The organism is Anoxybacillus eryuanensis (genome assembly GCF_051200995.1).
Classification (GTDB): Bacteria; Bacillota; Bacilli; order Bacillales; family Anoxybacillaceae; genus Anoxybacillus; species Anoxybacillus tengchongensis.
Genome location: NZ_JBPODS010000002.1, coordinates 54,601 through 112,271, shown reverse-complemented (window position 1 = coordinate 112,271; position 57,671 = coordinate 54,601). Strand labels below are relative to the sequence as shown.

The following is a 57,671-nucleotide window of genomic DNA, read 5'->3' as shown; positions in this document are numbered from 1 at the left end:
ATACAACCCTAATGCACCGATGACGGCAGGACCGTAAATGATCGTTTGCACCCATCCACATAAAAAGCCCCAAAACCGTCCGTACACTTTTTCGATATATACATACAACCCGCCTGTTTCAGGAATTTTTGCACTTACTTCTGCAATCGTTAATCCGCTTGCTAAGGTAATAATCCCTCCAATGACCCAAGCGAGAAGAGCAAGTGTTGAGTTGCCCGTTGCTCCGATAACAATCGCAGGTTTCATAAAAATCCCAGAACCGATGACAGTGCCAATGACGATCGCTGTTGCGGTAATGAATCCAATGCTTCGTTTCAATTGTGTGTTTGTCATTCTGTTCACTCCTAAAGGACAAATGTTTTTTTATATCGAACAATCGCTATTATAGCATGAGATGAAGAAAAACTTCTTTTTTTGAAAATTAAAATATTGACATCGTGAAAAGAAAAGAATAAGATAAAACTAAATTTGGTTTAAAGAAACTTTTTTAACTCGAATCATCATTTTTTGCTTATCCCACACATCACGTCGTTTTATGCTCATGCATATGATGAGCGAGTAAACAAATTTTTTTCGCTAATTTTTTGCATTGAGGAAACTTTTATATCCTGATGCAAATTTGGAGGAGGACGCATATGAAAAAGTGGATGGTCATATGGACCGCTTTGTTATTGTTATTTGGATGCGAAACAAAAGAGAATAAAAAAGATGTCATCTATGTCGTTGCAACGACAGGGCAAATAGCTGATCTTGTTAAACATGTCGGGGGAGAATATGTTCACGTGGCAGCGCTAATGGGGCCAGGGGTAGATCCTCATTTGTATAAAGCAACGCAAGGAGATATTCAAAAATTAAGTCAAGCAGACATCATTTTTTACAATGGACTTCATTTAGAAGGAAAACTGGGAGAAATATTTACGAAAATGTCAAAAACGAAAAAAGTCGTCGCGGTAAGTGAAGAGATTCCGAAAGAGAAGTTAATTGAAATAGATGGAGTATATGATCCACACATATGGTTTGACCTTGATTTATGGAGTTACGCTGTACAGATGGTAGGAGACGAATTAAGTGCAATGGATCCGAAACATAAACAAATATACGAAGAACGAGCGGCAGCATATGAATCTCAACTGATGCAATTAAAAGAAGAAGCGAAAAAAGAGATGAACACCATTCCGAGAAAACAGCGCGTTTTAATTACAGCTCATGATGCTTTTCATTACTTCGGCCGTGCATATGATATCGAAGTGGTTGGTTTGCAAGGATTAAGTACAGATGCAGAATATGGATTAAAAGACATTCAAGAACTCATCGATATGATTGTTGATCGAAATGTTCAAGCTGTATTTGTGGAAAGTAGTGTATCGAAAAAGGCAATTGAAGCGGTTGTCGAGGGAGCAAAACAGCGTGGTCATCACGTTTCGATCGGTGGAGAACTATTTTCAGATGCCCTTGGGCGAGAAGGAACAGAAGAAGGAACGTTTATTGGCATGTATCGTTATAACGTCAAAACGATTGCACAAGCATTGAAGGGGGAATGACGATGAATCCGCTAGTTGTTGAACAGGTAACCGTTGCATATGATCGAAAACTTGTATTAGAAGACGTATCATTTTCTGTTCCAGAAGGGAAGTTAGTCGGAATTATCGGTCCAAACGGCGCAGGAAAATCAACGTTAATGAAAGCGATGTTAAATTTTATTCCGCGTATGCATGGAAATGTTTTCGTATATGGTAAGCCGTATGAAAAGCAACGTCATCTTGTCGGATATGTTCCACAACGAAATTCTGTCGATTGGGACTTTCCGACGAATGCCCTTGATGTTGTATTAATGGGGAGATACGGTCATATTGGATTGTGGAAACGACCACGAAAAGAAGATGTAGATATCGCTATGCAATGTTTAGACAAAGTCGGCATGTTACCATATGCGAAAAGACAAATTAGCCAACTATCTGGCGGACAGCAACAGCGTGTATTTTTGGCGCGTGCGCTTGCACAAGATGCATCCGTTTATTTTATGGATGAACCGTTTGTTGGAGTCGATGCCGCAACAGAAAAAGCGATTGTCCAACTGTTAAATGAATTAAAAATGCGTGGAAAAACAGTATTAGTCGTTCATCATGATTTGCAAACGGTGCGAGATTACTTTGATTACGTTTTATTGTTAAATAAACGCGTCATTGCATTTGGCGAGACGGAAAGTGTATTTACGTACGATCATATTCAAAAAACGTATGGTGGAAAGGTCACTTTCCTCTCTGCGGCACATATCGTGGGGTGAATCGCGTATGGACATCAATGTTCAATGGGTATTTACAAGCATGGCTTTGCTCGGATTGGCGAGCGGAATGATTGGTACGTTTGCATTGCTGAAGAAACAAAGTTTAATAGGAGATGCGATGGCACATGCTGCACTTCCAGGTATTTGTATCGCTTTTCTTCTCTACGGACAAAAATCGCTTCTCGTCTTTCTAATAGGTGCTGCTTGCTCAGGGTATATCGCTACAGTATGTATTCAATTTATCGTAAAACATACGCGCATTAAAGAAGATGCCGCCATCGGCATTGTATTATCTGTATTTTTTGGTTTAGGTATTGTGTTATTAACGTGGATTAATCAACATGAAGGTGGAAATCAAAGTGGAATTAACGACTTTTTGTTTGGAAAAGCGGCGTCGTTGACTGGAAGCGATGTGAATGTGTTAACGGTAACGGCTATAACTATGATTATCACGATCCTCATTTTTTTTAAAGAGTTTAAAATTATTACATTTGATCGGACGTTTGCGCAAGGGATCGGTGTGCCCGTGTCACTGTTGAACGGTGTGCTTATGTTTTTAATCGTTTCGGTTGTTGTAATTGGTTTACAAGCGGTTGGGGTTGTGTTAATGTCTGCACTATTTATTACGCCAGCGTTAGCTGCAAGATATTGGACAGAAAAGCTCGAGTGGATGACATTGTTAGCTGGAGTATTTGGTGCTTTGTCAGGAGTTGCTGGGGCATATACGAGTCTAGTTGCTTATGTGCCAACCGGTCCACTTGTTATTATTTTCGCGACCATGCTATTTCTTTTCTCGTTTTTATTCGCCCCGAAACGCGGCTTATGCAGCAAAATGATTCGTCGTTATATTCAAAGACGAACGTTGCGATCTAAACAACTCGTATATAAGCGAGGGGAACAAGCATGAGCTATACGATTTGGATTTTATTCACCGCAGCTCTTGTCGGAATTAATTGTGGATTAGTTGGTACATTTCTCGTCTTACGAAAAATGTCGATGCTGTCTGATGCGATCAGCCATAGTGTGTTGCTAGGGATTGTAGGCGCATATATGGTGAGCCATCAGCTGCAAGGGGTGTCTATGCTCATCGGTGCCTTGCTTGTTGGATTGCTAACGACATTTCTCGTTCAATTGTTGCATCAAAAAGGGGTACAAAGCGATGCTGCTATCGGTGTTGTGTTTACATGTTTGTTTGCTATTGGGGTTGTTCTTATTTCCTTATTTGCGGATCGCGTCCATTTAGACGTTGAACACGCTTTAATGGGGGAGATTGCATTTGTGCCGTGGGATGTCCTTGAAGTTGGCGGAAAAAGCATCGGTCCGAAAGCCGTTTGGTTGCTTGGATTTGTTTTAGCAATCAATATATTTGTCATTGTTTTTGCTTATAAAGAGTTAAAAATTAGCTCATTTGATAGCGAAATGGCTGTAACGCTTGGGATTCCAGTCGTGTTTATTCATTACGTATTAATGGGGATGTTGTCGCTGACGACCGTTGCTTCATTTGATAGTGTTGGAGCAATTTTAGTTGTAGCCATGCTTATTGTACCAAGTGCAACGGCATACTTATGGACAGATCGGCTAAACGTAATGCTGATATGTAGTGCAATGATTGGTGTGTTGGCATCAATGATCGGTTACATGGGGGCAACAGCGTTTAATGTCTCCGTTTCTGGAGCGATTGCAGTGGCGACAGGTGTTATCTTTTTTGTTTCTTTATGGATTGCACCAAAACATGGGTTGTTGCGGAAATGGCTAAAAAAATCTCCTGCCTAGGCAGGAGATTTAGTCTTTTATTGCTGAAAGAAATGAATCGATAATACTTACATCATTTGTAACTAAAAAAGCAGGAAGTAACGCTATAATGGTCACGACCGTCGCGTATGAAACGATAACATTTTTCACTATTTTCATAGTGCTCACTTCCTTTTGAATTTATTTTCTTATTTTTCTGTCATTTTGTCAATCTTTTTTATTAGCGAAATTTTTGTACGAAAATGGTATAATAACAAAATGGTTGTCTTAAAAGGGGGGAATACAATGCGAATACGGGATTGGGATCGAAACTTACGCATTCGTTTAATAGGGGAATCATTCGTTGGGGTTACGTTTTGGATGATATTCCCTTTTATCGCTATTTATTTTTCTAGCATGTTCGGTAGAGAAAAAACAGGTGTACTGCTTGTTATTTCGCAATTATTTTCGGTGATTGCTAATTTGCTTGGTGGATATTTTGCTGACCGATTCGGGAGAAAAAAAATGATGGTGGTTGCAGCATGTGGACAATCACTTGCTTTTTTCTTATTTGCACTATTCAATTCACCGTTATTCTCATCACCGTTGATGAGTTTTATTTGTTTTGCCCTCGTAGGCGTATGTGGCTCGCTTTATTGGCCTGCTAGTCAAGCGATGGTCGCTGATGTCGTTTCGGAAAAAGATCAAAGCCGAGTGTTTGCTGTATTTTACACGATGAATAACGTCATGGTCGTCATCGGGCCACTACTTGGTGGAATATTTTATCCACAATATCGTTTCTTCTTATTCTTGATTGCAGGAACGTTTTGTGCGATCGTTGCGATTGTTCTTTTTATTTATTTAGATGAAACTGCACCAATATGGAGAAAACCAACAGGAACATGGTATACGTTTTTTATTGAGCAGTTAAACAATTATCGTCTCATTGCAAAAGACCGTACGTTTCTTTTATTCATTGTTGCTGGTATTCTCGTTGCACAAACATTTATGCAATTAGATATTTTACTTCCTGTTTACATTAAAGATGTTGTGTCCAAACAAACGTTATTTTCCCTTGGGCATTGGTCGCTTTCGTTAAGTGGAGAAAAAGCGTTTAGTGTTCTTATTGCGGAAAACGGATTGCTTGTTGCTTTATTTACGGTAGCTGTGACGAAGTGGATGGAAAACTATAGAGAAAAGTGGGTATTTATCTTTTCTTCTCTTTTGTACGGACTTGCTATTTTTCTTTTTGGTCAAACCACATCGTTATGGATTATGGTTATTTTAATTGCTGTATTTACACTTGCCGAGCTAATGACAGTCGGCTTACAACAAACATTTGTCGCTAAATTGGCACCAGAGCATATGCGTGGACAATATTTTGCTGCAGCGAGCTTACGTTTTACGCTTGGGCGCATGATGGCACCGCTCGTTTTGACGTTGCCATTTGCGTATCATTGGACGTTTTTTATTTTAATGTTACTTGCGGTATGCAGTGCGTGGTTGTATGCTGTCATGTTTCAAATGATGGAGGAAAAACAAGCATGATTATTCTTATTCGGCACGGAAAGCCTGTTTGTAAAAGAGGCGGATGGATGACTAGAGAACAATTAATCAATTGGTTAAAAGCATACGATGAGGCGATCGTTTATGACGAGCCTCTATCGTATGCGGAAGCAAAAGAAAAAATAAAATGCGCATCTGTCGTCCTTGTTAGTTCGCTTGCTCGCGCTCGCCATTCAGCGTCTTTATTGCAACCAGCAAGTCCAATTGAGGAGCACAAATGGCTAAATGAAGCCCCACTCCCTCAACCGCCAAAGTGGATGAAAGGTGTATATCCGCTATGGATGTGGCTTATTTTGTTGCGCTTGTTATGGTTTTTTGGATATGGAGAGGAGCCTTATACCAAAACAAAACAGCGAGCGATGAAAGCGGCACAACAGCTCGTCCACTATGCTCGAACGGGAACCGTTGTCGTCATTGGACATGGTTGGTTTCATTTGCTTGTTAGTCGGCAACTCAGACGATATGGTTGGCTTGCAAAAAAGAAAAAATGGGCGTATTGGGAAGCTGTGACGTTGTCGTTGACAAGGCACATACCGTGATGTACATATATGGTGTGTAGCCCCTTCTTTTTCTCATATTTTCCCTTTTCTTCTCATACATATGATGATGTAAATATGAGAAAAAGAGGGGAAATACATATGGATGAACAAGGGGGATTACCAAAAGAAGCGATGACACGAAGCGAACGACGAAAGCAAAAACGACTATTTGTTTTTGTATGTTTATTGTTCGTTGTCAGCACATGTGTCGTCGGTGCATGGGTAGTGGCGAAACAAAAGACGAATGAACAAAAAGCAATCGAGCAATTCATCGCAGCGTTGCGCCAAGAAGATATGCATATGTTGCAACAGTTCATCGATGTTCCATTAGAAAATAAGGTGTCGCTTTTACCGCTTTTTGCGTATTTGCGTAAACATCCAGAAACCTATGACCAAATAAGAAAAGAGTTAGACCGACAAAAAGATGATCGAGTTTACATAAAAGGATTAACGTCAACTCCACCGATTTTTTTAATGAAATTGTCACAAGGAACATACAAATTTGAACCTGCGTTATACCATGTATATGTGCAAACGAACGAGCAAGGAGCCCGTATTTTGATTAACAACACATACGTCGGTGAAACGAATGCATCGTTAATGAAAGTAGGAGAGTATGTTCCTGGATTATATGAAGTGAAAATGGTGACAGATGAACGAGAACAAACGAAGAAAATATCGCTCTTTGGAGGAGAGCGGATTCGGATCGTTCATTTCGACTCGAACTAAAAGATGCAACGACATGTTGCGTCTTTTTTTATGAAAGTCGAAACATATTCTTTCGCTCGTACGTAGTATAGTCATCGTTTCCATTTCGCATGAAATCGTAGTAAAATAAAGGATCATAGACGATGGGAGGACGACGATGAAACGGGTCATTCGAACGATATGGCGATGGTTTGTGTCATGGAATGTCGGTTTATTTAGTGCACTGATTTCATTGTTTGCATTTCGCTTGCCATTTCTTATTTCATTTTTGATCGGGGGAAGTATAGGAATAATGTATTCATTTTACATGAAGAAAAAAGAGGAGAAACATTATCCTTCAAAAGATGATCGGTTGAAAGAGGCGAAAAAAAAGGTGCGGACAATTGGACAAAGTTTGTGGAGAGTTCGTTCGGTTGCGATGTTTTCCAAACTTTCGCGCCTGTACTCCATTTGTCAAAAAATGATTGAAATAGTTGAAAAACAACCGGATCGTTTAGCTGTCGCGCAACCATTTTTTAATACGACATTAGATTCGATTGTTACAATTATTAATAAGTACATTTATTTAATGAGGCAGCCGGTGAAAAATGATGAAATTCGGCAAGCGATTGGTGAAGCGGAACAAGCGCTTGATCTTGCACTTACGAAAGCAGAAAATCAGCTGTTGGACATGCTTGAAGAAGATTTATTTGATTTACAAACGGAAGTAAAACTTATGAAACATACGATTACAGCAGATAAGCCTCTTTCGTTATCCACTAAGCATACAGTAACAATGATGGAGGAGAAAAAGCATGAACAAAAACGATGAAGTACTTTGGACAAGCTCGATCGATTCGTTGCTTGCCAATCCATTTGGCGAAGTGACAGAAGTAAGCGAAAAGCCATCATCTCCGCGATTAATCGATCAATTAAAGGAGGAACATCGGCAAAAAGCGTTAGCTCTTGCTGAGCAAATTGATCCACGCAACCATCAAGCCATTTTGCAATACGGTGTGGCAGCCCAAGCCGAACTATCGCGCTTTTCTCATTCGATTTTAAATCATGTACAAAAAAAAGATGCTGGGCCTGTTGGAGAAGTGATTCATGAACTCATGACAAAAATGAAAGAAGTTAACGTAGAAGATTTTGCGATGAATAAAAAAAGTTTTTTGGCACGTATGTTTCAATCTGTCACCCAGTCTGTCCAACATATTTTGTCGAAATATCAAAAATTAGGTGTCGAAATTGACCGTATCGCTGATCAACTTGAAAAACATCGTCAAATATTATTTCGCGATATTATGATGTTAGAAACGTTATACGAAAAAAATAAAGAATACTTTGATGCCTTAAACATTTACATTGCTGCTGCTGAAGTGAAGCTCGAACAACTGCGAACAAAAACGATTCCGGAGTTAGAAAAAAAAGCATTACAGTCACAAAATCAAATGGACGTGCAAGAAGTCAATGATATGATTCAATTTGCTGATCGGCTTGAAAAGCGCATTCATGATTTAAAATTAAGCCGCCAAATTACGATTCAAACAGCACCGCAAATTCGACTGATCCAACACGTCAATCAAACGTTAGTTGAACGCATTCAATCGTCGATTTTGACTGCCATTCCACTTTGGAAAAATCAACTTGTTATCGCACTAACGTTGCTTCGCCAAAAGAAAGCAGTTGAAGCGCAAAAAGCGGTAACAAAAACGACGAACGAATTGTTGTTACGCAACTCAGAAATGTTAAAAATCAATACAATTGAAGCAGCAAAAGAAAATGAAGAGGGGCTCGTCAGCATCGAAACGTTAAAGAAAACGCAAGAAAATTTGTTAGAAACACTTGAAGAAACATTAAAAATTCAACAAGAAGGACGAATGAAGCGCCAGCAAGTGGAACGAGAGCTTGTTGAAATGGAGGAACAATTAAAACAACGGTTACTTATATTAAAAAGGGCTGAATAAAATCAGCTCTTTTTTATTGATTTTGTATACCTATTAGGGTATGATGTGTAAGGGAGGTAAGACAATATGATTTATACAGTCATTGTTCTGTTCGTACTATATGCTTTGTATTATCGTTATGTACCTGTTCGTGGTGTCAAAGAGTTGACATCTTTATCATCATATGAACATGTGACATTGCTTGATGTGCGTGACTACAATGAGAAAGACGAGATGAATGGAGCGCTTCGGATTCCGGTTGCGTACTTAAAACGCCATTATCAAGCCATTCCAAATCGTCAAGTGATCATTATTGCAAAAAACCATTTAGAGAAAAATGTCGCGATTCGATTGCTTAGACGTTATCATTTTTCTGTACAAGGATATTATATAAAGGAATATGAGCGTGCAAATACGTTAAAGATGGTAAAATGTCACTAACTGTTCAAACTTTATGAAGCAATTGTTTGTTATAATACGGTTACACGTACTTGTATATGGAGGGGATATATGATGAGAAAAATCGTCATTGTTGGTGGTGTAGCCGGTGGAGCTTCCGCCGCAGCGCGATTACGTCGGTTAAGCGAAAAAGATGAAATTATTATGTTTGAACGCGGCGAATATATTTCATTTGCAAACTGCGGACTTCCTTATTACATTGGGGATGTCATTCAAGAACGCAGTAAGTTGCTTGTTCAAACAGTTGATGGTATGTCAAAACGGTTTCGTATTGATGTACGTAATTTAAGTGAAGTGATAAGCATTAACCGTGATCGAAAAACGGTAACAGTGAAAAATTTACGAACAAATGAACAATATGAACAACCTTATGACGTTCTTATTTTGTCTCCTGGGGCAAAACCAATTGTACCACCAATTCCAGGTATTGATGAAGCAAAAGCACTTTTTACGTTGCGTAATGTGCCAGATACGGATCGTATTCGTTCATTTGTCGATAGCGAAAAGCCAAAACGTGCTGTCGTTATTGGTGGTGGCTTCATCGGTGTAGAAATGGCTGAGAACTTAACCGAGCGCGGTGTGCATGTGACGCTTGTAGAAATGGCGAATCAAGTCATGGCACCGATTGATTACGAGATGGCAGCAATTGTGCATACACATATGAAAGAGCATGGTGTCGATTTAATTTTAGAAGATGGCGTACAAGCGTTTGAAGACGAAGGACGTCGTGTCGTGTTAAAAAGTGGTCGTACGATCGAAACAGATATGATCATTTTAGCCATTGGTGTTCAGTCGGAAAGTCAGTTGGCGAAAGAAGCAGGATTGGAACTTGGTTTTCGTGGTGCGATTAAAGTAAATGAACATTTACAAACGTCTGATCCAAATATTTTTGCAATCGGTGATGCAATTGAAGTCAAAAGCTTTATTCATGGATTTGAAACATTTGTTCCGCTCGCATGGCCAGCAAACCGTCAAGGTCGCCTTGTTGCTGACTACATTAACGGTCGTGACGTAAAGTATAACGGAACGCTTGGTACGTCAATCGCCAAAATTTTTCATATGACCGTAGCAGCGACAGGATTGAACGAAAAAATATTAAAACACCATGGCATCGACTATGAAGTTGTTCACGTTCATCCAATGAGCCATGCAAGCTATTATCCAGGTGCAACGCAAATGACATTAAAGTTAATTTTCGATCGTCAAGGTCGCATTTATGGGGCGCAAGCGGTTGGACAAGATGGAGTGGACAAACGTATTGACGTTATTGCAACAGCGATAAAAGGTGGATTAACCGTATATGATTTACCAGACTTAGAATTAGCTTATGCTCCGCCGTTTTCATCAGCGAAAGATCCAGTCAATATGGCCGGATATGTAGCATCAAACGTGTTAGATGGTATGGTAGAAACGGTGCAATGGCATGAAATTGATGACATCGTTGCTAACGGCGGGTTGCTCATTGATGTTCGTACGCCAAAAGAATTAGAAACAAGAGGGGCAATTCCAGGAAGCATCAACATTCCACTTGATGACTTGCGCGATCGCCTTCATGAATTGCCGAAAGATCAAACGATTTATGTTACATGTCAAGTCGGTTTGCGTGGATATTTAGCCACTCGCATTTTGAAAGAACATGGCTTTGAAGCAAAAAATTTAGACGGTGGATATAAATTGTATTCGAGTGTAATAAAGTAGGAGGAATAAATATGTTTGAAAATATTTTACCGACACAAGCAGATGCCTTGCGTCATGAAGCAAATGTCGAAGTGCTAGACGTTCGGGAAGCGCATGAAGTGGCGGCAGGAAAAATTCCAAACGCACGCCATATTCCGCTCGGACAACTGTTTGCCCGACTAAACGAACTCGATCCAAACAAAACGTACATTGTTGTTTGTCACTCTGGTGGTCGAAGTGCATTAGCGTGCGAATGGCTATCAGAACGAGGCTTTCATGTGAAAAACATGGTAGGTGGCATGATGAGTTGGGAAGGAGAAGTGGAATAAGACTGGCGATGTGCCAGTCTTATTTTTTATCGCAAATATTTTTGTTGAATGCGCAACACTTCGTTTATCAGCTGTTCTCCGACTTGGTGACGAACGCGCTCATATAAGGGATAAAGATGACTTAGCCACTCTCTTTTTTGCTCATCGGTTAATTCATGGATATTTACTCGTTTCGTTTGAACGATTTCATGTAGCTGCTTTTCGTTAATAATTTTTGCATGTGTTTTCATCCATGTTGTCGTTTCATCGAGTGCTTCGACAATAATTTGTTGTTGAGATGGTGTTAATCGTTCCCAAAACGTTTCGTTCATTAACACAACATATCCAAGATATCCGTGATTGCTAATAGTCATGTACGGTTGCACTTCATAAAACTTTTTTGAGTAAATGTTAGAAATTGTATTCTCTTGACCATCGACTTGTTTGTAGTACAATTCACGAAATGTATCGTGAAAAGGGGTGACTTTCGGTATAGCGCCAAGCAAACGAAACTGTTCTTGAATCACTTCGCTCGGCATCGTTCGAAATCGTAATCCATGAAAATCAGTCGGATGTATAAGCGGGCGAACGCTATTTGTCACTTGTTTGAACCCGTTTTCCCAAAACGTTAACCCCTTAATATGGAAAGATTGTAACTTTGAGAATAAAATTTGACCGATTTGTCCTTGAAGCGCTTCTTCAACGGCTTGGTCATTTGGAAGGGCAAACGGTAAATCGAGCACTTGCCATTCTGGGATTAGCGACGTTAGCTTTGAATAGGCAGGAGCGATCATTTCTACCTTGCCTTGCTTTAATGCGTTCACTTCTTCTTCGTCTGTAAACAGTGTTGCATTTGCATATATTTCGACTTTTATTTTCCCGTTTGACTTTTCTGCTACGAGCGATGCAAATTTTTGCGCTGCTAATCCTTTCGGTGTATGTTCGGCGACAACATGACTGAATCGAATAGTTAGTTGATCTTCAAGTCCTTCTTGCTCGTCGTCATACGGAAGAGAAGATGTTGATGAAAACGAAGGAACGAGCCAATACAGCCAAAAAATGATTATGGCAATCGAGAAAACACCCCATTTTACATTCTTCATCTTTATCACCGCGCGCTGTGTTGTATAATTAATTATACATTATACAAGAAAATGCTGAATGGATGAACAATAAATGAAAAAGTTGTCGATTAGATGGAAAATTTTAATGTTATGTACAGTCATCGTCCTTGTGAGTATCGGAGTCGGAAGTGCCATCGTCATTAGTCACGTCATTCAATTAAAAGAACAGTCACTTAGTGAACGATCCCTCTTGATCGCTCGAACAGTAGCGCAAATACCAGAAGTAAAAAAACATGTACAACAAAAAGAAGGATGGACTATCATTCAACCGATTGTCGAAAACATCCGAACAATTTATCATGCAAATTATATTGTTGTCATGAACATGGAGCGTGTTCGTTACGCTCATCCGTCTTACGATAAACTAGGTACAGTTTCTTACGGTGAAGATGAAATTGAAGCATTTACGGAGCATACGTACATTTCGAAAGCAAAAGGAGAATTAGGCGTTTCCGTACGGGCGTTCACTCCGATCATGAGTGAAGAACACCAACAAGTAGGGGTCGTTGTTGTTGGGAATGTATTGCCATCTATAAAAGAAATATTGAAAGATTTTCAGAGAGAAATTGCTTGGACGTTGATGATTACGATTAGCTGTGGCGTCGTTGGCTCGCTCTTGTTAGCGAATCATTTAAAAGAAGAGATGTTTCAGCTTGAACCGCATGAGCTAGCGCGATTGCTCGTTGAGCGAACAGCGACGTTTCACGCGATGTATGAAGGTGTCATCGCAATCGATAAAAAAGAACGAATTACGATTTTTAACGAACGTGCAAAGCAAATGATGGGAGTAAGCGGGGAAGTTATCGGCGAGTATATTCGCGACGTCATCCCTGATACGCGCTTGCCGGAAGTTTTATATACGAAAAAAGCAGTATATCAACAAGAAATTATCGTCGGTAATCAGTTGATCGTCAGCAATCGCATTCCGATCGAAGTAGGTGGTGAAATTGTAGGAGCGGTCGCAATTTTCCAAGATCGAACAGAAGTCGCCAAAATGGCCGAAGAGTTAACAGGGGTAAGAGCTTTTATTGAGGCGCTCAGAGTTCAAAACCACGAGTATATGAATAGATTACATACAATTGCTGGGCTCATTCAACTCGGTAAGACGCGAGAAGCACTCGCTTACGTATTTGAAGAAAGAGAAGAGCAGGAAGCTTTTATGCATTTTTTGCGCACGCGTATTCATGATGAAAGCGTTGCGGGTTTACTTTTAAGCAAAGTGTCGCGGGCAAAAGAAATGGGGATTACATTCATCATCGACCGCTCCAGTGCGTTATTTTCCTTCCCACCGCGATTAGATCGCCATGATTTTGTCGTTTTACTTGGCAATTTGATTGAAAATGCTTTTGATGCATGCTTGGCGACGGAGCGAGAAGAAAAATTTGTCGAGTTATGGATCGGAGAACAGGAAGATAGCTGGACGATCGTAATAGAAGATAACGGAATCGGGATAAAGGAAGAAGAAAAAGCGCGTCTATTTGATTACGGGTATACAACAAAAAAAGGGAATCATCAAGGTATCGGGATGCATCTTATTTATAACATTTTGAGAAAAAGTCACGGCGACATAAATATTGAATCAAGTTGGCAAATAGGGACGACGATTACCATTTTATTTTCAAGATATAAGGGGGATGATGTATGATTCGCGTGCTGTTAGTAGAGGATGATCCGATGGTTCAACAAATTAATAAGCAATTTGTGGCTCAAGTGGATGGAGTTTCGGTCGTCGGGACGGCTGTCAACGGCGAAGATGCGTTAGAAAAGTTAGAGAAGTTGCGCCCAGATTTAATTTTGCTTGATGTATATATGCCGAAATTAGATGGTGTACAGACCATTCGTTTATTTCGCGAGTGCGGTTACGAAGTCGATGTCATTATCGTGTCAGCAGCTAGCGATGCAGACACGATTCAAACGATGTTGCGCAACGGGGCAGTTGATTATATTATTAAACCGTTTCAGTTCGAGCGATTAAAACAAGCAATTGAGCGATACCAATCGTTACGGGAAGCGTTAAAAGATAAACATGTGACGCAACAACAAATTGACGAGTGGATGTATAAGCCGACGCAAGTACAACAAGTGAGTTTGCCGAAAGGACTGAACGAGACAACGCTCCGACAAATTGAACAATATATGTCTAAAACAACGGTTGCTCAGTCGGCTGATGAAGTGGCGGAAGCGATCGGTATCGCACGAGTCACAGCGAGGCGTTACTTAGAATATTTAGATAGTATCGGTGAAGTAGAGAAAGAAGTACAGTACGGGACGATCGGTCGCCCGATTCACCGCTATCGAAGACCAAAAAGAACAAAATGATCAATATGTTCAAAATATTCCTTCCTTTCATTGAAAGCGATATCATTAAAATCGTAATTAGTGATAGGGGGGAATTTTTCATGAGGAAAATGAGCTTTTTGCTTATGCTTGTCTTGCTAGTTGGGGGGGTGTTCGCTTGCAGTAACTCGCAATCGACGAGTACAAGTACAAACAAAACAGAAGAAAAGAAAGAGGAAGCTGCGAGTGAGCCAATTGTTATTAAGTTTTCACATGTTACCGCTCCAGATAGTCCGAAAGGAAAAGCGGCAGACTTGTTCAAGCAGCTTGTTGAAGAGAGAACAAACGGAAAAGTGAAAGTGGAAGTGTACCCATCGAGCCAGTTGTTTGACGACGACAAAGCGATTCAAGAATTGCCGCGCAACACCGTGCAGTTAATTGCACCATCGACGACAAAGCTCGTTAGCTACGATCCAGCTTTCCAAATCGTTGATATGCCGTTTTTATTCACGAGCGATGAAGCAGTGTATAAATTTTGGGACGGTGAAGGTGGACAAATTTTATCGCAAAAGCTAGAAAAATATAACATTAAAGTTTTAGCGATGTGGGCGAATGGAGATAAGCATTTTACTAACTCTAAACGTCCGTTGAAAAAACCAGAAGACTTTAAAGGATTAAAGTTCCGTACACAAACAGGAAAAGTGCTTGATGAACAATTCGCTGCCTTAGGTGCGTCTGCGGTGCCGATGGGATTTTCTGAAGTGTATGTTGCATTGCAACAAGGTACAGTAGACGGACAAGAAAACACGTTTAATAATATTGATACGCAAGGATATGCAGAAGTACAAAAATATTTAACGGTATCAGGACATGGTCGTTTAGACTACCTTTTATTAACGAATACAAAGTTTTGGGATAGCCTTCCTGAAGACGTTCGTAAAACGTTAGAAGAAGTCATCGCAGAAGTAACTGAACAACAACGAAAATGGTCTGAAGAGTTAAACAGAGAGTCATATGAAAAATTGAAAGCAAGCGGAATGGAAGTGTACGAGTTAACAAAAGAAGATATTGAAGCATTTCAAAAAGCTATGCAGCCAGTATACGATAAATTTGCAGATAGCATCGGTCAAGATTTGATCGAATTAGCAAAAAAAGCAAACGAATAATAGATGGAAACAACCTGGATTTTCCAGGTTGTTTCCATAAAGGGGGGATGAACGTGCAAAAGTTGAAGTATGTTATTGAAGCGCTAGAAGATTGGATTGCTGGTTTATTCATTGTTAGCGGGTTGTTTCTTATTTTGTTAGGTGTCATTATGCGTTATGCATTTAACTCGCCTTTAAGTTTTGTAGAAGAGTATGCAGGATATATGGTCGTGTGGGGAACGATGATCGGCGCGGTCGTCGCATTGCGAGACAATCACCATATTCGCATCGATATGTTGTATCGTTTACTGCCAAATCGAGTAAAAAAATCTGTTGATATATTTGCTAATGTCGTAGGGCTCATCTTCGCATTATTTCTCGTTGTTTATGGCGTAAAAGGTATTTTTTTAGACGAGTTTAGCGCCTATCGAATGGGTATCGTTTCAATCGGTGAAGGTGTACAACTGTGGAAAGTGTATATGGTCATGCCGCTGATGGGAGTATTGATGTTATTTCGTTTTATCGTTCGTCTCGTTCGTGTATCGAAAGGGTTACCAGAATCTGATTATGAACATAAAGGTGTGGAACAAGTATGATGACTATTGGATTGTTCGTCGTATTTATATTGTTAATGTTACTCCGAGTTCCTGTTGCGTTTGCATTAGCTTTATCCGCCCTTTTATTTTTACCTTTTCTTAATTTCCATTATGAGAGTGCAGTTGTTGAAATTTTCTCTGCACTTAACCATACGTCGTTAATGGCTATTCCGGGGTTTGTGTTTGCAGGTATTATTTTAGCACGAGGAGGAATTTCAAAATATTTAATTGATGGATTGCGTGCGTGGGTTGGTCATTTACCGGGTGGAATGGCGGTTGTGACCGTGCTAGCTTGCGCCATTTTTGCCGCCATTTCTGGTTCGAGCCCGGCTACTGCTGCTGCGATCGGTTCGATTATGATTCCTGCTATGGTACAAGCTGGATATAGTAAAAAATATGCGATGGGTCTCGTTGCGGCAGCAGGGACACTCGGTATTTTAATTCCGCCGAGCATTCCGCTCATCATGTACGGGTATGTTGCAGAAAATAAAGCAACGATTAATAAATTATTTATGGCTGGAATCATTCCAGGTCTTTGCTTAACGGCAATCATTATCGTCTCTGCGATCGTATATGCAAAAAGAAACGGATTCGGGTACGGACAAAAGGCAACATGGTCGGAAAGGTGGGCATTGACGTGGAAGGCAATTCCAGGTGGACTCATGCCGATTTTAATTCTCGGTTCGATTTACACAGGAATGGCGACACCGACGGAATCTTCTGTGATCGCGAGCGCGTACGCGGTAATCGTGTCGCTCCTTATTTATCGTGAGTTAAAGTTGGGAGATTGGCGTCCGATTTTACGAGAAACAGTTCATATTAGTTCGATGATTTTTATGATTATTGCATCTGCTATTTTATTTAAACAATATTTAACGTTGGCTCAAGTACCACAAGCGATCGCGCAGTGGATTATTGATCATGAATTTAACAAATGGATGTTTATTTTACTTGTAAACTTACTTTTCTTTGTGCTCGGTACGTTTTTGGAGGCGATTGCGATCATTTTAATTACGCTACCGATTTTCTTACCAGTACTTGATAGCCTAGGTATTAACGCGTATCACTTTGCTATCATTATGACCGTCAATTTAGAAATTGCGATGATTACACCGCCTGTCGGTTTAAACTTGTTTGTCGTAAGCGGTATTGCAAAAGAGCCTCTTGAAAAAGTCATTCGCGCCATTGTACCGTTTTTACTCATTATGCTTATCCAACTCGTTTTAATTATCATTTGGGAAGATTTATCAACATTCCTTATTCGTTAAACCTCTCTTGAGACGGAGAGGTTTTTCTTTTTTAATTGTTTATTGTACAATAAAATACATGTATTGGAAGTGAGAGAAGGGGAACGATATATGTGGAAAAATAAAAATGTGATACTCATTTTTATTGGAGAATTTATTGTTGGGGTTGGTTTATGGCTTGGAATTATCGGAAATTTAGAGTTTATGCAAAAGCATGTTCCATCTGACTTTGTGAAGTCGCTTATTTTATTTTCTGGTTTGTTTGCTGGTGTTATAGTTAGTCCGATAGCGGGAAAATGGATTGATACATATACGAAAAAACATATTCTCCTATACGCTGGAATCGGACGTATATGTAGCGTCATTTTTATGCTGTTCGCTTTAAAATACGAATCTATTTTTCTTATGGTTTGTTTTATGGTTTTGATTCAAGTGGCCGCATCTTTTTATTTTCCAACGCTACAAGCGATCATTCCGCTTGTTGTAGCAGATGAGAAGCAATTGATGACTGTCAATGGTATACATATGAACATTTCAGCCTTATCACGTATTTTTGGTACCGCCTTTGGTGGTGCGCTTCTTATGATTACAAGTTTGCAAATGTTATATATTGGTGCGATAGTTGCGTACATTTTACTATTTCTACTTACTTTTTTTATTGATATAAAAGAAGAAAGGTGCGAAACAAAACACAATACAAAAGAAAAACAGCGATTTACAGACATATTTCCAATCATTCGTCAATTGCCTATCGTTTATATTGCGGTTGTTTTAACGATTGTGCCGCAGCTATTTATTGGTGGATTTAATTTAATGGTCATAAACATTAGCGAATTGCAACATGATTCGTCAATTAAAGGATGGCTGTATACCATTGAAGGAATCGGATTTTTATTTGGAGCTTTTTTCATTAAGTATGCCGCTCGTGAACAAACGTATGTGAAATGGATGTATGCATTAACTTGTTTCATTGCTTTTGCGCAACTATCTTTACATTTTGCTCATATTAAATGGGTTTCACTTGTCTCGTTTGGTTTGTTTGGTATATGTGTCGGTTGCTTTTTCCCGATGATTGCGACGATTTTTCAAACGAACGTTCCGAAATTATATCACGGTCGCTTTTTTTCATTTAAAAATATGTTTGATCGCGTGACGTTCCAAACCGTATTGTTAGCTTCGGGATTGTTGCTCGATACAGTCGGCTTAGAATATATGGTTGTCTTGTTTGGCATGCTATCGCTTTTATTAATTATGTACACGTTGTTTAGAAAAAAAGGAAATGTATTAAAAAGCGAAGGGGCTTAAGCCCTTTCGCTTTAACCAATAATAATACGTTCTTTTGGATAATGATACGATTCTTTTTGATTGTTTCCACGAATAAGGAATAAAAACGATAAAATACCAATTCGTCCGATAAACATTAAAACTGTAATAACTAACTTCCCAAATGTGCTTAGTTGTGACGTGATGCCCATGGATAAGCCTGTTGTTCCAAAGGCGGAGCATACTTCAAAGACAATTTCAATCATCGTAAAAGACTCTGAAAAAGAAAGAAGCACAATAGCTAAAAAACAAAGTATGAAAGCTGTTCCGAACACGATAAATGATTTTAATATATCTTCATGATGAATTTCTCGTTGAAACACTTTAATCGAGTTTTTCCCTTTGGCATAAAAGAAAATAGATAGCATCATAATCGCAAACGTTGTTGTTCGAATCCCTCCCCCTACGCTACTTGGAGAAGCACCGATGAACATGAGTGCACTTAAAACAAGTAACGTCGGTTCAGAAAAGTCGGCAACATCCATCGTTGCTAGTCCACCGTTGCGAGAAGAAATGGATTGAAATAGTGCGTAAAAAAGTGATTCGTGCCATGTTTTGTTAGAAAAAAATCGATTCCATTCGATCAGTAAAATCGCCCATGTTCCAAATAAAACAAGTAGAAAAAATGTGACGGTCGTCAATTTTGTGAAAAGCGAAAAACGATATTGCCGTTTTTGACGATGAAATAAAAATTCTTTTACTTCAATGAGCACAGGAAATCCAATCGCCCCTAGGACGAGCAAAATCATATGTACTGTTTGAACAAAATAATCATTAGCGAATGGAATAAGCGATTGTCCTGTAATGTCAAATCCAGCGTTTGTCGTTGCGCTCACCGATGCAAAAAAGCCTTGAAAAAACGCTTCCTTCCACGTCGGAAAGTAACGAAGAAAATATATACCTAAAATGATGGCACCAATCATTTCAATGGCAATAATGAGCGTTAAAATCTCCTTCATTAACTTTACTAATCCAGCAAAGGTCGAACGATTTTGATCCGTCATAATGAGTTGGCGTTCACGAAATCCAATTTTTTTTCCGAACATAAGCCAAATAAATGTTCCAAGTGCCATAATACCGATGCCACCAAATTGAAGAATAAAAGCAAGCACAAATACACCAGGTGTATTAAACGTATCCACCGTTGATACAACGGTAAGTCCTGTGACACTAATAGCGCTTACAGCAGTAAATAATGCATCAACAAAGCTCAGCTTCACACCGGGTTGATGGAAAAAAGGAAGCCATAGTAAAAATGTTGATATGCAAACAGCTACAAAGTAAAACAAAACAATAAGCTGAACGGTAGATAGACGCGACAATTTTTGAGATTTCACAGTTTTACTCCCTCGCATGTTTTCGTTTTAAACATATTTTGATTTTGGCAAATGGTGAAAAGGAATGCAAGTATGTTTTTTGAATAAGAAATATTTGTATTTACAAAATTTTTTGTTTTTTTATAATGATAACTAGCCAATGATAGAAAGGTTGGGGGATATGTCAACACGCACAAAAGGATTATGGATGGTTGTTATTGCTGCAACAATGTGGGGACTTTCTGGTACAGCTGCACAATGGGTGTTTCAGCAAAAACATATAACAACAGAGTGGCTTGTTTTTGTACGAATGACCGCTTCAGGTTTTTGTTTATTAGCTTTCGCATCGTTTCGTGGTATTCCTTTATTTCATATTTGGCGTGAGAGAAATAGTCGACTGTTGCTCATTTCTTTCAGCTTAGTAGGTATGCTTGGAGTGCAATATACGTATTTTTTGTCCATTGCATATGGAAACGCTGCGGCTGCAACGTTATTGCAATATTTAGCACCGATTTACATTGTCTTATATTTTTTGATACGTGAGCGGAAACATCTATCTGTTTCGATCTGGGGTGCGCTCATTTTAGCTACTTGTGGGATATTTTTGTTGTTAACAAATGGAAAATTAAGTGCATTAAGTATCTCCTTTCCCGCATTTTTATGGGGAATTGTATCAGGTGTGCTTCTTGCATTTTATACGATTTGTTCAGCAAAACTATTAAAAAAATGGGACTCACTTATTATTATCGGTTGGGCGATGGTAATTGGAGGAGTTGTTATGATTCCGATCGTACGTTCGTTTTTCGGGCCATTTTTCACGCTAGATTTTCCAACGATTGTTTCGATTTTATTTATTGTCATATGTGGAACGTTACTTGCTTTCTTACTGTTTATTGAAAGCATTCGGCATTTATCTCCGACAGAATCAAGCATTTTATCAAGTGTAGAGCCTTTGTCGGCTATTGTTGCGTCCGTTTTGTTTTTACATGTATCGTTCGGCTTTTTTCAAACACTTGGGAGTCTATTAATTATTACAACAGTTATTCTTTTAGGGAGACAAAAAATAGCGTCCTCTTCGTAAAAAAATAAATGTTTGTTTTTTTATTATTTGATAAAATAGTGTTGCTCACTAATTCACAAAAATGGAGGAGAGAATGGTGAAAACGCGTGGAAAAATTGTAGCTGTATACATTCTTACCGTTTTTTTATTAGTTGGACTGATTAACGGTATCATTTATGTTCAATTTCAATCATTGATTGCGAACAAAGTAATGACGACGAACGCTCAACTTGCTCTGCAACTAATTGATGCAAAATTTCCTGGAGCATGGCAAATAAAAGAGGGGGCACTATATAAAGGGGAAATAAAAATGAACGAAAACGAGGAAGTTGTCGACTACATAAAGGAAGTCGTTGGTGCAGATAGTACGATTTTTCTGAACGACGAACGTGTGGCAACAACAGTCATGAAGGATGGCCAAAGACAAATAGGGACGAAAGCTGATCCGAAAGTTGTACAAGAAGTCATAAAAAAACAAAATCGCTATATCGGTGAAGCGAACGTGCTTGGAAAATCGTATGTAACAAGCTATTTGCCAATTAATAACGAGCGTGGTGAAGCCATTGGCATGTTTTTTGTCGGCATGCCAAAGCAAATCGTCAATCAAGAAATTAATAGTGTCATTGTCAAAGTCATTGTTATTTCTGCATTGTTCGTCATTGTTGGAGTAATTGCATATCACTTATTTATTTCGATTCGAATTATGAGACCGCTACATGTCGCAAAACAACATCTTGAACAAATAGCTAGTGGTGACTTTAGTAAGCCGTTGCCTGAAAGACTTCTCGGTGCAAAAGATGAATTTGGTGAAATGGCACGTTCCCTTGCAGAAACGAAACAAGCGCTTCGGAATATAGCTGTTCATATTCAAGAACAAGCAGATGCCATTGATCAGCAATCAAGTGCCCTATCTGCTACTTCACAACAAATGTCTGCATCGACTGAAGAAGTGGCTGCAACGATGGAACAAGTATCGCAAGGAGCAGCGTCACAAGCGAACGATTTAGCTGATATGACCCATTCACTTTCTTATTTAACTGAAAAAGTTGAGCGTGTATATGTAGAGCTGGCGAATGTAAAGCAAGAAGCGCTTCGTACATCTGAACGGGCAGATATCGGTAAAAAAGAAATGGATGTATTAATAGAAACCATCGATCAAATTAAACGAGCGTTTGAAACGGTAACAAACCACGTTCAAACATTAACGGCATCCGTACAAAAAATAAGTGGAATTACAGAAATGATTTCGACGATTTCGGATCAAACGAACTTATTAGCTTTAAATGCTGCCATTGAGGCAGCACGTGCTGGAGAAGCAGGGAAAGGATTTGCGGTTGTTGCGGATGAAGTGCGTAAATTAGCTGAACAGTCGAAATCGTTTACGGAAGACATTGTTCAACTCATTACCTCAATTAGCAAAAATACAGATGATGTCATTTATACATCAAGTGAAGTGCATCTCTTTATTAAGGACCAAGCGAATGCCGTTGAAAAAACGGTACGTTCATTTGCTGACATTTTAACATCCATTAGCCGTATCGCTCCTCTTATTGTTTCAACTGAACAAGCAATGGATGAAATCGTTAAAGAAAAAGACAAAGTTATTGTCCGCATTGAGCAAATTAGCGCAGTAGCTGAAGAAAATTCAGCAGCAACAGAAGAAGTCACCGCCTCTTCAGAAGAGTTAACGGCATCAGCCCAAGAAGTAGCCGCAACAGCTCAACGGTTGTATGATATTGCAGAAAAGATGAAAGAAACGACTAATCGATTTATTGTATAAAAGCGGCAGGCAACCTGTCGCTTCAAAAACAATTGTAAACGTTATCAAAAAGAACTATAGTAAAATTAGGTGAAGACAATGGCACAAAAAAAATGGACAATCAGCCTTATTATATTGCTCGTTTTGTTTTTATATGTTTTTTTTCACTTTATCACCGTAACAAAACAGCTTGAAAAAACAGTAGCAAAACTACAACATGAACAAAAAATGATGTCACACTTCCCACATGTGATTTTAATATCCCAAGAGTTTGATAATCCATATTGGCGAAAAATTGAACAAGGGGCAAAGGAAGCAGGAAAACAGTATGATGTAAATATTGAATACATCGGTCCCCTCCGAACAAGCATCGAGGAACAAGTGAAATTACTCGAAAAAGCGATTGCTTCTCGTGTCGATGGCATTATTGTTCAAAATTTGAAAGATGAAGCGTTTACACCACTGATTGATAAAGCTATTTCACGAAATATACCTGTCATTACAATTGATGCTGATGCTCCAAAGAGCCGACGTATCGCTTATGTTGGAACAAATAATTTTGAAGCTGGTCGATTGCTTGGGCAGGCAGTTGCTTCCCGTGTAGAAGGAAAACAAGAGATTGGGGTTATGATTGGGACGGATACATCAGAAAACCAACGTCTGCGCTTACAAGGGTTTTTATCTGTTATTACCGAATATCCACGTTTAAAAGTCGTTTCCGTTGCCTCATCGAATATTTCGCGCATTCAAGCGTCTATTCAAGCAGAACAAATGTTAAGAAAACATCCGAATATTTCTGTTATGGTTGGCACAAGTGCGCTAGATGCGATTGGTATTCGGATGGCGATAAAAAACTTGCACCGTGAAGACATTCAAATTTTCGGTTTTGACGATGTAGAAGAAACGATGGAAGCGATTAAAGAAGGAGATATTGTCGCAACGGTCGTTCAAAAACCTTATGATATGGGATATTCGGCAGTGAAGCTCATGGCTGATCACCTTTCTGGCAAACAAATTGATAAAGAGCATTTTACAGCCACGGGAGTGATTGACTACCAAAACATTCAACAGGGGAGAAACAAATGAAAATTCGGACGAAATTGTTTGTTTTTATTCCGCTTCTCGTTCTTCTATTGAATTGTATCGCGTTTTTTATTTTTCAAAGTGGAAAAAAAGTACAAGAAAGCTACGATGTCATGATGCAACGCATCTTTTTATATAAACAAATTTCGCTTGAAACACAAGAAAATGTACGTTTTTTAAGTAGCTACTTAATTCACCAAGATGAATACAACTATAAGCAACTGATCGAACATAAAAAAAGACTTGAAAAGTTGCGTCGAGAATTAACCGAAAGACAATTAGAAGGAAATGACGCGTTCACACTCGAAAACTACAAAAATATGGTTTATGTTTTTCTCGATTTAGAACAAGCGATTATTCACAAACTAACAAAACAACAATTTACAGGCTATGCTGACCAGTACAATGAAATTGAAAAAATTGCTTCGTTTATTCGCGAAGATAGTCAAGCGCTCGTTGACGTTGAGTTGAGCTTATATCAACCTGTATACAAACAAATCCTACAACATACGGCACAAATGAATGAACTAGGCAGAATGCTGTTTATTTTAACAACCATTTTAAGCATTGTATTTGCGATATGGTTATCACGAACGATTGTCATTCCGATTCATCATCTTGTTCATGCGGCAAAAAAAATATCAGCCGGCCAATTAAACACACGCATCCCTCGTTTTGATGGGCATGACGAAGTTGGATTACTTGGTCAAACATTTCAACATATGATTGAAAATTTGCGTATATTAATCTCGAAAAATATGGAAATATTAGAAAAAGAAAAACTCGTGCGTGAGCTAGAGCTAAAAGCACTTCAAAGCCAAATTAACCCTCATTTTTTATTTAATACGCTGAACGTCATTTCAAAGCTTGCCTACCTCGAAGGGGCGGAACAGACGAGCGAGCTAACTGTATCTACATCAAATTTATTGCGGTACAATTTACGAAAGCTTGATCAATCTGTCACGTTGCGTGAAGAAGTAGAGCATGCGAAAGAGTATTTTGCGATTCAAAAAGCCCGCTTTCGCGATCGCGTTACTTTTGAAGTAAGGGTAGATGAATCATGTTTGGAACAGCCCATTCCTTGTTTAACGTTGCAACCTCTCATCGAAAATGCTTTTATTCACGGGATTGAAGAGATGGAAGAAGGGGCGAACATTCAATTAATCATCGAAGAAAAAAGAAATTGTATTCAAGTAACGGTTGCGGATAACGGTGTAGGAATGCCGTATGATGTACAACAAGCCATCATGAATGCATCGTATTCGTTGATTAAAACAGGTCATTCAACAGGACTTGGATTAGAAAATGTGTTACGACGTCTTCAGCTTTTTTACGGAGTAGAAAAAATACTCGACATAAAAAGTGCGCCAAACGAAGGAACGGCTATTATTTTACGATTGCCAAGGAGGGAGAGCGATGTACAAGCTACTTATTGCTGATGATGAGCCACTAGAGCGGGAAGGATTGCAGTTGATGATTGAACGCTCATTTCCACATACGTTTACGATTTTTCATGCAGAACACGGTCGAAGGGCCATTCAGCAAGTAGAGGAACATCGGCCGCATATCATTTTTATGGATATGAAAATGCCAGGCATTCAAGGACTTGAAGCGATTGCTGAAATACGCAAAATGGATGCACAGACGAAAATCGTCATTTTAACAGCATATGATTACTTTACATATGCAAAAGAAGCTATTTCTTTCGGCGTAAGTGAATATGTGTTAAAACCTGCCAAAAAACAACAAATGATTGATTTGTTGCAAAGATTGTTACATCAAATTTCGGAAGAACAAGCGATGCGTGAACAACAATTAACTGCTCGCGAAAAACTCGTTCAGCTACAAACATTAGGTGAAATCGCTTGGACATGGTTGTTGATGGGGAAAATGGACGAATGCCCTGCACATACATTTAGCGGCATGGAATTTGAACATGGGTATGCCATTGTTATTGAGTTAGAAAAAAGTGATGCATCTAATCGTGAAAAGTGGGAAGAAACAGTGAAGCAGTGTATAAAACAACAACGACGTTGTTTATGTAGTCCGTTTAGTCAACGACAAATGACTGTTTTTATTGAAGCTGAGCAACATGAACATGCTATTTCGTTCGCTCAATCGTTGTTAAAACAGCTTGAGAAAGGTTTGCAACAGCGAGTAAAAATAGGAATTGGCACGATTCAGTGGGGAATCGATGGAATGAAACGCTCATATAAAGAGGCATCGATAGCGGTTCGTTACGTTTCATCATTTAGCCGAGTCATGCATATTGATGATGTTCCGTTAACGGATGACGTGGAACATATCCATATAAAAACAAGTGGCAGCGTCATCGAACAAGTTGAAATGTTTTTGCAAGAAAACTACTGTTATGATGTGACGCTTGAAGAAGTAGCAAAATATGTTCATTTAACGCCGTATTATTTTAGTAAACTATTTAAAAAAGAAACGGGTCAAACATTTATTGATTATGTTACACATTTGCGCATCGAAAAAGCGAAACAATTAATGTGCGACGAAGGATTAACGGTGAAAGAAGCTTGTTATCGCGTCGGATATAAAGATCCAAACTATTTTAGTCGCGTGTTTAAAAAAGTGACGAATATGACACCAACACAATATCGTCAAGACGTGTGCGGGCGCTTATAAAAATGCTCGCACTTTTTTGTTCAACGACAAAAAAATGCTGATTCGTTCCTTTTTATAGTAATGAAAGCGTTTAATTTGTGCGAATATATCGCAAATAAGTGAAGAAAACAAAGAAAACGCTTTCTTTTTCTTGTGGTACGCTTAACATGTAAACGATATGGAAAACAAGGGGGAATACATGTGAAGTGGTGGAAACATGTCGCAAAAGGAGCGGCAACATTCGTCTTAGCCTCTGCATTAACAGCGTGTGGTGTCGTATCTTCAGGAAACGAAGGGGGGAGCGAATCAACGAAAAAAGACGATGATAAGATTGTCATCGGTTTTTCGATGGATACGTTAAAGGAAGAACGTTGGCAACGGGATAAAGAATTATTTGAGGCGAAAGTGAAAGAACTCGGTGCAGAAGTGAAAACGCTAGCAGCGAACGGAGACGATGCTGCGCAGTTGAGCCAAGCCGAACAACTCATTTCCGAAGGCGTTGATGTTCTCGTTGTCGTGCCCCATAACGCTGAGGCGTCAGCAGCGATCGTAGAAAAAGCACATAAAGAAGGAATTCCGGTTATTTCTTATGACCGTTTAATTAAAAATGCGGAAGTAGACTATTACGTTTCGTTTGACAACGTGCGTGTCGGTGAAATGCAAGCACAAGCCATTGTAGAAAAAGCACCAAAAGGAAATTACGTTTATATCGGTGGAGCAGATACAGATAACAATGCTCACTTATTCCGACAAGGAGCGATGAACGTATTAAAGCCACTTGAAGAAAAAGGCGACATTAAAATTGTTTACGACCAATTCTCAAAAGATTGGAAACCAGAAGAAGCATTAAAAAACATGGAGAACGCATTAACAGCAAATAACAACAACATTCAAGCGGTTGTTGCAGCGAATGATGGCACAGCAGGTGGTGTTATTCAAGCGTTAGCGGCACAAGGCTTAGCAGGGAAAGTACCTGTTTCAGGACAAGATGCCGAGTTAGCAGCGCTCCAACGTATCGTTGAAGGAACGCAAACGATGACAGTATATAAACCGATTAAAGCGATTGCAACAAAAGCGGCAGAAATGGCAGTTGCTTTGGCAAAGGGCGAGAAAATCGAAGCGAACCAAACGGTATCAAACGGCAAAATTGATGTTCCATCCGTATTACTTGATCCAATTGCTGTAACAAAAGAGAATGTATTAGACACAGTCATTAAAGATGGGTATCACAAATTAGAAGACGTATTTAAAAACGTACCGAAAGATCAATGGCCAAAACAATGAAAATAAGGGGCTGGCTTTGCCAGACCCTTATTTTCAACATGATACAACGGGAGTGAAACGAATGTATGCGTTAGAAATGATCAATATTACAAAAGAATTTCCCGGCGTGAAAGCACTTGATCGTGTCAGTTTCAAAGTGAAAAAAGGAGAAATTCATGCGCTTTGTGGTGAAAATGGCGCGGGAAAATCAACGTTGATGAAAGTGTTAAGCGGGCTGTATCCAACCGGAACATATGATGGGGAAATTCGTATTGACGGTAAGCCGGTTTCATTCCGAAATATTGTTGATGCTGAACAGGCCGGCATTGCCATCATCCATCAAGAGCTTGCACTCGTAAAAGAAATGACCGTCGGTGAGAACATTTTTCTAGGGCGAGAACCGCGTAAATTTGGCGTCATTCAATGGGATCAATTGTATTATGAAGCAGAAAAATGGTTGAAAAAAGTTGGATTAACGATTTCTCCCCAAACAAAAATTCATTCGCTTGGCATTGGACAACAACAGCTAGTTGAAATTGCGAAGGCGCTAGCCAAACAAGCAAACATTTTAATTTTAGACGAACCGACCGCAGCGTTAACAGAAAGCGAAGTCGAAATTTTAATGGATATTTTAGAACAGTTGCGAGCGCAAGGAGTTGCGTGCATTTATATTTCGCATAAAATGCCGGAAGTGTTTCGACTTGCCGATTCGATTACCGTATTGCGCGATGGAAAATCGATTGCGACGCTTTCACGTGCAGAAACGAATGAAGATGAAGTTGTCGCCCTAATGGTTGGACGTGAGTTGACAGAGCGTTATCCGTATGTCAAAAAGACGCCAAAACATGTCGTATTAGAAGTGAAAAACTACTCTGTTTGGCATAAAGAAAAGCCGATGAAAGTCAACGACAATATTCATATAACTGTTCGCGCTGGGGAAATTGTTGGCATTGCAGGATTGATGGGGGCAGGACGAACGGAACTCGCGATGAGTTTATTCGGTGCATACGAAGGAAAAGCAGAAGGGCAAGTGTGGTTGGAAGGGAAACAAGTGCACATTCGTTCGGTACAAGATGCGATTCGATCAGGTATTGCACTCGTCACAGAAGACCGCAAAAGGTTGGGGCTTATACTTGGAATGGATGTGAAAACAAATACGACATTAGCTAGCTTAAAAAATATTAGCCGCTTACAAGTGATCAATCAAAATGAAGAATTAAAGTGGAGCCAAAAATATGTTGATGAACTAAAAACGAAGATAGCATCTTTAGAAACAGCTGTCGGTACGTTATCTGGAGGGAATCAGCAAAAAGTTGTATTGGCGAAATGGTTAATGGCGAAACCAAAACTTTTAATATTAGACGAGCCGACGCGCGGCATTGATGTTGGAGCAAAATATGAAATTTATCACTTAATGAATAAATTAGCAAAAGAAGGCGTTGCTATCATGATGATTTCTTCTGAACTTCCAGAAATTTTAGGAATGAGCGACCGCATTTATGTTATGCGTGAAGGGAGAATCGTGAAACAATTGTCGCACGATGAAGCAACACAAGAAAATATTATGATGGCAGCGACAGGAGGGGAATGAGTCATGGAAATAAAGGCAGTCATCGAGCAGCAACCGAAAAAGAAAAATGTATTTGGCAAAATAGATATTCGTGCTTATACGATGATCGGTGCACTCATTGCTATTTGGATTTTCTTCGGTATGTTAAATGAGACATTTTTGAGTGCCCGCAATTTATCGAACTTATTTACACAAATGTCGGTTACAGCTATTTTAGCCATTGGTATGGTGCTTGTCATTGTTGCAGGACATATTGATCTTTCCGTCGGTTCGATTGTCGGTCTTACAGGTGGTGTTGCAGCCATTTTAAGCAACTGGATGGGGATGCCGACATCTGTCGTCATTTTATGTACGTTGCTTGCAGGTGCACTTGTCGGACTTGTGCAAGGTTGGTTAGTTGCTTATCGAGCCATTCCTGCGTTTATCGTTACGTTAGGTGGAATGATGATTTTCCGTGGAGCATTAATGGGGATTACAAAATCAACAACCATTCCAATTTTTGATGCGCAGTTTATTGCTTTAGGAAGCGCATATTTTACAGATGTTTTTGGTATTATACTTGCGGCGATGGCCGTCGTTGCGCTATTTGTTTCAACGTTTCGCAAGCGAAAATCGCGCCAACAATACGGCTTTACTGTTTCGCCATTACCTTTTGAACTAACAAAATTATTCGTTATTAGTGCACTTATTTTCGTATTTGTTGTTACAATGAACAGTTATAAAGGAATTCCGTTTCCGATTATTTTTGTCATTGCCTTGGCGCTTATTTTCTCATTCATTGCGACAAAAACAACGTTTGGTCGTCACGTATACGCCATCGGAGGAAACGTGGAAGCCGCTCGGTTATCTGGAATTAACATCCAACGTCATACGATGATGTTGTTTGTCTTTACGGGATTGCTTTCTGCTATCGCTGCACTCGTTTTAACAGCACGTTTATCATCGGCAACGATTTCAGCGGGACAAATGTACGAGCTAGATGCCATCGCCGCCTGCGTCATCGGTGGAACATCCTTAATGGGCGGATCTGGTACAATCATCGGTGCGATCATCGGTGCGATGGTCATGACATCGCTTGATAATGGAATGTCATTGTTAGGTATGGAAACATTTTGGCAATATATCGTAAAAGGGAGCATTTTAATTTTAGCCGTTTGGATTGATATTGCTAGTCGAAAGCGGAAAACGAATTAAAAAGGGGCGACCGGAAAGACAGGTAATGCTGACTTTTCGGCGCTTTTTTTGTTTTGTATGGAAATGGAAAAGTTTTAGGGGTATATTGTTAAATACAGTTCTTTTTGTTCCCCTTCAGCTCAAGAAAACGAAAATAAGTAAGAGAAGAGATGACATAGATTGCTATAATCATCGTTTTTTGATTGAAATATATCTTTTCCCTAATATTTTTAAAAATACATCTTGTATATTCAGAAGATTCGTATTATATTATTGTTGTGAAAATATTAAATTTTTTGAAAATAAAAAAGGGGGATTTGCATGAAAAGGAAAAAGGTGTTTTCTATTTTTACATCCGCTGCTCTTGCGATTGGCTTATTGGCTGGTTGTTCGGCGGATAAAACATCACAAACATCGAAAAACAACGGGGAAGTTGGAGGGGGTACAGTCATTAAAATTGCCACTCAAAGCCCTCTGTCTGGTGGAGCAGCAACGTTAGGTGAATCGATTAAACTTGGAGCTCAACTTGCTTTAGAAGAACAAAAAGAAAAGTTCGAAAAGTTAGGTTTTAAATTAGAACTTGTTCCATATGACGATCAAGCAGATCCGAAAAAAGGGGTAGCTAATGCTCAACTCATTGGAGCGGATCAACAGGTTTTAGGTGTCGTTGGACATTTGAATTCGGGCGTTGCGATTCCATCTTCAGAAATTTACGAGAAATATAACATTCCAATGGTTTCCCCAGCAAACACAGCAACAGACGTGACAGACCGAGGTTTAAAAACGGTGAACCGCATTTGTGCACGCGACGATTTCCAAGGTCCAGCAGGTGCAAAATTTGCTGTTGAAAAATTAGGAGCGAAGAAAATTTTTATCATTCAAGATAAAACGGCATACGGTACAGGCTTGGCGGAAGCGTTCAAAAAAGGAGCGGAGGAAGCAGGTGCTGAAATTGTCGGATTTGAAGGAATTACAATTGGTGAAAAAGACTTTAATGGTGTGCTAAACCAAGTGCTTGCGAAAAAGCCGGATCTCGTGTATTTCGGTGGGATGTACACAGAGGGTGGAATGTTAATTAAACAGGCGCGTGATAAAGGCATTACCGTACCGTTTATGGGTGGAGATGGAATGGACTCTTCTACACTTGTTGAAATTGCAGGCGACGCGGTGAAAAATACGTTCATTACATCAGCAGCAGGTGTAGCAACGGCGACAGAAGCTGGAAAGCAATTTGCAGAAAAGTACAAGCAAAAGTTTGGTAAAAATATTGAGTCGTATTCTGCTTACGGATATGATGCTATGGGTGTCTTGTTAAAAGCGATAGAAGAAGCGATTAAAGCGAATGGAAACAAACTTCCTTCTCGTGAGCAAGTCGCTGAAGCGGTTCGCCACGTTCAAGATTATGAAGGGGTTGTGACGAAAGTAAGCTTCGATGAAAAAGGGGACAACAAATACGCGAAAATTTACATTTACAAATTTGAAGAAGCAACGTATCCGGCACGATTAGAAGATGAGGTAAGCAAATAAAGATGAATACGTTTGAAAAGGGTATGACAGTTTGCCGTACCCTTTTCTTATAATTTTTTACATGTTATTGATAGGAAAAGGGACTAGATAATTTTAGATGATAAAGACAAGGGAATGGAGGAACGACATATGATCGAACATGTGTTACAAACGTTGCCTCAAGTCGTCATTGACGGATTGGCATTGGGGGCTGTATACGCGATTGTTGCCCTTGGATATACAATGGTGTACGGCATTTTAGAGCTTATTAATTTCGCCCACGGGGAAATTTTTATGACAGGTGCATTTGTCGGCACAGCTCTTTTCTTATCGTTTTCTGCTTTTGGGTGGCTATCGTCTATGCCTATGCTGTTATCTTTACTTCTCGTCCTTGTGGTGACATCGATTGTGACAGGATTGCTTGGCATGGGAATTGAACGAGTTGCATATCGTCCGTTACGAAGTGCTCCCAAATTAATTACCCTTATTACAGCGATCGGTATTTCATTTTTATTGCAAGATTTTGTCCGTTTTATTACAGAGTTGAAAAAAGGAAACTACATTTTAACCGGTCCAAGCTTGTTTACCGGACAAGTAAGTATTTCGGCTTCCTCTATCTGGTCAGGATTTCATGATGCCTCAGTTAAGTCCTCATTTTTTATCGTTTTAGTTACAGCCGTTGTCATGATGGTGACGCTTGACTTTTTTGTGAATAAAACAAAATGGGGAATGGCAATGCGTGCTGTTGCCCAAGATCGTGAAACGGCTGCACTAATGAGTGTAAATGTCAACAAAGTCATCGCTTTAACGTTTTTTATTGGCTCTGCGCTAGGAGGAGCAACCGGTGTTCTTTTTGCGATTCAATACGGAACGATTGATCCATACATTGGTTTTATTTTAGGCTTGAAAGCTTTTACCGCAGCAGTATTAGGGGGGATCGGAAACATTCGTGGGGCAATGTTCGGTGGTATTGTTCTCGGTTTGCTTGAAATGTTTGCAGCAGCTAACTTACCAATCATTTCTAACGGTATATTAGGAGCAGAGTACAAAGACGTGTTTGCTTTTTCTATTTTAATCATGGTTCTCATCTTTAAGCCAGAAGGACTATTCGGAAAAGTGTCTATCGAGAAAGTGTAGGTGGTCAACATGAAAAAATGGCTGAACGTATTGGAGCAAAATAAACGACTTCAGGCAATTGTGATCGCTGTATATATTGCCGTAACATTTATTAGCTTATATTTAGCGCAAAAATCGGTTGTTGCTTTTTTACTTTTGCTTTCCTCGCTTTTATTTTTACATTTCACAACGTTTTCGAATCGCGTGAAATGGGTGATAGGCATCGTCGTATTAAGCGTACTACTGCCATTAGCCGCTAGTCAAGGAGAAGCATATCAATCGTATATGGAAGTGGCGACGTTAGTTGGAATTTATATCGCCATGGCGCTCGGTTTAAACATTGTCGTTGGCCTTGCCGGCCTATTAGATTTAGGATTTGTTGCCTTCTTTGCGATTGGCGCTTATACGTATGGTATTTTTGCCACAACGCAAGCAAATAACTTTATGCCATTTGGGCAATATCCGTTATCGGGAGAAAGCTTTTGGGTATTTTTAATTATCGGTTGCATTGTCGCTGCGATATTTGGAATATTACTAGGCATTCCAGTGTTGCGTGTAAAAGGTGATTATTTAGCCATTGTGACACTTGGATTTGGGGAAATCATTCGCATTATTTTTAATAACTTAGATAAACCGGTCAACATTACAAACGGGGCGATGGGACTTGCTTCTGTCCAACCGCCAAAGTTGTTTGGACTAGAGTTCATGTACCCAAGTCAATTTTATTATGTCGTATTAGTTATTTTACTGTTTACCATTTTTGTCGTTCGACGTTTAGAGTATTCAAAAATTGGACGAGCGTGGAAAGCAGTGCGCGAAAATGAGATTGCTGCACAAGCGATGGGCATTCCACTCGTCCGTACGAAGTTGATGGCGTTTGCTGTGGGCGCTTCATTTTCAGGAATGATGGGCGTCGTCTTTGCCGCAAAACAGACGTTTGTTGATCCGACAAGCTTTACGTTGCTTGAATCCATTACAATTCTCGTCATGGTCATTTTAGGAGGAATGGGTAGCGTCCCAGGTGTTATACTCGGTGCGGCGCTTGTAACGATTTTAAATCTTCAAGTGCTTACAGAGCTAACAAACTGGTTGAACCAACTCAGTTTGAGCGGAGTGGTCAGTATTCCAGATGCGCTATCTCCTGCGAAAATGCAACGATTTATTTTCGGAGTCATTTTAATTTTATTCGCTTTGTACCGGCCACAAGGGTTATTGCCAGCAAAAAACCCTCGTTTTGACGAAAAAGAGTTAAAAAGCGGTGCAACGAATATGGTAGATGGAAAGGAGGGGGCGAAAGATGTCTATTTTAACGGTTAAACAATTAACGAAACAATTTGGTGGACTTACGGCAAACAGCAATATTAATATGGACGTACAAAAAGGATCAATTACAGCAGTCATTGGACCGAACGGTGCAGGAAAGACGACGTTGTTTAACATGGTGACAGGTGTATATCAGCCGACGAGTGGCGATATTTTACTAAACGGTGAGTCAATCGTTGGTTTAAAACCGCATCAAGTCGCACAAAAAGGCATTTCGCGCACGTTCCAAAACATTCGTTTGTTCGGAGCGATGACAGTTTTAGAAAACGTCATGGTTGGCATGCATACACATTTGCGGAGCGGGTTATTTCATACGATGTTTTCCACGCCGTTTATGCGCAAAGAGGAAAAAGAAGCGAAGCAAGAAGCGTATCGCCTTTTGCAATACGTTGGGTTAGAGTCGCTTTATAACGAAGAGGCGAAAAATTTGCCGTATGGGGCACAACGAAAACTTGAAATTGCCCGCGCATTAGCGACAAAGCCAAAAGTGTTATTGCTAGATGAGCCAGCTGCGGGAATGAACCCGAAAGAGACAGCAGAATTAACGAAGCTCATTTACCATATGCGCGAACAATTACAACTAACGATCATTTTAATTGAACATGATATGAAGCTTGTTATGGAAATTTCCGAACATATTATTGTGTTAGACCACGGAGAAAAAATTGCTGAAGGTACCCCAGATGACATTCGAAACAACGAAAAAGTGATTGAAGCTTATTTAGGCAAAGGAGCGACAACAGCATCATAGGGAGGGATAGCGAGTGAGTTTGCTGCGGCTAGAGCGTGTTCATACGTTTTATGGCGGAGTTCATGCGTTAAAAGGAATTGATTTAGAAGTGTGCGAAGGGGAAATTGTTACGTTAATCGGCAGTAACGGTGCTGGAAAATCAACGACGTTAAAAACGATTAGCGGGCAGGTGAAGGCGAAAAGCGGGAGCATTTTGTACGAAGGAAGAGACATCACAAATACGCCCCCACATATTACGTCATTATCAGGCATCGCTCATGTTCCGGAAGGACGGCGAATTTTTCCGAGACTGACGGTAAAAGAAAATTTAGAAATGGGAGCTTTTTCGGTAAAAGATAAAAAAGAAATAGCTGAACGAATGGAACGGGTGTTTCATTATTTCCCGCGACTAAAAGAGCGTTTACAACAAAAAGGGGGAACGATGAGCGGCGGAGAACAACAAATGCTAGCGATCGGTCGTGCTTTAATGATGAAGCCTCGACTTCTTATGCTAGATGAACCGTCAATGGGTTTAGCCCCAATTATCGTCGAACAAATCTTTCATATTATTCGCGAGTTAAACGATGAAGGAATGACGATTTTGCTCGTTGAACAAAACGCATTCCAAGCGCTTCAAATTGCCCATCGTGGCTACGTCATTCAAACAGGGGAAATTACAATGTCAGGAACAGGAAAAGAGTTGCTCGGAAACGAACAAGTGAGAGAAGCGTATTTAGGATGAACAAAAAGGCGCATGGCGACAAAAGCTAGCGCCTTTTTGTATAATGATTTTGGAGGGATTTTTGTGCAATTTCATACAGTTATTTTACGATACTTAGAGATGGAATTAAAATCATCGTTTACGACAAGTTTTGGGACGATGAAAACGCGTCCAGTTTTATTAGTTGAAGTCATAGATCAAGATGGTGTGCGCGGCTGGGGAGAAGGCGTCGCGTTTTCTGCTCCGTGGTATACAGAAGAAACGATCGAGACGACGTGGCATATGCTTGAAGCATTTTTAATTCCGCTTCTTTTTCAAGCACCTGTTTATCATCCGGATGAATTGCGTGACCGATTTTCGCTCATTCGCCGCAATTATATGGCGAAAGCAGCGCTTGAAGGGGCCGTTTGGGATGCATTTGCGAAACGGCATCATATGCCGTTGCACGTTGCGTTAGGCGGTGAAAAACAAGAAGTGGACGTGGGTGTCAGCATCGGCATTCAGCCGATAACAAATACATTAAAACGGATTGAACAGGCGCTTGCGGAAGGATACAAACGTATAAAAATAAAAATTAAGCCCGGATGGGATGTTGATGTTGTTCGAGAGATTCGTCACCATTTTCCACATGTTCCGCTAATGGTGGATGCAAACTCCGCTTACTCGTTATGCGATATCGACCGTCTGAGAGCGCTTGATGACTATGAGTTGCTTATGATTGAACAGCCGCTTGCTGTAGATGACATCGTTGATCATGCGAAGCTACAAGCGAAATTGCAAACGCCGATTTGTTTAGATGAAAGCATTTGTTCATATGAAGATGCAAAAAGGGCGATTGAGTTAAAAAGTTGCCGCGTGATCAATGTAAAAATTGGTCGAGTAGGTGGATTAACAGAAGCAAAACGCATTCATGATTTATGCCAGCAACATCGTATTCCTGTATGGTGTGGCGGCATGTTAGAAGGCGGGGTCGGACGAGCACATAGCATCGCTTTAGCGACGCTTCCGCACTTTTCTCTCCCAAGCGACACAGCGGCATCCGCAAATTATTGGGAACGTGATTTTATCGAACCAGAAGTGACTGTCCATCTTGGGCGAATTTTCGTTCAAAAACAACCTGGAATCGGCTATGCAGTCAATTTGGCCGAAGTAGAACGGCGTATCGTTCGCTCAAAAATATATAAGCGCTCGAAAGGATGATCATATGTTTGACCCGACGATTTTTGATAATTTAAAAACGGTGGTAGAAGGAGCGATATATGATTTAGATATAAGCGATGAGCTTATTACAGTCGTGGATCGTTCTGACGTTGTCGACTTAGCGAAATTTACGCGCGCATATGCGCTTTCTTTTCAATTGCGGCATGCGCATGAAGTGACGTGCACCATTTCGCTTGCGATGACGCTTCAACATATTGCGAACGAACTGTTATATGAAGATGTCACGCATGCAGGCTGTACGGTAACCGTTTCGTTTTCTTTTTTAGCGACAAACGTCGATGGAGCTGACGTAGAACAAACGTTAAAACACATTTGGGGAGAGCGCCGCATCATTTTACAAACGTTGACGTATACATATGGACAAAATGAACAATATACGCATGAAGTGACGATTGATTTCGGACGCACGATTAACGAAAGCCATGTCGACGACTTATTACATATGATTCCGTACATCATCCGCTCGCTTGAACAATTACAACAATATGCCGCATAAAAATCATTGAAGGAATCAAACATTCGAAGTATGATAGAAATGAAAATGATTATAGTTATCATACTTGGAGTGTGGCGACATGAAAAAAATGCATTTTTGCAAGAAAAATAAATTTGCAACAAAAACGTTATATGCGTTTTTCAAACAAACGTTCAAACATGTAAAAATAAAACGAAAAGATTGCGTTGGCAAATGTAAAACATGCAAACATTGCCCGTTCGTTTTACTCGATGGCGAAGTTGTCAAAGCGACGACGACGGATGAATTGTATGACCGCATTGCTTATGAAATAACAAAACAATGGTGGGCGTTTCGAAAAAAATAGGAAGGAATTTTTTTATTTTTGTTTAATTCCATGTGTGAAAGGGGGGAGAACGATGTGGTCAGAAGTGAAAAACGTTTTATCTCGCATGATGTCCTCGCTCGCTTTTCACACATGGATCGAAGGAACGACAGCGACGATGGAAGACGATAAAGTCGTTATTCATTGCACGAACCCATTACAAAAAAATTGGCTTCAAACGTTATATACGTCTCACATCGAACAAGCGATTGAAAAAGTTTGCGGCAAACGACTGCCTATCCAGTTTGAAGCCCCTTATGAGCTGTCTGATGAACAATTTATGCGCATGTGGAACTACATGATCGCTCTCGAAAAACAAACGTGGAGCCTCGAAGCGCGTGTAACGAAAGTGGAGAGGCGAATGGAAGAAATAGAAAAAGAAATGGCGCAACTACGTGAACGTACTGACTTCCTTGAACGATTACTCGCAACCGATGAACAACACGTGCCGAAAACGTATATTCATTAAAAAAGGTGTTCCGCTAGCTGGAACACCTTCACTCATTAACATTTTTTATAATGTACTGTCATACATAATTTTCCACAGCAAATAGAACCACCAGATCCCCCTAAACAACGAATCGATACTTTTTTCAAACTATTAAATGTTTTGGAAAACGATTGTCCTTCTGTTAACGTAGCCATTAATGTATCGTTCACGCGTACTTCGACACCATCACAACTATTTTCCACTAGTACCGTTACTGTTCCAAATGGTTTAATGACATCCCCATCTGCTTCCCAAATTGTACGATCTGTACTGTCACAACGAAACTCCCAATTTTGACAAACTTCATCCGTCACGATTGGACGGTCTGGACAACATCCGCCACAGCTCATTGTATCCGCTCCTTCTCGATTTTTATTAGAAGAATGCTCTTCCACTATATACAATGCAAAAAACGAAAACGTGTATAGGATTTTGTCTTTTGTTTTGCACCTATTTTTATTACATTTTTTTCACTGTACGCCTATGCACGAATGTGCATCGACACATAGTATGATATATCGAATGAAAAGGAGGGAGTGGCAGGTGGAGAAGCATTGTGTTCATGTAGAGAAAGTGTTTGATTGGGTTACGCGTTCGGTAAAATTAACGAAAAGAGAGGCGGTGACCGAACCGATTGTCGAGCACAATATTTGTGTTAACGTTTGTGCGCCATGCGGGGAAAAAACGATCGTATGGTCAGCGGAAGAACATGTGCATGCGTTTGGAACGGTGACGGTTGTATATGAACAAGGTTGCGGACAACAAATGGACGTCTTGATTAACGGAGAAATCGCATGTTCATTACAAGAAGGGGAATCCCGTTCATTGACGATGGCGCATTTACGCGACGTGCATGTTGAATGTAAAGGAAATGGCATGTGCATCGGACGCGTATGCATTCAACTTCATCAACAACTCGATCGTCTTGGCGATTGTGAACATATTCGCTGCATATTGACTGATGCGTGCGGACAGCCGATTGAACCAGAACAAATTGCTTGTCATACGCTTGATGAACGACAGACCGTGCATGTCACGTTGCCAAACGGAAAACGGGTTGAATTACAAAAAGTATATGTTCTCGTCGAAACTTTTGTCGTATTACAATGTACACAGAAAGATGGAACGGTATGGAAGACAAAGCCGATTTCATTAGCAACGGTCGAAGACGTGTTATTATGTGCTCCATCGGGGACGAACGTCGTCTGTGAAACGGTTGTAGCTGACTGTAAAGCGGCGCTTCTTTCGACAACGTGCCCGCAAATATTCATTTCTGTTCATCTTTGTCAACATATCCAATCGCTCGGACGGGTAAAAATTGAAATGGAAGGAACGACATGTACGCCGCGCGTTGAGCAACAAGTAGACATATGCCCACAACATGTTCAAATACGAAGTTGTCCATTACGATAAAGAGAGCGACGCGTGAAGCGAAGCTCTCTTATCGCGTAAAGCCAAATATGCCCGAAATAAAACAGCTGTTTACGACCCATGTGTCGTTTGTGGTTGTCAGACGCACAGTTCCTTTTCCGACGTCATCGACTGTAACATTTTGCACATTGTTAAATTGCCCGGTAGCTAATGTGTCGACATCTACCGTCTGTCCTTGAATACTTTGCAAAAAGCTTGTAATGGAACGTTCGCAACAATCGCACGTTTCGTCAATGGCGGGAAGATGAATATTTTTTAGCGCATCTCCTCTCACCCCAACGACATTACAAATCGGAAAAGCGGCAGAACGTCTATTTTGTCCGCTTCCAGGAATCGTACCCGTGACGATTAAGTCATTTACGATCGTACCGACTATAAAATTATTATTTCCTTGTCCTAGTCCTGTTTGGTCGAGTGTGGCAATATCGACTTCTTTTCCGTTTAGCTGTGCTAATACATCTTTCATTCCTTCGACACAGCATGGGCATTCATCGCGTTGTGGCGGCATTGGTTTATGACGCGTTGGTGCACAACAACATTTTTTCATTTCGTTTCCTCCTCTCTACTTTATCGTATGAATGAGAGAGAGGAACGGTGTGGACGGGCGGTTACAAAAACGGATTGCGCCATTCCATAAGCAAGGCGTAGTTGCACGATTGGGCATCCTCTAAATAATTAGCAACGACTTTCACTGGCGTGCGCCCACAACGAAGTAAAAATGTAATGACAGGGTCTTTCAGTTTTCCTTTGATTACCTCATGTGCATATTGTTCAGCGGTCATTTCACTCGCGTATAGATGATACCCCGGCATCCGACTGCCACCTAATAGTCGTTCAAGCTTTTGCTGGACGACAACTTCGTACATCGATTGCATCAACCATTTTCCTAAGCCGAGTTTTCGATATGATGGGCGGACACCGATGTCGACGACGTATAACGTATTGCCGTTTCGGTTATGGTTGCGAATATATCCGTTATCCGTTATTTCTTCCCACGTATGATCGGCATCGCTTGGATGAAAGTTCACGATCAAACCGGTCATCGATCCGACGACTTCCCCGTCCACTTCGACACATAACGCCCCCTCTGGAAAAAGTGTGATATGATTCATAAGCTGTTCTTTATTCCACCATAGTTCAGATGGAAAAGGAGGTGGAAAACTTTCTTGCTGAATGCGAATTAACGCATCGATGTCTTTTTCTTCGTAGTTACGAATGATCGCAGGAATTGGACGGTCGCCATGAAAGACGTAAAGTTGCTTTTTATACATCGTTCTCCCCCTTATGTCCAATCTGTATATAAATCCGTGCGCCGATCGCGCCATGTTGTTACCGATCCGCGTTCGCGAACGTCGTAAAGAAGCTGTAAATCAAGATCAGCCGTAATGATCATATCGTTATTGATTTCTCCTTCCGCTAAAATGCCACGCGGTGGAAATGGAATATCGTTCGGTGCAATGATCGCTGCTTGACCGAAGTTTGCCCGCATAAAATCGACGGTTGGCAACGAGCCGACTGTTCCTGTCGTGACGACGTACACTTGGTTTTCAATGGCACGGGCGTGGCATGTATAGCGTACGCGATGAAACCCGTGGCGGTCATCGGTGCATGATGGGCAAAAAATGACGTCTGCTCCTTTTGCGCGCGCCATGCGCACGATTTCAGGAAACTCGATATCATAACATGTTAAAATGGCAATCGTCCCTTTCGCTGTTGGAAAGACGTGCAATGTATCACCGCCATGCATATTCCATTCGTTCACTTCCGTCGGCGTAATATGCAATTTCGCCTGTTCGGCAATCGTTCCGTCAGGGTAAAACAAATGAGCGACATTATATAGCCGATCCCCTTTTTTTATGACATGCGTTCCGCCAATAATATGCATATTCGTCTGTTTCGCAAGCGTGGTAAATAGCGAGCGATATGCTTCTGTAAACGTCGGAAGCTCGTCGATCGTTAACGCTTCTTTCGTGTCATCGCCAATGGACATGAGCTGTGTCGTCATAAACTCAGGGAATAGGACAAATTCAGCCCCAAATTCTTGCGCTGTTTTTACATAATGTTCAACTTGTTTTGCGAACTGTTCAAACGATTGAATCGTATGTAAATGATATTGCACCGCACTGACGCGCATTTTCAATGAAAACACCTTCTTTTTTGTATTTTTTCACTATTATAGCGAACATTGTTTCATTTGTCTGAATGGAAGCATTGTTTGTGTAGAAAAAATAATCGATATGTTACAATAGCGCTAAAGGAGGAATGTGAGATGAACATTTACGATTTTCACGTACGCACCATTCAAGGAGAAGAACAATCGTTAGCGCAGTATAAAGGAAACGTATTACTCATCGTCAATACAGCAAGTAAATGCGGATTGACGCCGCAATACGAACAATTGCAACAGCTATATGACAAATATAAAGATCGTGGTTTTGTTGTGCTCGGTTTTCCGTGCAATCAGTTTGGAAATCAAGAGCCGGGATCGGAAGAAGAAATTTCACAATTTTGCCAATTGAATTATCGTGTAACGTTTCCGATGTTTGCGAAAGTGGACGTAAACGGTCCAAACGCCCATCCGCTGTTCGTTTACTTAACTGAGCAAGCTCCAGGTGTGTTAGGAACGAAAGCGGTGAAATGGAATTTTACAAAGTTTTTAGTTGATCGAAACGGGCAAGTGGTCGCGCGGTTTGCGCCAACAACAAAGCCGTTAGAACTAGAACAACATATTGAACAATGGCTTAGTGAAACCGTCTCTGAATGAAAAGAGGCGGTTTTTTGTTGGGCGTAATGGATATGTCTATACGAAATTTCTTTTAGTGCATATGTTGAGATAGTAGGGATTTATGTCAAATAGGAGGGGTTATATGTTCATTGAGCCATGGATTGTAGATGAAACGATGCACGAATTTTTCGTACCGGACTATATTGAACAAATGGCAGAAGACGTTTTGCGCCATTACGATTTGTCTGTTCAAAGTAGGCAAGTCGTGACGACGAAGCCAGATAAAGGGGGAGCGATTTGGAAATTAGAAACGAACAAAGGTCCGAAAAGTTTAAAATTGCTCCATCGCCGGCCAACGCGCAGCTTATTTAGCCTTGGGGCACAACGATATTTAGTCGATGTGCAAAAAGCCAACGTCCCGCCGATCGTACAAACGAAAGACGGAATGGATTATGTGGAGGCGGGCGGAAAACTATGGTTTGTAGCGGAGTGGATTGAACCGTTATTTCCAGTAACGAAAGATTTAGAAGGAGCAAAGCAGCTTTGTTATGCGCTTGGCGAATTTCATCGTTTAAGCAAAGGATACGTTCCGCCTAAAGGGGCAGAAATCGCTTCGCGGTTATATAAATGGCCGAAAACGTATGAAAAAACGATTAGTAAAATGGACTGGTTTCGCCAATTAGCTAACGTATATAAAGAAATGCCAGCAAGCGCCATGTTATTGCAAGTTGTCGACCACTTTCAAGCTCAGGCGCGCGAAAGTTTTGCAAGACTGCAACAATCTCCGTACAATCAATTAGTTGAGCTTGGACATAGCGAGTGGGGATTAGTGCATCAAGATTATGGATGGTCGAATGGACAAATGGGTGCGAACGGTATGTGGATTATTGATTTAGACGGTGTCGCATTTGATTTGCCGATTCGCGATTTACGAAAACTCATTTCTGGCACAATGGCCGATTTATATCGCTGGGACGTTCATTGGGTACGTGAAATGATTCGAGCGTATCATGAAGCAAATCCGATCGACGCTTCATTATATGAAGTATTCATGATCGATTTGTCGCTTCCAAATGAATTTTACAAAAACTTAAAAGAAGTAGTATATGATCCAGAGCTGTTTTTAAACGAACAAACGATGCAACTTATTGAAACGATTGTTGCAACAGATGCGACAAAATGGCCAGTGCTCGCTGAAATTGAAAACGATTGGAAGGAGAACGGAAATCGATGAACATTTTAATGATTTGTACAGAAAAATTACCTGTTCCACCTGTGCTTGGAGGTGCGATTCAAACGTATATTGCTGGGATTCTCCCTCATCTTTGCCGCGCTCATCGCATTACTGTGCTAGGAGTACAACATGAAACATTACCAAACGAAGAAACAATTGACGGCATTCATTATGTGCGTGTCCCTGGAGGAATATTTGATACGTATTGCGACCATGTCGTTCAATACGTGCAAGCGCATCCGTTTGATCTTATCCACATTTTCAATAGGCCACGCCTTGTTTTACCCATTCGCCAAGTCGCTCCTCATGCAAAAATTACGCTTAGCATGCATAACGACATGTTTCAACTAGCGAAAATAAACCGTGAAGAAGCAGAACAAGTGGTGCGGCAAGTATCAGCGATTGTGACGATCAGCAACTACATCGGTCAAGTCATTCGCGAGCTATATCCAGAAGCAGAAGGAAAACTGCGGACGATTTACTCCGGTGTTGACTCCGAGCGGTTTTTGCCAGGGAGCCATCCTCATATGGCGTCGATTCGCAAACAGCTGCGCCAAGCGCACGGAATAGATCAAAAAACAGTTATTTTATTTGCCGGTCGGTTGTCGCCGAATAAAGGGGTTGACAAACTCATTCAAGCGCTGCCGGAACTTGCGAAACGATTTAACGATTTAGCGCTCGTCATTGTCGGAAGCAAATGGTTTAGCGAAGAAGGGACAACCGATTATATCGCTTACATTCGTTCGCTAGCGAAAAGATTGCCTGTCCCTGTTGTAGCGACAGGATTCGTACCGCCAAATGAAATTCAAAACTGGTTTGCTGCCTCTGATTTATTCGTTTGTACATCGCAATGGCAAGAGCCGCTTGCTCGTGTCCATTATGAAGCGATGGCGGCAGGGCTTCCGATTGTAACTACTGCTCGTGGCGGCAATCCTGAAGTTATCGTTCCGAATGAAAATGGTGTCGTTGTCGAAAGACCAGAAGATCCGCAAGATTTTGTGGAAAAAATGACACAAATCTTATCAAATCGCACACTAATGAAAAAAATGGGGGACAACGGACGAAAATTAGCTACGTCGCTTTATCGTTGGGAACGCGTGGCTTCCGATTTGCTACATGTATGGCAACATGTTGAACAAATGGATCTTTCGATAGTACCGGCAACTGTTTCTACTGAAGAAACGATTGATGAGGTTATTACAGAACCATCTATTGAACCGATTTCGCACATTAAGCCATCCACTCTAGAAAAGGCGATACCGAATAAAAAGAGAAAAAAATCACTTATATGGGCGATTACGACATAAAACTCCCACTTACGTTTGTGGGAGTTTTGGCCTTGTTTGCATATATAAATAAAAGTCGTCATTTTGTTTTTCTGTTATCACATCGCGTAAAATTTGGGCGAGTACAGTGCTATATACGGTTCCGTTGTCCCCGTAAGCATAGACGAAATAACAATTCGGGAAGGAATCATATACACCAATCATCGGAAGGCCATCGTGTGTCCCACCGTAAAAAGCAGCTAAATAAAATTCAGGAACGACGTGAATATCAGGAAATAGCCGATGAAATTCTTCGATCAGTCGTTCTTTTTTATGCATGAGCTTCGCGTCACGGTCGTCTGCATAAGCGGTATTTTCATCTAGCCCACCGATAATAATGCGATTATCAGCCGTTGTGCGCATATATACATACGGGCGCGCCGTTTCCCAAATAAGCGTTCGCTTATACCAACTTGAAAAATCCTCAACACGATTTGTAATGACGGCATACGAGCTAACGAGCAACGCCTTTTTTTCTTGCTTCACTTCTAACGTTTCGTAACCTGCGGCGAAAATGACTTTTCGTGCTCGAATGGTATATCCGTTCTTCGTATAACATGTTGCCATATGTTGTTCAAGTTTTTTTCCATTCATTTCCGTCTCTTCAAACACGCGCACGCCGCGTTTTTTCGCATATTCCAACAGCCCGATCGTTAATTTGTACGGATTGAGTTCCCCATCACCTGTTGTATATAAAGCCGCATGTTTTTTAAACGGATAGTGTTGGCGTATTTGTTGTTCATTTAGCCAAACAACAGGATAGCCCTGCTTTTTTAATGCTTCATATTCTTTTTCAAGTTTTGCTACATCTTCGGCAACGCTTGCATAATACAAACTATCTCTCCGCTTAAATTCTACATCAATATGTAATTGATTTGCCGTTCGTTCAAGTTCATTGACTGCTTGTTGACAAAGTGTCAAATGTCGGGCGGCATACGCTTCTCCAAAACTGTTGACAAGTTCAAAAAACATTTTATCCCCGAGACATTGAATAAGCGCCGTGTTTGTCATTGTACTCCCGTATCCCGCTTTTCGTTTGTCGATGACGACAACGTCTAAATCGGTTTCACTTAAATAATAAGCACATAACGCCCCTGATCCGCCCGCACCGACAATTAATACGTCACATTGAATATCCTCGTCTAGTGGTGGATACGAAGGAGCGTCGGGAAACGTCGTTGGCCAATATAGCTTTCCTGTTTGCAAATCCATGGCGACAACCACCTTCCTTGTTTGTTTTGGTCTTTTTTAGATTGACCTGCATATGTAAAAGTATGCGACAAGAAAAACAACCTTTATATATTGACATAGCAAAACGCTTTCTTATTTTTGGAATATTTGATAAAATGAAACGACAACAGGAGTGCAAGAAGGTAGGGATGGTGTGTGAAAGTATTTCTCGACTTAATGTGGTTTTTTAAGCAAGAAAGAAAAGCGTATATGATTGGAATTATATTGCTTGCAATTGTTTCATTGCTTGAGCTTGTTCCTCCAAAAGTGATTGGGCATGTTGTAGATGCTGTGAAAGCAGGGGAATTGACGAAAGAAAAGCTTATCCTGTGGTTAAGTTTGCTTGCAGGTGTTGCGCTTTGTATGTATGTTTGTCGTTACGTTTGGCGGACGATGATTTTTGGATCAGCGGCAAAGCTTGCTCGCTTGTTGCGCGATCGGCTGTACAGTCACTTTACAACGATGTCTCCGTCATTTTATCAAAATCGCCGTATCGGCGATTTAATGGCACATGCGACAAATGATTTGCAAGCGATTCAACAAACTGCTGGCGTTGGCGTTTTGACGCTTGTTGATTCATTATGTATCGGAGGCTTTGTCATTGCGACGATGGCATTTACAATTAGTTGGAAACTAACGCTTATTTGTTTATTGCCGATGCCGCTTATGGCGTATTTAACGAGCTACTACGGCTCGTTGCTTCATCAACGGTTTCATCTGGCGCAAGAGGCGTTTTCTGCATTAAACGATAAAGTACAAGAAAGCATTGCTGGTATTAAAGTGATAAAAACGTTTGGACAAGAAAAAGAAGAAATTGAATCGTTTCGAATGCAATCAGATGATGTCGTCCGAAAAAATATGGCGGTTGCTCGCGTTGATTCATTGTTTGATCCAACGATTTCACTCATTGTCGGCGTGTCGTTTTTTTTAGCGATTGTTTTTGGGGCGCGTTTTGTCGTTCAAGGAGAGTTAACGATCGGGCAGCTCGTTTCATTTACGATGTATTTAGGACTTCTCATTTGGCCAATGTTGGCGTTCGGTTGGTTATTTAACATTGTAGAACGCGGTCGTGCTTCATATGACCGTGTGTTATCGTTGCTGCGTGAACAACCGGATATACAAGAAAATGACGGATTGCTTGATGAAGTACCGACAGGGGATATCACGTATGATCTTCGTTCCTTTACATATCCAAATGAAACGAAGCCAACGTTGCAAAACATTCAGTTTACGTTAAAAAAAGGAGAAACGTTAGGTATTGTTGGAAAGACAGGAGCTGGAAAGACGACGCTTTTGAAAGTGTTACTGCGCGAGTTTGTTGGCATGGATGGTGATGTTTATTTTGGTGGACGTTCGATTACGCAATATCGAATCGAACGGTTGCGCGAATCGATCGGTTATGTGCCGCAAGATCATTTTCTTTTTTCTGCCTCTATTCGCGATAATATCGCCTTTGCACGACCAGAGGCAAGTCAAGAAGAGGTGGAGCATGTCGCTAAACTCGCTCACGTGCATGAGGATATTTTACAGTTTCCTGACCAATACGAAACGGTTGTTGGTGAAAGAGGTGTGTCGTTATCAGGAGGGCAAAAACAACGGCTGTCGATTGCGCGCGCATTGTTGCTTGATCCTGAAGTGCTCATTTTAGACGATTCATTATCGGCTGTCGATGCACACACAGAAGAGCGCATTTTACAGGCGTTAAAAGAAAATCGCGCCGGGAAGACGACGATGATTGCCACACATCGACTAAGCGCCGTCCAACATGCGCACCTTATTTTAGTGATGGAAAATGGAAAAATTGTTCAACGTGGTACGCATGACGAGCTCGTTGCACAAGACGGATGGTATCGCGATATGTATGCTCGTCAACAGCTCGAACAACTCGTTGAACGTGGAGGGATACAATGAATCAACAGCAAGTGTTTATGCGGCTAATGAGCTATGCTATACCGCACCGAAAATCGTTATTGTTTGCTTTTTTTCTTTTGGCGTTAACGACCGCAGGAGAAGTACTTGGTCCGATTATTGTAAAAATTTTCATTGATGATTATTTAACGCATATGACGTTTCCGTTTCAAGCGATGATCGCACTAGCAACTGCTTACGCTACGATACACATCGGAAAAGTCGTTCTTTCTTATTTTCAATTGCTAAAGTTTCAAGAAATCGCATTAAAAATTATTCAACAACTGCGCATGGATGTATTTGCAAAAGTACAATCGTTGGGGATGCGTTATTTTGATCGCACACCGGCTGGAAGCATTGTCTCACGAGTGACAAATGATACGGAAGCCATTAAAGAAATGTTTGTTGAAGTGCTTGTCACGTTTATTCAAAGTGCTTTTTTCCTAGTTGGTGTGTTTGTCGCGATGTTTTTGCTTGATGTGCGATTAGCGGCTTTTTGTTTAGTCATTTTACCGATTATTTATTTTATTATTCGTACGTATCGAAAGTATAGTTCAGTATTTTATAGCGATTTGCGTGAGCGATTAAGTCAACTGAATGCGAAGTTAAATGAATCGCTTCAAGGGATGGCAATTATTCAAGCGTTTCGTCAACAAAAGCGGATGAGGGAGCAATTTGGTGCGATTAATGAAAAACATTATATGGCGGCGATGAAAAACATTAAATTAGATAGTTTGTTGCTTCGTCCCGCGACAGATGTCGTTTATGTGTTTTCGCTTATTGTCGTTTTAAGTTATTTTGGTTTTTCTTCTTTTCAAAGCCCGGTTGAAATTGGTGTGTTATACGCCTTCGTCAACTATTTAGAGCGATTTTTTGAACCGATTAATCAAATGATGATGCGCTTATCGATGTTTCAACAAGCGCTTGTTGCTTCATCGCGCGTGTTTCAATTGCTAGATGAACGGGAAGAAGAACCGAAACAAGACGAACGGCCGCTCGTTATTGAAAAGGGCACGGTTGAATTTCGTAACGTATCGTTTAGCTACGATGGAAAACGCGATGTGCTAAAAAACATTTCGTTTATTGCTCGACCAGGCGAGACAGTTGCGCTCGTCGGGCATACAGGGAGCGGGAAAAGCTCGATTGTTCAACTGCTTATGCGCTTTTACGAATTTGAACGGGGGGATATTTTCATTGACGGACAGTCTATTAAAGCGTATCCGAAAGAGGAGTTGCGAAAACATGTTGGCCTTGTGCTTCAAGACCCGTTTTTGTTTTACGGAACGGTGCGCGATAACATCCGGCTTCATAACAAAAATTTGACGAATGAACATATTGAGCAAGCTGCGAAATTCGTTCAAGCCCATTCGTTTATTGAAAAGTTGCCAAAAGGATATGATCATCCTGTGACAGAGAGAGGCACGACGTTTTCAAGCGGACAACGTCAGCTCATTGCGTTTGCCCGAACGATTGCGATGAATCCGAAAATATTAGTGCTTGATGAAGCGACAGCAAATATTGATACAGAAACAGAAGAAGCGATTCAACAAGCGCTTGAAAAAATGCGAAAAGGACGAACGACGATTGCGATTGCCCATCGCTTATCAACGATTCAAGATGCGGATCAAATTCTCGTCTTGCATCAAGGGGAAATTGTCGAGCGCGGCAATCATCAACAGCTGCTTGCAAAACGAGGGTTGTACTATCGTATGTACGTATTGCAAAATGGATTAACGGAAGATGCTTATGTATAAGTGAACATATTTGTTGAAACCGCCACGTTTTATGTGGCGGTTTCGTGTTCGCAATGCACGATTTCACCTAATTTCAGCACGCGCAATTGTTCGTTCGGAAGGTTGCGGCGCTCCCATTCAGCGTAAAGGCGGTCTAACGCCTCTTTCGGTGTATCGTCAGCTAGCGGAAATGTGCCATAATGCATCGGAATAAATGTTTTTGCTTGGCAATCGATAAATGCTTGTACTGCTTCTTCTGGTGTCACATGTTGAGGGCCCATAAACCACTCTGGCTCGTATGCACCAATCGGCAATAAAGCATAATCGATTCGAAAACGTTCTCCAATATCTCGAAATCCACGGAAATATCCGCTATCTCCTGCAAAATAAAACGTCGGTTTGTCTTTCGTTTCAATTACCCACCCACCCCAATGGGATGTATTTGTATCAAATAACGTCCGTTTAGACCAATGTTGTGCCGGAACGAACGTAAATGAAACATTTTGTTCGACAACGGTTTCCCACCAAGAGCATTCGATGACGCGCTTCATCCCTCTTTTCAGAAAAGATGAACGTAATCCGCTTGGAACGAGGATGAGAGGATTTCCTTTTAGTTGCTTTATACTTGAAAAGTGCAAATGGTCGTAGTGGCTATGGGAAATGAGTACAATATCGACAGGAGGTACGTCGTCAATCGAAAGAGCTGGATCCGTTAGTCTGCGCACCGTTCCTAACCGTTTTGCCCAAACAGGATCTGTAACAATCGTCAACCCGTTTATTTGAATAATGAATGTAGCGTGCCCTACCCATGTAAGTAACGTTTGCTCTTTATTTGTATGTAACAACGAACGATGAATATGTTCACGAGGCAAAGTATATGACCAATCTTTCTTTTTTTGTCTTCTTTCCGCATACCAACGCCGTAAATCAGCAAATGTTTTGGTTGTTGAGACCCCATCTAAGTTTTCATATCGCTTTCTCATTTTTTCTCCTCCTAAAGTCGTGCTTCTTTATATAGAATCTTTTTCCTATAAAACAAAACTTCATTATTCTTTACTCGTATGAGTGCAAAAGTGGTTATGCTTGATTTTTATTGCATCTATTTTCGAATTTTTTGTAAAATAAAGAACGATTGAGGGGGAACCGACGTCTATTTTACCAAAAACAAATGAATTAATGAAAAAATAGAATTGATCATAACATGTGCTCGGTTCTATCTATTTTTTATTATAAACATATGATCATAGGCGTATGAATCAAAAGAGCCGAGACACGCTGGACAATACATGAATACATTATAGTAAAAAAATGATTGGAGAGAAGAGTGGTGGAAGATGTTATCCTTCAACACGCGGAGCAGTTGAAGCGGTGGGAAGAAACACAAAAAAATATTTTTCAAGACTTAGTTGAAAATCAACAAAAAATTCAGCAACAAAACGCTTTATATTATAACGAAAATGAAGAGGTGCGCATTGTTGAACGATATTATGAGCATATAGATGATCAGATGGAAGGAAAGCTGTTATTTCAAGCGTATCACGATTTAGTGAAACGAACGCATATACGTCGCATCCCGTATTTTTTAAGCAAAGATTACTATTTATACACATGGGTTGATTTGCAGCCAGACGGAACAGTAAAAAGTATTTATTCGGGAAAAAAGAAAGATCCGCGTACGGTGATTTTACAAGACTATGAAACCATCCAAAAGCGATATGAACAATTTGTTCAACTTGTAAAAAAGGCAAAAAAAGGCGAGCTCGATTTTGAGCAAAAAATGAAAATGGTTGACCAACAATTGAAATTTAATGCAGAACATGTTGTGCCACAATCGTGGTTTGGGGCAAAGGAACCGATGAAAGGGGATTTGCATCATTTATTTGTTTGTGAACCGCGATGCAATTCTATTCGCTCGAATTTTCCGTACGCGGATTTTCCGTTTTATGAACCAGAGTCTCCTGATGAAATCATTCAAAACGATTGTGGCGTGGCATACGGGGAGCATTTTGAACCTGAACACGGAAAAGGAGCGGTGGCGCGAGCCATGTTATACTTTCTTGTTCGTTATCCACGAGCGATTAAACAGCCTTTTATTGATCAAGTCTATATTCCACTACTTGTTCAATGGCATAAACAATTTCCTGTTACAACATATGAGAAACATCGAAATGCGGCAATTTTTCGAATTCAAGGAAATCGCAATCCATTTATCGATAAACCAAATATTGTTGATCAACTTTATTTTTTGATTGGGCGTAAAAGTAGATAGGCGTTCGCACACATCATCCTCTTTTTCATATGCTGTATTACAGTTTATGAAAAGGGGAAGAGAACGATGGGTGTAGAGCTAACAGCGTTACATTGGATTTACGTCTCGTTTATTTGTATCATTATCGCGTTGATGGTTTGGCGCAAAGATACATCTTTAGCTTGTATGGTGGGCATCTTTTTGTTAGCGATTACAGCAACAGGATCGTTACCGCTTTCTATTAGCGTCATTTTTAAAAGTTTTATTTATGCCATAACTGAACTTCTTCCAACCATTCTTGTCATCTCGATTATCGTATCGATGAGTAAGCTTCTTACAATTACAGGAATGAATGAAGTGATGATCGCGCCGTTTACGAAATTGATTCGGACCCCTTCATTAGCTTATTGGACGATAGGAATATTAATGATGTTGATTTCTTGGTTTTTTTGGCCGTCGCCTGCGGTGGCATTGCTTGGAGCAGTATTATTACCGGTTGCTGTTCGTGTCGGATTGCCTGCATTGGGGGTGGCTAAAGCCATCAAAAGAAACTTTTTTAACGTAAATGTACTTCCTTAATTATGACAGATGGAGTTTTACCGCGTCCTCGGAAATAATCACTCGGAACATCGACCACGATGGTTTCGAATAACTCATTGATAAAACTTTTCTTTTCATAGTCATTAGCAGTCTCCCATAACGCTGGGATATTTTGCACTATGCTAAGAACGGATTCTAAATCTAACGTAACTGCTTTTTTGCTTAGTTGTTCAAGTTGTTCTTTTATCAGTGTTTCACTTTTTGAGTCCTCAGTCGTCATTTCTTTATACTCTTCTTGTGTAATCGTGCCGTTTCCTAACGCTAATAACCAGTTTCTTTTTCTCGTTTTGATTGCTGCTAATTCCTTTTCAAGTTCGGCAATTAACACTGTATGATCTTCGTTTTCCGTTTGGATTTCTATATTTCGTATTAGATTTAAAAACTTGTTCGGATCGCTTGGAGATAGACTTTCTAGAAATACTTGTGTTAATGCACGCTCTGTAAACATCGGAAGGTCGCATGTACCTTTATTCTTTTTGGCAATACAGATATAATGTTTTGACCCTCTCTCTTTTTTATAATAGCCAGACAGCGCTGAACCACAACGAGCACATCTCAATACCCCACTGAAAGGATAAGGTGACGTTGCTTTTTTTCCTTCCTGAGTTCTTTGCTTACGGAGTATTTGAGCTTTTTCAAAGGTCTCAATATCAACGATTGGTGGATGAGTAATGTCATCGGAAATAATTTCATTCATTTTTGAATTTTTCCCCCAGCGAAGTTTTCCGCAATAAACCGGATTTTCGAGCATTCGTGATACTGTACGAATATCCTTGTCTACACCGAATTGCTGCAAGTATAGAACAATCTGACGAATGCCTTTTCCAGCAATGTACATACGAAACATTTCACGTACTAAACGAGCTTCTTCTTCGTTTATAACCAACTTCCCATCCTCAATGTTGTATCCAAAAGGAGCCTTACCACCATTACGCTCTCCTAATGTTGCCTTTTTTGTCATGTTGATGATTACGCGTTCAGAAATCGTTTCTCGTTCCCATTGAGCAATTGCAGCAACGAGCGTAATCAAGAAGCGACCCATCGCTGTTGTTGTATCAAAAGGCTCTGTCACGGAGCGAATTCCGATGTTGTGTTTATCGAAAAGTTTTAATAATTTGTCTAAGTCACCGACAGACCGCACAAGCCGATCTAGCTTATAAAATACAACGACATCGAATTTTTTTTCTTTCGTATCTTCGATGAGGCGTTGCATCGCTGGTCGTTTTAAATCTTTTGCACTGTATCCGTCATCGATGTAAAAATCGTAAATTTCCCATCTTTGCGACTTAACAAAATTAATGACGGAGTCTTTTTGAGATTCGATGCTGTATCCTTCTTTTGCTTGCTCGTCTGTACTGACTCGAGCATAAATAGCGACTTTCATTTGGTTTCTCCTTTCTATAAAAATGATATAAAAATAGTTAATTAATACCTATGGCGTTGCTCTTTTAAATTTTTAACTCCCTCTTCAAATGAACCACCTCTTTAGGTATTCCATACGTTGTCGCAACTTCATAAATGGTCATATCGGTATTTCGATATGTATAAATACAATCATCCGGGAGAAGCAGTTCCACTGCAAACTCATTCGCTTCTCTTTCCACTTTATCCATGCAGAAAAGTGTGTTTTTTCGCAAAAATGACGTGCTAAGTTCAGGATGCAACACCGCATGCCCCAGCTCATGCGCGCAAACGAAGCGTTGTGTAGTTTCCTCTAACTCTGAATTAATGTGGATGATTTTTATTCTTTTAAAACTATGATGATAGCCGTATATCCCACCCAATGGTTCAAACAACAGCACAATACCTTTCTGTGATGCAATCTCAAAGGGGTTGTTCGTGCCGTGCTTTTTGACTAATTTCTCTACTATCTTTTTTATTTGATTAGCCATCCAGCGCTCCCCCTGAAAAACTTAATCTTTTCTATGTTTCTTTGGAGTGAATTTCTCTTTAGCAATTCGTTTCGCAAGTCGAAGGGAATTTTCAAGCGAAGCAATTAACAGTTCCCGATCTTCTTCGTCGAGTTCATCGATGTCCATTCCGCCAAACGCAGCGAAGCCGTTTCCTGTTTTGAGTCCTTTAATGATGTTCTCCAATTCCTTCTGGATGTCGCGTTCGTCTTTCTCGGTGAGTTCGGGGAGATTGTCTTTTGGAACTGAATCACTTTTTAAACCAAGAATTTCATCAAGGGATATACCAAAAAAATCAGCAATATACCTTATAGAATCCATTCTTGGCTCTTCTTTATCATTCTCCCATTTAGAAATCATCCCTTTATTAAAATTTGTTCCATATCGGAGATTCAAAGCTCTGGCTAATCCTTCTTGAGTTAATTTTTTAGAAGTTCTCAGCCACTTTAATTTTTTACCAAATGAGTAACTCATTTTTATTATCACCTCTTTTTTAAAGGTTTAGATACATCTAAACTAAATATACCATATCGGTTTCGAAACAGCTATATTTTTTTAAAAAAAATATACAAAAGTTATTGACTTCGAAACATAAGGGTGATATATTAAACTCAAGTTAAGTTTCGATAACGAAACAAGAGAGGGGGTGATGTGAAGTGAAAGATGTTAAACGGCGGCATGCCCCTTATACCAAGTTGAAAGCCTATCTAAATGAAATAGGTATGAAGCAATCCCAACTTGCCGAACTTCTTAATAAATCAAAGTCGGCGATTAATCAAAATTTGAATGGAACTGGGGGTGATTTTACATTAAGTGAAGTAAGAATTATTTGCACGACGTTAGGAATTAGTGCAGATGAATTTTTTATTGAACCTCATGTTTCGAATACGAAACAAAATAAAAATAACAAAACCGCATAAAGGAGGAACGCAAAGTTGACGGAAGTTCAAGTTTTTAATCATTCCATGTTCGGTGAATTGCCAGTTGTTGTTGTAGGAGGAGTCGAGTGGTTTGGAGGAGTGGAGGCGGCAAAGGCGCTAGGTTTTTCAAAACCACATGATGCGCTTTCCAATCACGTCGATGAAGATGACTCCGCCGTCCACGGAGTCATCGACAGATTGGGTAGAAACCAATCTAAAAAATTTATCAATGAATCTGGGCTTTATAGTTTGGTTATTGGAGCAGCGAAGCAAGGAAATAATCCAGAGATCAAGGAAAAGGCAAAGCAGTTCAAGAGATGGGTAACCGCAGAGGTGTTGCCAACCATCCGCAAAACGGGCGGATATGTCGCGAACGAGGACATGTTCATCAATACGTATCTTCCATTCGCGGATGACCAAACAAAAATGATGTTCCGCGGTGTACTGGAAACGGTGCGGCGACAAAACGAACAGATTGCGGCGATGAAGCCGAAGGTGGAGTATTTCGACGCGCTGGTTGATCGGAACTTGCTGACAAATTTCCGTGATACAGCGAAAGAGTTACAGATTAAAGAACGTTTCTTCATCGACTGGCTACTGAAAAACAAATTCATTTATCGCGACCAGAAAAAGAAACTCAAACCGTACGCGGCATATGTGCCAGAGCTGTTTGAGCTGAAAGAATGGGAACGAAACGGACGAGCTGACGTGCAAACGCTGATTACACCAAAAGGGCGAGAGACATTTCGATTGTTGCTACAGAAAGAACAAACAGCGTGAAAGGGGGTGAGAGGGATGACAAGAGAGCAAATCGCGTCTTTAGTTAAGCAACTTCAAGGACTTAAAAAATACGAGTGGGAAAGAATTGCGCAACAAGTCAACCTATATTTTGCATTAAAAGCCGCCAAGCTGGAGCTTGACGACTCTGAGGAATTGAAAAGAAACCTTGAAGTTGAGTTCAACTTACGCCGTTATTCAGATAAGACTAAATAACTTTATTCGCTAACGACTTGAATGAAAATAGGGCTGATTCGATAGTCTTTCCCTTTATAGTGAATGCTCACATAGTCCAATTGATACATGGTGTGTTCATCTTTTTTATTAGGGCTCCAAATCTCAGCGTTTTCTTCCCACCAAACGGAGGGGCTGACCATGCGCGGACCCATCAAGCATGTATCATCGGACGATAGATCAACCCATTCGCCAAGAAGATTAGCATATATCTTCTTCAAGGTTACTCACCTCCCTTCCATAAATATTTCAACACGAAGGGAGAAAAACCTTCAATGAAATAACGGACAATCGATAACACATACACATAGTAACAGGGGAGGTGATCAGGTGATAAAAATTCCTGCTGAAAAATTGGCAAATGCAGTCATTAAACATTTACTTCCTGGTCTAATTCGTCATCTTTCAGAACAAAAGAAGGAGGTGACCGCAAATGATCAGCGACCATATCAAACGCACAACGCGTGAAATTGACGCGTTTCTTGAAAACTACACGCTCGGCACGCTCATTGTTGATGGCGACACTGTTTCTCTTGAGACAAAGAACGGCGAAATCAAGCTCGATGAAACATACATCATCGAAGTGTTCGATGGTGAGAAGTACCATCCGATCACATATGACAAGGCGCGGAATACGATGTCGAGCGACGGGTGGCCGTTGTACGCCGGGTTGGAAGCAAGAGCGAAGA

General features: G+C 40.4%; 61 protein-coding genes and 1 pseudogene (2 of these 62 only partly in view). 48 read left to right on the top strand and 14 right to left on the bottom strand.

The annotated features are described in order from the left end of the window. Nucleotides 1–333: the start of an APC family permease gene (locus tag HNQ84_RS03085; protein WP_435621127.1), read on the bottom strand. 978 nt of this gene lie to the left of the window's left edge; only the first 333 of its 1,311 coding nucleotides appear in the window; its start codon is at nt 331–333; its stop codon lies off the left edge, out of view. A gap of 302 nt (nt 334–635) precedes the next feature. On the opposite strand from HNQ84_RS03085, the gene HNQ84_RS03080 reads away from it, so the two are divergent. The 4 genes from HNQ84_RS03080 to HNQ84_RS03065 are packed head-to-tail and all read left to right on the top strand — an operon-like array spanning nt 636 to nt 4,057. Continuing rightward, complete coding sequence (locus tag HNQ84_RS03080; RefSeq protein ID WP_055441219.1) at nt 636–1,541, top strand: metal ABC transporter solute-binding protein, Zn/Mn family; 906 nt, start codon at nt 636–638, stop codon at nt 1,539–1,541. 2 nt (nt 1,542–1,543) lie between these two features. Further along, nucleotides 1,544–2,284, top strand: a complete 741-nt coding sequence (locus tag HNQ84_RS03075) for a metal ABC transporter ATP-binding protein (RefSeq protein WP_435621126.1) — start codon at nt 1,544–1,546, stop codon at nt 2,282–2,284. A gap of 7 nt (nt 2,285–2,291) precedes the next feature. Beyond that, on the top strand, nt 2,292–3,191 hold the full coding sequence (locus HNQ84_RS03070; RefSeq protein ID WP_055441221.1) for a metal ABC transporter permease: 900 nt from the start codon (nt 2,292–2,294) through the stop codon (nt 3,189–3,191). Continuing rightward, entirely contained in the window at nt 3,188–4,057 is an 870-nt protein-coding gene (locus HNQ84_RS03065; protein WP_435621125.1) for a metal ABC transporter permease, read from the top strand. Before HNQ84_RS03070 ends, HNQ84_RS03065 begins: the two co-directional genes overlap by 4 nt. A 9-nt stretch (nt 4,058–4,066) precedes the next feature. Here HNQ84_RS03065 and HNQ84_RS03060 read toward each other — a convergent pair whose 3' ends face one another. Beyond that, complete coding sequence (locus tag HNQ84_RS03060; RefSeq protein ID WP_006323191.1) at nt 4,067–4,195, bottom strand: hypothetical protein; 129 nt, start codon at nt 4,193–4,195, stop codon at nt 4,067–4,069. Between the two features lie 126 nt (nt 4,196–4,321). Between HNQ84_RS03060 and HNQ84_RS03055 the strand changes: the two genes are divergently transcribed. The 8 genes from HNQ84_RS03055 (at nt 4,322) to HNQ84_RS03020 (ending at nt 11,218) form a co-directional block, all read left to right on the top strand. Beyond that, entirely contained in the window at nt 4,322–5,563 is a 1,242-nt protein-coding gene (locus HNQ84_RS03055) for an MDR family MFS transporter (RefSeq protein ID WP_435621124.1), read from the top strand. Beyond that, complete coding sequence (locus HNQ84_RS03050; protein WP_032101853.1) at nt 5,560–6,120, top strand: histidine phosphatase family protein; 561 nt, start codon at nt 5,560–5,562, stop codon at nt 6,118–6,120. Before HNQ84_RS03055 ends, HNQ84_RS03050 begins: the two co-directional genes overlap by 4 nt. Before the next feature lie 99 nt (nt 6,121–6,219). Next, complete coding sequence (locus tag HNQ84_RS03045; RefSeq protein ID WP_435621123.1) at nt 6,220–6,849, top strand: PEGA domain-containing protein; 630 nt, start codon at nt 6,220–6,222, stop codon at nt 6,847–6,849. 136 nt (nt 6,850–6,985) lie between these two features. Beyond that, nucleotides 6,986–7,639: a 5-bromo-4-chloroindolyl phosphate hydrolysis family protein gene (locus HNQ84_RS03040; protein WP_055441226.1), complete on the top strand. Its 654-nt coding sequence runs from the start codon at nt 6,986–6,988 to the stop codon at nt 7,637–7,639. Continuing rightward, nucleotides 7,623–8,774 carry a toxic anion resistance protein gene (locus tag HNQ84_RS03035; RefSeq protein ID WP_435621122.1) on the top strand — a complete coding sequence of 384 codons (1,152 nt, stop codon included), beginning with the start codon at nt 7,623–7,625 and terminating at the stop codon, nt 8,772–8,774. Before HNQ84_RS03040 ends, HNQ84_RS03035 begins: the two co-directional genes overlap by 17 nt. Nucleotides 8,775–8,840: 66 nt before the next feature. Next, entirely contained in the window at nt 8,841–9,194 is a 354-nt protein-coding gene (locus HNQ84_RS03030; protein WP_183242330.1) for a rhodanese-like domain-containing protein, read from the top strand. Nucleotides 9,195–9,266: 72 nt separating this feature from the next. Continuing rightward, entirely contained in the window at nt 9,267–10,910 is a 1,644-nt protein-coding gene (gene cdr / locus HNQ84_RS03025; protein ID WP_435621121.1) for a CoA-disulfide reductase, read from the top strand. Nucleotides 10,911–10,921: 11 nt separating this feature from the next. Next, nucleotides 10,922–11,218 carry a rhodanese-like domain-containing protein gene (locus HNQ84_RS03020; protein ID WP_183242334.1) on the top strand — a complete coding sequence of 99 codons (297 nt, stop codon included), beginning with the start codon at nt 10,922–10,924 and terminating at the stop codon, nt 11,216–11,218. Nucleotides 11,219–11,244: 26 nt separating this feature from the next. Here the strand turns inward: HNQ84_RS03020 and HNQ84_RS03015 are convergent, their stop codons facing one another. Then, the gene (locus HNQ84_RS03015; RefSeq protein ID WP_183248104.1) at nt 11,245–12,300 is read right to left on the bottom strand and encodes a DctP family TRAP transporter solute-binding subunit; all 1,056 of its coding nucleotides are present in this window, start codon (nt 12,298–12,300) and stop codon (nt 11,245–11,247) included. 73 nt (nt 12,301–12,373) lie between these two features. Here HNQ84_RS03015 and HNQ84_RS03010 point away from each other — a divergent pair, with 73 nt between their 5' ends. The 6 genes from HNQ84_RS03010 (at nt 12,374) to HNQ84_RS02985 (ending at nt 18,891) form a co-directional block, all read left to right on the top strand. Continuing rightward, nucleotides 12,374–13,966 carry an ATP-binding protein gene (locus tag HNQ84_RS03010; RefSeq protein WP_435621120.1) on the top strand — a complete coding sequence of 531 codons (1,593 nt, stop codon included), beginning with the start codon at nt 12,374–12,376 and terminating at the stop codon, nt 13,964–13,966. Beyond that, nucleotides 13,963–14,640, top strand: coding sequence for a response regulator (locus HNQ84_RS03005; protein WP_435621119.1), 678 nt, complete (start codon nt 13,963–13,965; stop codon nt 14,638–14,640). Before HNQ84_RS03010 ends, HNQ84_RS03005 begins: the two co-directional genes overlap by 4 nt. 80 nt (nt 14,641–14,720) lie before the next feature. After that, nucleotides 14,721–15,764: a TRAP transporter substrate-binding protein gene (locus HNQ84_RS03000; protein ID WP_435621118.1), complete on the top strand. Its 1,044-nt coding sequence runs from the start codon at nt 14,721–14,723 to the stop codon at nt 15,762–15,764. Between the two features lie 53 nt (nt 15,765–15,817). Beyond that, nucleotides 15,818–16,339, top strand: a complete 522-nt coding sequence (locus HNQ84_RS02995; protein WP_435621117.1) for a TRAP transporter small permease — start codon at nt 15,818–15,820, stop codon at nt 16,337–16,339. Beyond that, nucleotides 16,336–17,607 carry a TRAP transporter large permease gene (locus HNQ84_RS02990; protein ID WP_435621116.1) on the top strand — a complete coding sequence of 424 codons (1,272 nt, stop codon included), beginning with the start codon at nt 16,336–16,338 and terminating at the stop codon, nt 17,605–17,607. Before HNQ84_RS02995 ends, HNQ84_RS02990 begins: the two co-directional genes overlap by 4 nt. A 90-nt stretch (nt 17,608–17,697) precedes the next feature. Beyond that, nucleotides 17,698–18,891 carry an MFS transporter gene (locus tag HNQ84_RS02985; RefSeq protein WP_435621115.1) on the top strand — a complete coding sequence of 398 codons (1,194 nt, stop codon included), beginning with the start codon at nt 17,698–17,700 and terminating at the stop codon, nt 18,889–18,891. 11 nt (nt 18,892–18,902) lie between these two features. Here the strand turns inward: HNQ84_RS02985 and HNQ84_RS02980 are convergent, their stop codons facing one another. Beyond that, on the bottom strand, nt 18,903–20,246 hold the full coding sequence (locus HNQ84_RS02980) for a TrkH family potassium uptake protein (protein ID WP_435621114.1): 1,344 nt from the start codon (nt 20,244–20,246) through the stop codon (nt 18,903–18,905). Between the two features lie 160 nt (nt 20,247–20,406). Between HNQ84_RS02980 and HNQ84_RS02975 the strand changes: the two genes are divergently transcribed. From HNQ84_RS02975 to HNQ84_RS02895, 17 genes are all read left to right on the top strand, one after another. Further along, nucleotides 20,407–21,306, top strand: a complete 900-nt coding sequence (locus tag HNQ84_RS02975; RefSeq protein ID WP_435621113.1) for a DMT family transporter — start codon at nt 20,407–20,409, stop codon at nt 21,304–21,306. A 73-nt stretch (nt 21,307–21,379) separates the two neighbouring features. After that, entirely contained in the window at nt 21,380–23,065 is a 1,686-nt protein-coding gene (locus HNQ84_RS02970) for a methyl-accepting chemotaxis protein (protein ID WP_435621112.1), read from the top strand. Between the two features lie 78 nt (nt 23,066–23,143). Continuing rightward, a complete protein-coding gene (locus HNQ84_RS02965; RefSeq protein ID WP_435621111.1) occupies nt 23,144–24,130 on the top strand; it encodes a sugar-binding protein in 987 nt (328 codons plus the stop codon). Further along, nucleotides 24,127–25,566, top strand: coding sequence for a sensor histidine kinase (locus HNQ84_RS02960; RefSeq protein ID WP_435621110.1), 1,440 nt, complete (start codon nt 24,127–24,129; stop codon nt 25,564–25,566). The genes HNQ84_RS02965 and HNQ84_RS02960 overlap by 4 nt, the downstream gene beginning before the upstream one ends. Beyond that, nucleotides 25,544–26,776, top strand: coding sequence for a response regulator (locus HNQ84_RS02955; RefSeq protein WP_435621109.1), 1,233 nt, complete (start codon nt 25,544–25,546; stop codon nt 26,774–26,776). Before HNQ84_RS02960 ends, HNQ84_RS02955 begins: the two co-directional genes overlap by 23 nt. A 180-nt stretch (nt 26,777–26,956) precedes the next feature. Then, complete coding sequence (gene xylF / locus HNQ84_RS02950) at nt 26,957–28,039, top strand: D-xylose ABC transporter substrate-binding protein (protein WP_435621108.1); 1,083 nt, start codon at nt 26,957–26,959, stop codon at nt 28,037–28,039. A gap of 61 nt (nt 28,040–28,100) precedes the next feature. Next, on the top strand, nt 28,101–29,609 hold the full coding sequence (locus HNQ84_RS02945) for a xylose ABC transporter ATP-binding protein (protein WP_435621107.1): 1,509 nt from the start codon (nt 28,101–28,103) through the stop codon (nt 29,607–29,609). A 3-nt stretch (nt 29,610–29,612) separates the two neighbouring features. Further along, complete coding sequence (locus tag HNQ84_RS02940; RefSeq protein ID WP_435621106.1) at nt 29,613–30,782, top strand: sugar ABC transporter permease; 1,170 nt, start codon at nt 29,613–29,615, stop codon at nt 30,780–30,782. A gap of 300 nt (nt 30,783–31,082) precedes the next feature. Further along, complete coding sequence (locus HNQ84_RS02935; protein ID WP_435621105.1) at nt 31,083–32,288, top strand: branched-chain amino acid ABC transporter substrate-binding protein; 1,206 nt, start codon at nt 31,083–31,085, stop codon at nt 32,286–32,288. Nucleotides 32,289–32,417: 129 nt separating this feature from the next. After that, nucleotides 32,418–33,404, top strand: a complete 987-nt coding sequence (locus HNQ84_RS02930; protein ID WP_435621104.1) for a branched-chain amino acid ABC transporter permease — start codon at nt 32,418–32,420, stop codon at nt 33,402–33,404. A gap of 9 nt (nt 33,405–33,413) precedes the next feature. Continuing rightward, a complete protein-coding gene (locus tag HNQ84_RS02925) occupies nt 33,414–34,700 on the top strand; it encodes a branched-chain amino acid ABC transporter permease (RefSeq protein ID WP_435621103.1) in 1,287 nt (428 codons plus the stop codon). Then, nucleotides 34,681–35,457, top strand: a complete 777-nt coding sequence (locus HNQ84_RS02920) for an ABC transporter ATP-binding protein (protein ID WP_435621102.1) — start codon at nt 34,681–34,683, stop codon at nt 35,455–35,457. The genes HNQ84_RS02925 and HNQ84_RS02920 overlap by 20 nt, the downstream gene beginning before the upstream one ends. A 13-nt stretch (nt 35,458–35,470) precedes the next feature. Beyond that, nucleotides 35,471–36,178 (top strand): ABC transporter ATP-binding protein, encoded by a 708-nt coding sequence (locus HNQ84_RS02915; protein ID WP_055441241.1) that lies wholly within the window; start codon nt 35,471–35,473, stop codon nt 36,176–36,178. A 12-nt stretch (nt 36,179–36,190) separates the two neighbouring features. Further along, nucleotides 36,191–37,357, top strand: a complete 1,167-nt coding sequence (menC, locus tag HNQ84_RS02910; RefSeq protein WP_435621101.1) for an o-succinylbenzoate synthase — start codon at nt 36,191–36,193, stop codon at nt 37,355–37,357. A 4-nt stretch (nt 37,358–37,361) separates the two neighbouring features. Then, entirely contained in the window at nt 37,362–37,874 is a 513-nt protein-coding gene (locus HNQ84_RS02905) for a hypothetical protein (protein WP_435621100.1), read from the top strand. A 79-nt stretch (nt 37,875–37,953) separates the two neighbouring features. Continuing rightward, nucleotides 37,954–38,199 (top strand): YuzB family protein, encoded by a 246-nt coding sequence (locus HNQ84_RS02900; RefSeq protein WP_055441243.1) that lies wholly within the window; start codon nt 37,954–37,956, stop codon nt 38,197–38,199. A gap of 52 nt (nt 38,200–38,251) precedes the next feature. Further along, nucleotides 38,252–38,686 (top strand): DnaA N-terminal domain-containing protein, encoded by a 435-nt coding sequence (locus HNQ84_RS02895; protein WP_435621099.1) that lies wholly within the window; start codon nt 38,252–38,254, stop codon nt 38,684–38,686. 35 nt (nt 38,687–38,721) lie between these two features. Here the strand turns inward: HNQ84_RS02895 and HNQ84_RS02890 are convergent, their stop codons facing one another. Further along, the gene (locus HNQ84_RS02890; protein ID WP_435621098.1) at nt 38,722–39,057 is read right to left on the bottom strand and encodes a DUF3992 domain-containing protein; all 336 of its coding nucleotides are present in this window, start codon (nt 39,055–39,057) and stop codon (nt 38,722–38,724) included. Between the two features lie 193 nt (nt 39,058–39,250). Here HNQ84_RS02890 and HNQ84_RS02885 point away from each other — a divergent pair, with 193 nt between their 5' ends. Beyond that, on the top strand, nt 39,251–40,120 hold the full coding sequence (locus HNQ84_RS02885; protein WP_435621097.1) for a BMQ_0737 family morphogenetic spore coat protein: 870 nt from the start codon (nt 39,251–39,253) through the stop codon (nt 40,118–40,120). A 28-nt stretch (nt 40,121–40,148) separates the two neighbouring features. Here HNQ84_RS02885 and HNQ84_RS02880 read toward each other — a convergent pair whose 3' ends face one another. The 3 genes from HNQ84_RS02880 to HNQ84_RS02870 form a co-directional block, all read right to left on the bottom strand. Next, nucleotides 40,149–40,685 (bottom strand): hypothetical protein, encoded by a 537-nt coding sequence (locus tag HNQ84_RS02880; RefSeq protein WP_435621096.1) that lies wholly within the window; start codon nt 40,683–40,685, stop codon nt 40,149–40,151. A gap of 61 nt (nt 40,686–40,746) precedes the next feature. After that, a complete protein-coding gene (locus HNQ84_RS02875; protein ID WP_435621095.1) occupies nt 40,747–41,409 on the bottom strand; it encodes a GNAT family N-acetyltransferase in 663 nt (220 codons plus the stop codon). Between the two features lie 11 nt (nt 41,410–41,420). Continuing rightward, nucleotides 41,421–42,278 carry a carbon-nitrogen hydrolase family protein gene (locus HNQ84_RS02870; RefSeq protein WP_435621094.1) on the bottom strand — a complete coding sequence of 286 codons (858 nt, stop codon included), beginning with the start codon at nt 42,276–42,278 and terminating at the stop codon, nt 41,421–41,423. 129 nt (nt 42,279–42,407) lie between these two features. Here HNQ84_RS02870 and HNQ84_RS02865 point away from each other — a divergent pair, with 129 nt between their 5' ends. From HNQ84_RS02865 to HNQ84_RS02855, 3 genes are all read left to right on the top strand, one after another. Beyond that, a complete protein-coding gene (locus tag HNQ84_RS02865) occupies nt 42,408–42,902 on the top strand; it encodes a glutathione peroxidase (RefSeq protein WP_435621093.1) in 495 nt (164 codons plus the stop codon). Between the two features lie 103 nt (nt 42,903–43,005). Then, entirely contained in the window at nt 43,006–44,097 is a 1,092-nt protein-coding gene (locus tag HNQ84_RS02860) for a CotS family spore coat protein (RefSeq protein WP_435621092.1), read from the top strand. Beyond that, a complete protein-coding gene (locus tag HNQ84_RS02855) occupies nt 44,094–45,404 on the top strand; it encodes a glycosyltransferase family 4 protein (RefSeq protein WP_435621091.1) in 1,311 nt (436 codons plus the stop codon). The genes HNQ84_RS02860 and HNQ84_RS02855 overlap by 4 nt, the downstream gene beginning before the upstream one ends. A gap of 9 nt (nt 45,405–45,413) precedes the next feature. Here HNQ84_RS02855 and HNQ84_RS02850 read toward each other — a convergent pair whose 3' ends face one another. Next, entirely contained in the window at nt 45,414–46,634 is a 1,221-nt protein-coding gene (locus tag HNQ84_RS02850) for an NAD(P)/FAD-dependent oxidoreductase (RefSeq protein ID WP_435621090.1), read from the bottom strand. A gap of 174 nt (nt 46,635–46,808) precedes the next feature. Between HNQ84_RS02850 and HNQ84_RS02845 the strand changes: the two genes are divergently transcribed. Beyond that, nucleotides 46,809–48,563 carry an ABC transporter transmembrane domain-containing protein gene (locus tag HNQ84_RS02845; protein WP_435621089.1) on the top strand — a complete coding sequence of 585 codons (1,755 nt, stop codon included), beginning with the start codon at nt 46,809–46,811 and terminating at the stop codon, nt 48,561–48,563. Continuing rightward, a complete protein-coding gene (locus HNQ84_RS02840; RefSeq protein WP_435621088.1) occupies nt 48,560–50,314 on the top strand; it encodes an ABC transporter ATP-binding protein in 1,755 nt (584 codons plus the stop codon). Before HNQ84_RS02845 ends, HNQ84_RS02840 begins: the two co-directional genes overlap by 4 nt. Nucleotides 50,315–50,343: 29 nt before the next feature. On the opposite strand, the gene HNQ84_RS02835 is transcribed toward HNQ84_RS02840, so the two are convergent. Next, the gene (locus HNQ84_RS02835) at nt 50,344–51,276 is read right to left on the bottom strand and encodes an MBL fold metallo-hydrolase (RefSeq protein ID WP_435621087.1); all 933 of its coding nucleotides are present in this window, start codon (nt 51,274–51,276) and stop codon (nt 50,344–50,346) included. Between the two features lie 344 nt (nt 51,277–51,620). Between HNQ84_RS02835 and HNQ84_RS02830 the strand changes: the two genes are divergently transcribed. After that, entirely contained in the window at nt 51,621–52,562 is a 942-nt protein-coding gene (locus HNQ84_RS02830; protein WP_435621086.1) for an endonuclease I family protein, read from the top strand. 66 nt (nt 52,563–52,628) lie between these two features. Then, a pseudogene (locus HNQ84_RS02825) lies at nt 52,629–53,084 on the top strand (hypothetical protein); the annotation flags it as partial. 13 nt (nt 53,085–53,097) lie between these two features. Here HNQ84_RS02825 and HNQ84_RS02820 read toward each other — a convergent pair. From HNQ84_RS02820 to HNQ84_RS02810, 3 genes are all read right to left on the bottom strand, one after another. Further along, complete coding sequence (locus tag HNQ84_RS02820; protein WP_435621085.1) at nt 53,098–54,525, bottom strand: recombinase family protein; 1,428 nt, start codon at nt 54,523–54,525, stop codon at nt 53,098–53,100. A 64-nt stretch (nt 54,526–54,589) separates the two neighbouring features. Beyond that, nucleotides 54,590–55,033, bottom strand: coding sequence for an ImmA/IrrE family metallo-endopeptidase (locus HNQ84_RS02815; protein ID WP_435621084.1), 444 nt, complete (start codon nt 55,031–55,033; stop codon nt 54,590–54,592). Nucleotides 55,034–55,054: 21 nt separating this feature from the next. Beyond that, on the bottom strand, nt 55,055–55,525 hold the full coding sequence (locus tag HNQ84_RS02810) for a helix-turn-helix domain-containing protein (RefSeq protein WP_435621083.1): 471 nt from the start codon (nt 55,523–55,525) through the stop codon (nt 55,055–55,057). A 182-nt stretch (nt 55,526–55,707) separates the two neighbouring features. Between HNQ84_RS02810 and HNQ84_RS02805 the strand changes: the two genes are divergently transcribed. From HNQ84_RS02805 to HNQ84_RS02795, 3 genes are read left to right on the top strand one after another with little or no spacing between them, the layout of a single operon-like run. Next, a complete protein-coding gene (locus HNQ84_RS02805; RefSeq protein WP_257637257.1) occupies nt 55,708–55,971 on the top strand; it encodes a helix-turn-helix transcriptional regulator in 264 nt (87 codons plus the stop codon). A gap of 15 nt (nt 55,972–55,986) precedes the next feature. After that, complete coding sequence (locus HNQ84_RS02800) at nt 55,987–56,751, top strand: phage antirepressor KilAC domain-containing protein (protein WP_435621082.1); 765 nt, start codon at nt 55,987–55,989, stop codon at nt 56,749–56,751. A gap of 15 nt (nt 56,752–56,766) precedes the next feature. Beyond that, nucleotides 56,767–56,964 carry a hypothetical protein gene (locus HNQ84_RS02795; RefSeq protein ID WP_183248031.1) on the top strand — a complete coding sequence of 66 codons (198 nt, stop codon included), beginning with the start codon at nt 56,767–56,769 and terminating at the stop codon, nt 56,962–56,964. A 2-nt stretch (nt 56,965–56,966) separates the two neighbouring features. Here the strand turns inward: HNQ84_RS02795 and HNQ84_RS02790 are convergent, their stop codons facing one another. Continuing rightward, on the bottom strand, nt 56,967–57,203 hold the full coding sequence (locus HNQ84_RS02790; RefSeq protein ID WP_183248030.1) for a hypothetical protein: 237 nt from the start codon (nt 57,201–57,203) through the stop codon (nt 56,967–56,969). 109 nt (nt 57,204–57,312) lie between these two features. On the opposite strand from HNQ84_RS02790, the gene HNQ84_RS02785 reads away from it, so the two are divergent. Both HNQ84_RS02785 and HNQ84_RS02780 read left to right on the top strand, forming a co-directional pair. Then, nucleotides 57,313–57,450, top strand: a complete 138-nt coding sequence (locus HNQ84_RS02785; RefSeq protein ID WP_183248028.1) for a hypothetical protein — start codon at nt 57,313–57,315, stop codon at nt 57,448–57,450. Then, nucleotides 57,416–57,671, top strand: partial view of a hypothetical protein gene (locus HNQ84_RS02780; protein WP_183248025.1) — the 5' portion only. It continues 41 nt past the right edge of the window; 256 of the gene's 297 nt are visible here — the first part of the coding sequence; its start codon is at nt 57,416–57,418; the stop codon falls past the right edge of the window. The genes HNQ84_RS02785 and HNQ84_RS02780 overlap by 35 nt, the downstream gene beginning before the upstream one ends.

Excerpts from the sequence above, each read along its gene's own strand:
- HNQ84_RS02810 (WP_435621083.1), bottom strand. The coding sequence starts at position 55,525 with ATGAGTTACTCATTTGGTAAAAAATTAAAGTGGCTGAGAACTTCTAAA.
- menC (WP_435621101.1), top strand. The coding sequence starts at position 36,191 with ATGGCGACAAAAGCTAGCGCCTTTTTGTATAATGATTTTGGAGGGATT.
- HNQ84_RS02920 (WP_435621102.1), top strand. The coding sequence starts at position 34,681 with ATGTCTATTTTAACGGTTAAACAATTAACGAAACAATTTGGTGGACTT.
- HNQ84_RS03015 (WP_183248104.1), bottom strand. The coding sequence starts at position 12,300 with ATGAAGAATGTAAAATGGGGTGTTTTCTCGATTGCCATAATCATTTTT.
- HNQ84_RS02890 (WP_435621098.1), bottom strand. The coding sequence starts at position 39,057 with ATGAGCTGTGGCGGATGTTGTCCAGACCGTCCAATCGTGACGGATGAA.
- HNQ84_RS02865 (WP_435621093.1), top strand. The coding sequence starts at position 42,408 with ATGAACATTTACGATTTTCACGTACGCACCATTCAAGGAGAAGAACAA.
- HNQ84_RS02955 (WP_435621109.1), top strand. The coding sequence starts at position 25,544 with ATGTACAAGCTACTTATTGCTGATGATGAGCCACTAGAGCGGGAAGGA.
- HNQ84_RS03005 (WP_435621119.1), top strand. The coding sequence starts at position 13,963 with ATGATTCGCGTGCTGTTAGTAGAGGATGATCCGATGGTTCAACAAATT.
- HNQ84_RS03050 (WP_032101853.1), top strand. The coding sequence starts at position 5,560 with ATGATTATTCTTATTCGGCACGGAAAGCCTGTTTGTAAAAGAGGCGGA.
- HNQ84_RS03040 (WP_055441226.1), top strand. The coding sequence starts at position 6,986 with ATGAAACGGGTCATTCGAACGATATGGCGATGGTTTGTGTCATGGAAT.
- HNQ84_RS02905 (WP_435621100.1), top strand. The coding sequence starts at position 37,362 with ATGTTTGACCCGACGATTTTTGATAATTTAAAAACGGTGGTAGAAGGA.
- HNQ84_RS02900 (WP_055441243.1), top strand. The coding sequence starts at position 37,954 with ATGAAAAAAATGCATTTTTGCAAGAAAAATAAATTTGCAACAAAAACG.
- HNQ84_RS02925 (WP_435621103.1), top strand. The coding sequence starts at position 33,414 with ATGAAAAAATGGCTGAACGTATTGGAGCAAAATAAACGACTTCAGGCA.
- HNQ84_RS02970 (WP_435621112.1), top strand. The coding sequence starts at position 21,380 with ATGGTGAAAACGCGTGGAAAAATTGTAGCTGTATACATTCTTACCGTT.
- HNQ84_RS02940 (WP_435621106.1), top strand. The coding sequence starts at position 29,613 with ATGGAAATAAAGGCAGTCATCGAGCAGCAACCGAAAAAGAAAAATGTA.
- HNQ84_RS02855 (WP_435621091.1), top strand. The coding sequence starts at position 44,094 with ATGAACATTTTAATGATTTGTACAGAAAAATTACCTGTTCCACCTGTG.
- HNQ84_RS02985 (WP_435621115.1), top strand. The coding sequence starts at position 17,698 with ATGTGGAAAAATAAAAATGTGATACTCATTTTTATTGGAGAATTTATT.
- HNQ84_RS02945 (WP_435621107.1), top strand. The coding sequence starts at position 28,101 with ATGTATGCGTTAGAAATGATCAATATTACAAAAGAATTTCCCGGCGTG.
- HNQ84_RS02880 (WP_435621096.1), bottom strand. The coding sequence starts at position 40,685 with ATGAAAAAATGTTGTTGTGCACCAACGCGTCATAAACCAATGCCGCCA.
- HNQ84_RS02965 (WP_435621111.1), top strand. The coding sequence starts at position 23,144 with ATGGCACAAAAAAAATGGACAATCAGCCTTATTATATTGCTCGTTTTG.
- HNQ84_RS03070 (WP_055441221.1), top strand. The coding sequence starts at position 2,292 with ATGGACATCAATGTTCAATGGGTATTTACAAGCATGGCTTTGCTCGGA.
- HNQ84_RS02795 (WP_183248031.1), top strand. The coding sequence starts at position 56,767 with ATGACAAGAGAGCAAATCGCGTCTTTAGTTAAGCAACTTCAAGGACTT.
- HNQ84_RS02860 (WP_435621092.1), top strand. The coding sequence starts at position 43,006 with ATGTTCATTGAGCCATGGATTGTAGATGAAACGATGCACGAATTTTTC.
- HNQ84_RS02840 (WP_435621088.1), top strand. The coding sequence starts at position 48,560 with ATGAATCAACAGCAAGTGTTTATGCGGCTAATGAGCTATGCTATACCG.
- HNQ84_RS03010 (WP_435621120.1), top strand. The coding sequence starts at position 12,374 with ATGAAAAAGTTGTCGATTAGATGGAAAATTTTAATGTTATGTACAGTC.
- HNQ84_RS02875 (WP_435621095.1), bottom strand. The coding sequence starts at position 41,409 with ATGTATAAAAAGCAACTTTACGTCTTTCATGGCGACCGTCCAATTCCT.
- HNQ84_RS02935 (WP_435621105.1), top strand. The coding sequence starts at position 31,083 with ATGAAAAGGAAAAAGGTGTTTTCTATTTTTACATCCGCTGCTCTTGCG.
- HNQ84_RS02850 (WP_435621090.1), bottom strand. The coding sequence starts at position 46,634 with ATGGATTTGCAAACAGGAAAGCTATATTGGCCAACGACGTTTCCCGAC.
- HNQ84_RS03020 (WP_183242334.1), top strand. The coding sequence starts at position 10,922 with ATGTTTGAAAATATTTTACCGACACAAGCAGATGCCTTGCGTCATGAA.
- HNQ84_RS02975 (WP_435621113.1), top strand. The coding sequence starts at position 20,407 with ATGTCAACACGCACAAAAGGATTATGGATGGTTGTTATTGCTGCAACA.
- HNQ84_RS02960 (WP_435621110.1), top strand. The coding sequence starts at position 24,127 with ATGAAAATTCGGACGAAATTGTTTGTTTTTATTCCGCTTCTCGTTCTT.
- HNQ84_RS03030 (WP_183242330.1), top strand. The coding sequence starts at position 8,841 with ATGATTTATACAGTCATTGTTCTGTTCGTACTATATGCTTTGTATTAT.
- HNQ84_RS02835 (WP_435621087.1), bottom strand. The coding sequence starts at position 51,276 with ATGAGAAAGCGATATGAAAACTTAGATGGGGTCTCAACAACCAAAACA.
- HNQ84_RS03035 (WP_435621122.1), top strand. The coding sequence starts at position 7,623 with ATGAACAAAAACGATGAAGTACTTTGGACAAGCTCGATCGATTCGTTG.
- HNQ84_RS03060 (WP_006323191.1), bottom strand. The coding sequence starts at position 4,195 with ATGAAAATAGTGAAAAATGTTATCGTTTCATACGCGACGGTCGTGACC.
- HNQ84_RS02820 (WP_435621085.1), bottom strand. The coding sequence starts at position 54,525 with ATGAAAGTCGCTATTTATGCTCGAGTCAGTACAGACGAGCAAGCAAAA.
- HNQ84_RS03080 (WP_055441219.1), top strand. The coding sequence starts at position 636 with ATGAAAAAGTGGATGGTCATATGGACCGCTTTGTTATTGTTATTTGGA.
- HNQ84_RS02930 (WP_435621104.1), top strand. The coding sequence starts at position 32,418 with ATGATCGAACATGTGTTACAAACGTTGCCTCAAGTCGTCATTGACGGA.
- cdr (WP_435621121.1), top strand. The coding sequence starts at position 9,267 with ATGAGAAAAATCGTCATTGTTGGTGGTGTAGCCGGTGGAGCTTCCGCC.
- HNQ84_RS03045 (WP_435621123.1), top strand. The coding sequence starts at position 6,220 with ATGGATGAACAAGGGGGATTACCAAAAGAAGCGATGACACGAAGCGAA.
- HNQ84_RS03075 (WP_435621126.1), top strand. The coding sequence starts at position 1,544 with ATGAATCCGCTAGTTGTTGAACAGGTAACCGTTGCATATGATCGAAAA.
- HNQ84_RS02815 (WP_435621084.1), bottom strand. The coding sequence starts at position 55,033 with ATGGCTAATCAAATAAAAAAGATAGTAGAGAAATTAGTCAAAAAGCAC.
- HNQ84_RS02895 (WP_435621099.1), top strand. The coding sequence starts at position 38,252 with ATGTGGTCAGAAGTGAAAAACGTTTTATCTCGCATGATGTCCTCGCTC.
- HNQ84_RS03065 (WP_435621125.1), top strand. The coding sequence starts at position 3,188 with ATGAGCTATACGATTTGGATTTTATTCACCGCAGCTCTTGTCGGAATT.
- HNQ84_RS02990 (WP_435621116.1), top strand. The coding sequence starts at position 16,336 with ATGATGACTATTGGATTGTTCGTCGTATTTATATTGTTAATGTTACTC.
- HNQ84_RS03055 (WP_435621124.1), top strand. The coding sequence starts at position 4,322 with ATGCGAATACGGGATTGGGATCGAAACTTACGCATTCGTTTAATAGGG.
- HNQ84_RS03000 (WP_435621118.1), top strand. The coding sequence starts at position 14,721 with ATGAGGAAAATGAGCTTTTTGCTTATGCTTGTCTTGCTAGTTGGGGGG.